56 protein-coding genes, 1 tRNA gene, 1 other RNA gene and 3 pseudogenes (2 of these 61 cut by a window edge) are annotated in these 55,388 nt (G+C 69.5%); 37 read left to right on the plus strand and 24 right to left on the minus strand.

The genetic code is table 11. The features are described 5' to 3' along the window. Window positions 1–970 carry the 3' portion of a glycosyltransferase family 4 protein gene (locus tag AMIS_RS04265; RefSeq protein ID WP_014440967.1) on the plus strand. It extends 176 nt beyond the left edge of the window, so only the last 970 of its 1,146 coding nucleotides appear in the window; the start codon falls outside the window, past its left edge; the stop codon is at window positions 968–970. Between the two features lie 21 nt (window positions 971–991). Further along, a complete protein-coding gene (locus AMIS_RS04270; RefSeq protein WP_014440968.1) occupies window positions 992–2,110 on the plus strand; it encodes a mannose-1-phosphate guanylyltransferase in 1,119 nt (372 codons plus the stop codon). Here the strand turns inward: AMIS_RS04270 and AMIS_RS04275 are convergent. Genes AMIS_RS04275 through cofD form a run of 3 tightly spaced genes read right to left on the minus strand, consistent with a single transcriptional unit; the run spans window position 2,101 to window position 4,573 of the window. Continuing rightward, on the minus strand, window positions 2,101–2,667 hold the full coding sequence (locus AMIS_RS04275) for an NUDIX hydrolase (RefSeq protein WP_014440969.1): 567 nt from the start codon (window positions 2,665–2,667) through the stop codon (window positions 2,101–2,103). The two genes, AMIS_RS04270 and AMIS_RS04275, sit on opposite strands and share 10 nt — an antisense overlap. Further along, window positions 2,664–3,626, minus strand: coding sequence for a coenzyme F420-0:L-glutamate ligase (locus tag AMIS_RS04280; protein WP_014440970.1), 963 nt, complete (start codon window positions 3,624–3,626; stop codon window positions 2,664–2,666). Before AMIS_RS04280 ends, AMIS_RS04275 begins: the two co-directional genes overlap by 4 nt. Then, window positions 3,623–4,573: a 2-phospho-L-lactate transferase gene (gene cofD / locus AMIS_RS04285; RefSeq protein WP_014440971.1), complete on the minus strand. Its 951-nt coding sequence runs from the start codon at window positions 4,571–4,573 to the stop codon at window positions 3,623–3,625. Before cofD ends, AMIS_RS04280 begins: the two co-directional genes overlap by 4 nt. Before the next feature lie 90 nt (window positions 4,574–4,663). Here cofD and AMIS_RS04290 point away from each other — a divergent pair, with 90 nt between their 5' ends. From AMIS_RS04290 to AMIS_RS04300, 3 genes and pseudogenes are all read left to right on the plus strand, one after another. After that, window positions 4,664–5,584 (plus strand): hypothetical protein, encoded by a 921-nt coding sequence (locus AMIS_RS04290; protein ID WP_014440972.1) that lies wholly within the window; start codon window positions 4,664–4,666, stop codon window positions 5,582–5,584. Window positions 5,585–5,714: 130 nt separating this feature from the next. Further along, window positions 5,715–6,927 (plus strand): annotated as a pseudogene (gene cofG / locus AMIS_RS04295) (7,8-didemethyl-8-hydroxy-5-deazariboflavin synthase CofG); the annotation flags it as partial. Window positions 6,928–7,335: 408 nt separating this feature from the next. Next, on the plus strand, window positions 7,336–7,593 hold the full coding sequence (locus tag AMIS_RS04300) for a WhiB family transcriptional regulator (protein ID WP_014440974.1): 258 nt from the start codon (window positions 7,336–7,338) through the stop codon (window positions 7,591–7,593). On the opposite strand, the gene AMIS_RS04305 is transcribed toward AMIS_RS04300, so the two are convergent. Further along, entirely contained in the window at window positions 7,590–8,066 is a 477-nt protein-coding gene (locus tag AMIS_RS04305) for a metallopeptidase family protein (RefSeq protein WP_051041831.1), read from the minus strand. The genes AMIS_RS04300 and AMIS_RS04305 overlap by 4 nt on opposite strands. Window positions 8,067–8,252: 186 nt before the next feature. Here AMIS_RS04305 and AMIS_RS04310 point away from each other — a divergent pair, with 186 nt between their 5' ends. After that, window positions 8,253–8,615 carry a DUF3499 domain-containing protein gene (locus tag AMIS_RS04310; protein WP_014440976.1) on the plus strand — a complete coding sequence of 121 codons (363 nt, stop codon included), beginning with the start codon at window positions 8,253–8,255 and terminating at the stop codon, window positions 8,613–8,615. 152 nt (window positions 8,616–8,767) lie between these two features. Here the strand turns inward: AMIS_RS04310 and AMIS_RS04315 are convergent, their stop codons facing one another. The 4 genes from AMIS_RS04315 to AMIS_RS04330 form a co-directional block, all read right to left on the minus strand. After that, window positions 8,768–9,712, minus strand: coding sequence for a polysaccharide deacetylase family protein (locus AMIS_RS04315; RefSeq protein WP_014440977.1), 945 nt, complete (start codon window positions 9,710–9,712; stop codon window positions 8,768–8,770). 194 nt (window positions 9,713–9,906) lie between these two features. Next, the gene (locus AMIS_RS04320) at window positions 9,907–10,281 is read right to left on the minus strand and encodes a DUF779 domain-containing protein (protein ID WP_014440978.1); all 375 of its coding nucleotides are present in this window, start codon (window positions 10,279–10,281) and stop codon (window positions 9,907–9,909) included. Between the two features lie 2 nt (window positions 10,282–10,283). Further along, window positions 10,284–11,807, minus strand: a complete 1,524-nt coding sequence (gene exaC / locus AMIS_RS04325) for an acetaldehyde dehydrogenase ExaC (protein ID WP_014440979.1) — start codon at window positions 11,805–11,807, stop codon at window positions 10,284–10,286. Between the two features lie 37 nt (window positions 11,808–11,844). Then, window positions 11,845–13,098 (minus strand): GAF domain-containing protein, encoded by a 1,254-nt coding sequence (locus AMIS_RS04330; RefSeq protein WP_041830496.1) that lies wholly within the window; start codon window positions 13,096–13,098, stop codon window positions 11,845–11,847. A gap of 71 nt (window positions 13,099–13,169) precedes the next feature. Here AMIS_RS04330 and nfi point away from each other — a divergent pair, with 71 nt between their 5' ends. The 14 genes from nfi to hpf all read left to right on the plus strand — a co-directional run bounded on the left by nfi (window position 13,170) and on the right by hpf (window position 28,434). Then, window positions 13,170–13,868: a deoxyribonuclease V gene (gene nfi / locus AMIS_RS04335; protein WP_014440981.1), complete on the plus strand. Its 699-nt coding sequence runs from the start codon at window positions 13,170–13,172 to the stop codon at window positions 13,866–13,868. A 10-nt stretch (window positions 13,869–13,878) separates the two neighbouring features. Continuing rightward, entirely contained in the window at window positions 13,879–15,258 is a 1,380-nt protein-coding gene (locus tag AMIS_RS04340; protein ID WP_014440982.1) for a phosphomannomutase/phosphoglucomutase, read from the plus strand. A 44-nt stretch (window positions 15,259–15,302) separates the two neighbouring features. Further along, window positions 15,303–15,494 carry a Trm112 family protein gene (locus AMIS_RS04345; RefSeq protein WP_014440983.1) on the plus strand — a complete coding sequence of 64 codons (192 nt, stop codon included), beginning with the start codon at window positions 15,303–15,305 and terminating at the stop codon, window positions 15,492–15,494. Window positions 15,495–15,505: 11 nt separating this feature from the next. Beyond that, window positions 15,506–16,717 (plus strand): SIS domain-containing protein, encoded by a 1,212-nt coding sequence (locus tag AMIS_RS04350; protein WP_041830497.1) that lies wholly within the window; start codon window positions 15,506–15,508, stop codon window positions 16,715–16,717. Further along, on the plus strand, window positions 16,714–17,655 hold the full coding sequence (locus AMIS_RS04355) for a cation diffusion facilitator family transporter (protein ID WP_014440985.1): 942 nt from the start codon (window positions 16,714–16,716) through the stop codon (window positions 17,653–17,655). Before AMIS_RS04350 ends, AMIS_RS04355 begins: the two co-directional genes overlap by 4 nt. 17 nt (window positions 17,656–17,672) lie before the next feature. Next, window positions 17,673–18,854 carry a mannose-6-phosphate isomerase, class I gene (gene manA / locus AMIS_RS04360; RefSeq protein WP_014440986.1) on the plus strand — a complete coding sequence of 394 codons (1,182 nt, stop codon included), beginning with the start codon at window positions 17,673–17,675 and terminating at the stop codon, window positions 18,852–18,854. Between the two features lie 874 nt (window positions 18,855–19,728). Then, a complete protein-coding gene (gene ahcY, locus AMIS_RS04365; protein ID WP_014440987.1) occupies window positions 19,729–21,177 on the plus strand; it encodes an adenosylhomocysteinase in 1,449 nt (482 codons plus the stop codon). A gap of 185 nt (window positions 21,178–21,362) precedes the next feature. Then, window positions 21,363–22,211 (plus strand): helix-turn-helix domain-containing protein, encoded by an 849-nt coding sequence (locus AMIS_RS04370; protein ID WP_014440988.1) that lies wholly within the window; start codon window positions 21,363–21,365, stop codon window positions 22,209–22,211. Between the two features lie 50 nt (window positions 22,212–22,261). Next, the gene (locus AMIS_RS04375; protein WP_041830498.1) at window positions 22,262–22,465 is read left to right on the plus strand and encodes a DUF397 domain-containing protein; all 204 of its coding nucleotides are present in this window, start codon (window positions 22,262–22,264) and stop codon (window positions 22,463–22,465) included. A 141-nt stretch (window positions 22,466–22,606) separates the two neighbouring features. Further along, complete coding sequence (gene mtrA / locus AMIS_RS04380) at window positions 22,607–23,296, plus strand: MtrAB system response regulator MtrA (RefSeq protein WP_014688036.1); 690 nt, start codon at window positions 22,607–22,609, stop codon at window positions 23,294–23,296. A 54-nt stretch (window positions 23,297–23,350) separates the two neighbouring features. Further along, entirely contained in the window at window positions 23,351–24,976 is a 1,626-nt protein-coding gene (gene mtrB, locus AMIS_RS04385) for an MtrAB system histidine kinase MtrB (RefSeq protein ID WP_041830499.1), read from the plus strand. Further along, on the plus strand, window positions 24,976–26,814 hold the full coding sequence (locus AMIS_RS04390; protein WP_014440992.1) for an LpqB family beta-propeller domain-containing protein: 1,839 nt from the start codon (window positions 24,976–24,978) through the stop codon (window positions 26,812–26,814). Before mtrB ends, AMIS_RS04390 begins: the two co-directional genes overlap by 1 nt. Then, window positions 26,814–27,533: a ComF family protein gene (locus AMIS_RS04395; protein WP_014440993.1), complete on the plus strand. Its 720-nt coding sequence runs from the start codon at window positions 26,814–26,816 to the stop codon at window positions 27,531–27,533. The genes AMIS_RS04390 and AMIS_RS04395 overlap by 1 nt, the downstream gene beginning before the upstream one ends. Before the next feature lie 280 nt (window positions 27,534–27,813). After that, the gene (hpf, locus tag AMIS_RS04400; protein WP_014440994.1) at window positions 27,814–28,434 is read left to right on the plus strand and encodes a ribosome hibernation-promoting factor, HPF/YfiA family; all 621 of its coding nucleotides are present in this window, start codon (window positions 27,814–27,816) and stop codon (window positions 28,432–28,434) included. Here the strand turns inward: hpf and AMIS_RS04405 are convergent, their stop codons facing one another. Then, complete coding sequence (locus AMIS_RS04405) at window positions 28,435–29,250, minus strand: GNAT family N-acetyltransferase (protein ID WP_014440995.1); 816 nt, start codon at window positions 29,248–29,250, stop codon at window positions 28,435–28,437. A gap of 176 nt (window positions 29,251–29,426) precedes the next feature. On the opposite strand from AMIS_RS04405, the pseudogene secA reads away from it, so the two are divergent. Both secA and AMIS_RS45080 read left to right on the plus strand, forming a co-directional pair. Continuing rightward, window positions 29,427–31,947 (plus strand): annotated as a pseudogene (secA, locus tag AMIS_RS04410) (preprotein translocase subunit SecA); the annotation flags it as partial. A 272-nt stretch (window positions 31,948–32,219) separates the two neighbouring features. Beyond that, window positions 32,220–32,333, plus strand: a pseudogene (locus tag AMIS_RS45080) (SEC-C metal-binding domain-containing protein); the annotation flags it as partial. A 504-nt stretch (window positions 32,334–32,837) separates the two neighbouring features. Here the strand turns inward: AMIS_RS45080 and AMIS_RS04415 are convergent. Together AMIS_RS04415 and AMIS_RS04420 are read right to left on the minus strand one after the other, a co-directional pair. After that, window positions 32,838–33,407 (minus strand): Rv3235 family protein, encoded by a 570-nt coding sequence (locus tag AMIS_RS04415; protein ID WP_014440997.1) that lies wholly within the window; start codon window positions 33,405–33,407, stop codon window positions 32,838–32,840. A 115-nt stretch (window positions 33,408–33,522) separates the two neighbouring features. Next, on the minus strand, window positions 33,523–33,750 hold the full coding sequence (locus AMIS_RS04420) for a helix-turn-helix domain-containing protein (RefSeq protein ID WP_014440998.1): 228 nt from the start codon (window positions 33,748–33,750) through the stop codon (window positions 33,523–33,525). A 153-nt stretch (window positions 33,751–33,903) separates the two neighbouring features. Here AMIS_RS04420 and AMIS_RS04425 point away from each other — a divergent pair, with 153 nt between their 5' ends. Further along, window positions 33,904–34,365 (plus strand): DUF6912 family protein, encoded by a 462-nt coding sequence (locus AMIS_RS04425; RefSeq protein WP_172666662.1) that lies wholly within the window; start codon window positions 33,904–33,906, stop codon window positions 34,363–34,365. Here AMIS_RS04425 and AMIS_RS04430 read toward each other — a convergent pair. Continuing rightward, a complete protein-coding gene (locus AMIS_RS04430) occupies window positions 34,317–35,327 on the minus strand; it encodes a hypothetical protein (RefSeq protein ID WP_014441000.1) in 1,011 nt (336 codons plus the stop codon). The two genes, AMIS_RS04425 and AMIS_RS04430, sit on opposite strands and share 49 nt — an antisense overlap. A 397-nt stretch (window positions 35,328–35,724) precedes the next feature. Between AMIS_RS04430 and AMIS_RS04435 the strand changes: the two genes are divergently transcribed. The 6 genes from AMIS_RS04435 to smpB all read left to right on the plus strand — a co-directional run bounded on the left by AMIS_RS04435 (window position 35,725) and on the right by smpB (window position 41,025). Next, window positions 35,725–36,240, plus strand: coding sequence for a PadR family transcriptional regulator (locus AMIS_RS04435; RefSeq protein WP_014441001.1), 516 nt, complete (start codon window positions 35,725–35,727; stop codon window positions 36,238–36,240). A gap of 52 nt (window positions 36,241–36,292) precedes the next feature. Continuing rightward, a complete protein-coding gene (prfB, locus tag AMIS_RS04440; protein WP_014441002.1) occupies window positions 36,293–37,405 on the plus strand; it encodes a peptide chain release factor 2 in 1,113 nt (370 codons plus the stop codon). A gap of 141 nt (window positions 37,406–37,546) precedes the next feature. Continuing rightward, window positions 37,547–38,227, plus strand: a complete 681-nt coding sequence (ftsE, locus tag AMIS_RS04445) for a cell division ATP-binding protein FtsE (RefSeq protein ID WP_014441003.1) — start codon at window positions 37,547–37,549, stop codon at window positions 38,225–38,227. A 66-nt stretch (window positions 38,228–38,293) separates the two neighbouring features. Next, window positions 38,294–39,169: a permease-like cell division protein FtsX gene (gene ftsX / locus AMIS_RS04450; RefSeq protein WP_014441004.1), complete on the plus strand. Its 876-nt coding sequence runs from the start codon at window positions 38,294–38,296 to the stop codon at window positions 39,167–39,169. Between the two features lie 104 nt (window positions 39,170–39,273). Continuing rightward, window positions 39,274–40,497, plus strand: a complete 1,224-nt coding sequence (locus tag AMIS_RS44555) for a M23 family metallopeptidase (protein ID WP_014441005.1) — start codon at window positions 39,274–39,276, stop codon at window positions 40,495–40,497. A 51-nt stretch (window positions 40,498–40,548) separates the two neighbouring features. Beyond that, window positions 40,549–41,025, plus strand: a complete 477-nt coding sequence (gene smpB, locus AMIS_RS04460) for an SsrA-binding protein SmpB (RefSeq protein WP_014441006.1) — start codon at window positions 40,549–40,551, stop codon at window positions 41,023–41,025. An 82-nt stretch (window positions 41,026–41,107) separates the two neighbouring features. Here the strand turns inward: smpB and AMIS_RS43895 are convergent, their stop codons facing one another. Further along, window positions 41,108–41,668, minus strand: coding sequence for a hypothetical protein (locus AMIS_RS43895; protein WP_041829550.1), 561 nt, complete (start codon window positions 41,666–41,668; stop codon window positions 41,108–41,110). On the opposite strand from AMIS_RS43895, the gene AMIS_RS44925 reads away from it, so the two are divergent. After that, window positions 41,595–41,846, plus strand: a complete 252-nt coding sequence (locus AMIS_RS44925; protein WP_386933531.1) for a cellulose binding domain-containing protein — start codon at window positions 41,595–41,597, stop codon at window positions 41,844–41,846. The two genes, AMIS_RS43895 and AMIS_RS44925, sit on opposite strands and share 74 nt — an antisense overlap. Window positions 41,847–41,873: 27 nt before the next feature. After that, window positions 41,874–42,251, plus strand: a transfer-messenger RNA (tmRNA) gene (ssrA, locus tag AMIS_RS41130). A gap of 172 nt (window positions 42,252–42,423) precedes the next feature. Here the strand turns inward: ssrA and AMIS_RS04475 are convergent. After that, window positions 42,424–42,879: a MarR family winged helix-turn-helix transcriptional regulator gene (locus AMIS_RS04475; protein ID WP_014441008.1), complete on the minus strand. Its 456-nt coding sequence runs from the start codon at window positions 42,877–42,879 to the stop codon at window positions 42,424–42,426. Between the two features lie 80 nt (window positions 42,880–42,959). Between AMIS_RS04475 and AMIS_RS04480 the strand changes: the two genes are divergently transcribed. The 4 genes from AMIS_RS04480 (at window position 42,960) to AMIS_RS04495 (ending at window position 46,238) form a co-directional block, all read left to right on the plus strand. Further along, window positions 42,960–43,895: a quinone oxidoreductase family protein gene (locus AMIS_RS04480; protein WP_014441009.1), complete on the plus strand. Its 936-nt coding sequence runs from the start codon at window positions 42,960–42,962 to the stop codon at window positions 43,893–43,895. Between the two features lie 469 nt (window positions 43,896–44,364). Then, window positions 44,365–44,946 carry a DUF4360 domain-containing protein gene (locus AMIS_RS04485; RefSeq protein WP_172666563.1) on the plus strand — a complete coding sequence of 194 codons (582 nt, stop codon included), beginning with the start codon at window positions 44,365–44,367 and terminating at the stop codon, window positions 44,944–44,946. A gap of 31 nt (window positions 44,947–44,977) precedes the next feature. Further along, entirely contained in the window at window positions 44,978–45,568 is a 591-nt protein-coding gene (locus tag AMIS_RS04490) for a DUF4360 domain-containing protein (RefSeq protein WP_014441011.1), read from the plus strand. A 94-nt stretch (window positions 45,569–45,662) separates the two neighbouring features. Further along, window positions 45,663–46,238 (plus strand): DUF4360 domain-containing protein, encoded by a 576-nt coding sequence (locus AMIS_RS04495; RefSeq protein ID WP_014441012.1) that lies wholly within the window; start codon window positions 45,663–45,665, stop codon window positions 46,236–46,238. A 55-nt stretch (window positions 46,239–46,293) separates the two neighbouring features. On the opposite strand, the gene AMIS_RS04500 is transcribed toward AMIS_RS04495, so the two are convergent. Next, window positions 46,294–47,100: an S-methyl-5'-thioadenosine phosphorylase gene (locus AMIS_RS04500; protein ID WP_014441013.1), complete on the minus strand. Its 807-nt coding sequence runs from the start codon at window positions 47,098–47,100 to the stop codon at window positions 46,294–46,296. Window positions 47,101–47,171: 71 nt separating this feature from the next. Between AMIS_RS04500 and AMIS_RS04505 the strand changes: the two genes are divergently transcribed. Continuing rightward, entirely contained in the window at window positions 47,172–47,771 is a 600-nt protein-coding gene (locus AMIS_RS04505; RefSeq protein ID WP_014441014.1) for a YqgE/AlgH family protein, read from the plus strand. A gap of 77 nt (window positions 47,772–47,848) precedes the next feature. Then, a tRNA-Ala gene (locus tag AMIS_RS04510) sits at window positions 47,849–47,921 on the plus strand. Between the two features lie 82 nt (window positions 47,922–48,003). Here the strand turns inward: AMIS_RS04510 and AMIS_RS04515 are convergent. From AMIS_RS04515 to AMIS_RS04555, 9 genes are all read right to left on the minus strand, one after another. Then, the gene (locus AMIS_RS04515) at window positions 48,004–48,255 is read right to left on the minus strand and encodes a hypothetical protein (RefSeq protein WP_231859231.1); all 252 of its coding nucleotides are present in this window, start codon (window positions 48,253–48,255) and stop codon (window positions 48,004–48,006) included. Between the two features lie 97 nt (window positions 48,256–48,352). Next, window positions 48,353–48,967, minus strand: a complete 615-nt coding sequence (gene pilO / locus AMIS_RS04520) for a type 4a pilus biogenesis protein PilO (RefSeq protein ID WP_014441016.1) — start codon at window positions 48,965–48,967, stop codon at window positions 48,353–48,355. After that, entirely contained in the window at window positions 48,967–49,665 is a 699-nt protein-coding gene (locus AMIS_RS04525; protein ID WP_014441017.1) for a hypothetical protein, read from the minus strand. The genes pilO and AMIS_RS04525 overlap by 1 nt, the downstream gene beginning before the upstream one ends. Then, on the minus strand, window positions 49,662–50,687 hold the full coding sequence (gene pilM / locus AMIS_RS04530; protein WP_014441018.1) for a type IV pilus assembly protein PilM: 1,026 nt from the start codon (window positions 50,685–50,687) through the stop codon (window positions 49,662–49,664). The genes AMIS_RS04525 and pilM overlap by 4 nt, the downstream gene beginning before the upstream one ends. Window positions 50,688–50,708: 21 nt before the next feature. Further along, on the minus strand, window positions 50,709–51,488 hold the full coding sequence (locus AMIS_RS04535; protein WP_014441019.1) for a prepilin peptidase: 780 nt from the start codon (window positions 51,486–51,488) through the stop codon (window positions 50,709–50,711). Between the two features lie 38 nt (window positions 51,489–51,526). Next, window positions 51,527–52,003 carry a prepilin-type N-terminal cleavage/methylation domain-containing protein gene (locus AMIS_RS04540; RefSeq protein WP_014441020.1) on the minus strand — a complete coding sequence of 159 codons (477 nt, stop codon included), beginning with the start codon at window positions 52,001–52,003 and terminating at the stop codon, window positions 51,527–51,529. Between the two features lie 87 nt (window positions 52,004–52,090). After that, window positions 52,091–53,323, minus strand: coding sequence for a type II secretion system F family protein (locus AMIS_RS04545; protein WP_014441021.1), 1,233 nt, complete (start codon window positions 53,321–53,323; stop codon window positions 52,091–52,093). 4 nt (window positions 53,324–53,327) lie between these two features. Beyond that, window positions 53,328–54,446: a type IV pilus twitching motility protein PilT gene (locus AMIS_RS04550; protein ID WP_014441022.1), complete on the minus strand. Its 1,119-nt coding sequence runs from the start codon at window positions 54,444–54,446 to the stop codon at window positions 53,328–53,330. Between the two features lie 82 nt (window positions 54,447–54,528). Continuing rightward, window positions 54,529–55,388 carry the 3' portion of a GspE/PulE family protein gene (locus tag AMIS_RS04555; RefSeq protein WP_041830505.1) on the minus strand. The gene runs 802 nt beyond the window's last position, so the window shows 860 of its 1,662 coding nt (coding positions 803–1,662); its start codon lies off the right edge, out of view — the gene reads right to left on this strand; it ends in the stop codon at window positions 54,529–54,531.

The following is a 55,388-nucleotide window of genomic DNA, read 5'->3' on the forward strand; positions in this document are numbered from 1 at the left end:
GTTGCCCGAGGCCGAGGTGATCCCCGGCCCGGCCGCGATCGTGCACCGCCCGGCCCGTCTGGCCTGGGAGCAGACGGGTCTTCCGCTGCTCGCCCAGCAGGTCGGCGCCGAGGTGCTGCACTCGCCGTTCTACACGTGCCCGCTTCGCGCCGGGTCGCCGGTGACGGTCACCGTGCACGACGCGACGTTCTTCACGGAGCCGGAGCATTACGACAACACGAAGCGCACGTTCTTCCGCAGTGCGATCAAGACGTCGCTGCGGCGCGCCGCGCGGGTGATCGTGCCGAGCAAGGCCACCCGGGACGAGCTGATCCGCCTGCTCGACGCGGACCCGACCCGGATCGACGTTGCCTACCACGGTGTCGACCAGGCCGCGTTCCACAAGCCGACCGAGGAGGAGAAGGCCCGGGTCCGGGCCCGTCTCGGCCTCGGCGACTCCGGTTACGTCGCGTTCCTCGGCGCCAAGGAGCCCCGGAAGAACGTGCCGAACCTGATCCGCGGCTGGGCCCGTGCGGTCGCCGACTGGCCGCACCCGCCGGCCCTGGTGCTTGCCGGCGGCCAGGGGCACGACGACGACATCGACCGGGCGGTCGCCGAGGTGCCGCCGCACCTGCGCCTGCTCCGCCCCGGCTACCTGCGCTACGCGGATCTGCCCGGCTTCCTGGGCGGCGCGCTCGTCGCCTGCTACCCGTCGTTCGGCGAGGGTTTCGGGCTGCCGATCCTCGAGGCGATGGCCTGTGGCGCCCCGGTGCTGACCACACCCCGGCTCTCGCTGCCCGAGGTCGGCGGGGACGCCGTGGCGTACACCACCGAGGCCCCCGAGCGGATCGCCGAGGACCTGGCCGACCTGCTGCACGACGAGCCACGCCGGCAGGCCCTCGCGAAGGCCGGTTTCGATCGGGCGAAAGAGTTCACCTGGGCATCCAGCGCCGAGGTGCACGTGACAACGTGGAACCGGGTTTCCGCCTGATGGACACTAGACTCACCGCTCATGATTGACGAACAGGCCGTGCTGTACGGCGTGGTGCTCGCAGGGGGCACCGGAACCCGCCTCTGGCCACTGTCACGCGCCGGTCATCCCAAATTCTTGCACCCTCTGACCGGCACCACGGCTTCGTTGCTGCAGGCCACCGTGGACCGTCTGGACACGCTGACGTCACCCGATCGGACGTTTGTGGTGACCGGCGTGGCGCACGCCGCGGCGGTCTCCCGCCAGCTCTCCTCGGTGCCGGAGGAGAACGTTCTGGTCGAGCCCTCGCCGCGTGACTCGTGCGCGGCGATCGCCCTGGCCGCCGCCGTCATCGCCCGGCGCGACCCGGAAGCCGTCATGGGCTCGTTCGCCTCCGACCACCTGATCGCCGACACGGTGGAGTTCGCCTCGGTGATCCGCCGGGCGATGGTCGGCGCCCGCCAGGGCCTGCTGATGACCCTCGGGATCACCCCGACACGCCCGGAGACCGGGTACGGCTACCTCCAGTGCGGTGGCGCGTCGGAGGACGGCGCGCTGCTGCGCGTCGAGGAGTTCAAGGAGAAGCCGTCCTACGACGTGGCCGAGAGCTACGTGAAGTCCGGCAACTACCTGTGGAACGCGGGCATGTTCGTCTGGCGGGTGGACGCCTTCCTCGCCGAGCTGTCCCGGCAGCAGCCCCAGCTCGCGGCCGGGGTGAGCCGGATCGCGCAGGCCTGGGACACGCCCGGCCGTGAGGAGGTGCTCGGCGAGGTCTGGCCGACCCTGCCGCGGATCTCGGTGGACTACGCGGTGATGGAGGGCGCGGCCACGGCCGGCCGGGTCGGCACGATCCCCGGCGACTTCGGCTGGAACGACGTCGGTGACTTCCACACCCTCGGCGAGGTGCTCACCGCCGACCCGTCCGGCAATGTCGTGGTCGGCCAGGGCGGCGAGCCGGAGCGCCCGACCGTGCTGCTGCGCGAGGCGGAAAACCTGGTCGTGCTGCCGTCCTCGGGCCGGCTGGTGGCCGCTCTGGGCGTCCGCGACCTGGTCATCGTGGACACCCCGGACGCGGTGCTGGTGTGCCCCCGCGAGCGGGCGCAGGAGGTCAAGCACCTGGTGGACGAGCTCAAGGAGCTCGGCCACCACGGTTACATCTGACCGATCCGGGACAGCGCCGGCGGGATCTGGCGCGCGGTCCCGGAGGCGAGCGGACTCGGCAGCGCGTCCGGTGTGAACCAGGCGAGATCGGCGGACTCCTCGCTGATCCGCTCGGTGGCACCGGCCGGGCTGCGCAGCAGGAACCGGACGTCGAAGTGGACCGACGGCTCGGCGGGCGCGCCGTCCGCGGCGCCGCAGCGCACCTCGTGGACGTCGATGTCGATCGGCTCCGGGTCGAGGATCAGGCCGTCGATGCCGGACTCCTCGGTCGCCTCACGCAGCGCCGCGGCGGCCAGGGTGGTGTCGCCGGCCTCGCAGTGCCCGCCCAGCTGCATCCACATACCGAGCCGCCCGTGCAGGCAGAGCAGCACCCGGCCGGCGTCGTCGACGACCAGCGCGCTGGCCGTGACGTGACCGACGCGGTGCGCGCGGGTCATCGCGTCCGGGCCGTCGGCGAGCAGGGCCAGGGTGCGCTTGCGGGCCAGCTCGGCGTCCTCGGACGTGGCGGTCCAGCCGGTCAGCACACGGACGGCGTCCTCGTAGAGCGGCGTGCTCACAGATCCCCCTCGATGGTCACGGTGACTCCCTCGTCGTCGAACTCCACGGCGCTGCGCAGGCCGGCGGCGGCGAGGCTCACCCGTACCCCCTGGGCCCTGGCGCCCAGCCGGAGGAGATCCGCCGGAGCCGGACCGGCGGGGGTGAGGCGCAACGCGCCGGATCGGGCGGCGACGAACCGGGCGACATCGGCGTCGGCGGGCTCTCCGGAGAGCCGCGCGGCGTCGCGCAGACCCTGCTCACGCGCCTCCGATGTGCCGAGGCTGAACATGTCGCTCGCGGTGTCCCGGACCAGCTCCCGGGCGCCCAGGTCGCTGTGCGTGGTCCGCGGATAGCCGCGGACCACCGCGACCGGCACCCGGTCGGACTTGCCCTTGACCAACTCGGCTGCGGCGGCGAGCTCGTCGATCACGGCCATCTGGGTGAGGGTCAGTTCGTTCCCGTACGGGTCGATCTCGCCCCGATGATCGCGGAGCGCCTCGATGCCGGCCGCGCCGAGCGCCACGTCGGTGAGCCCGTTGCGCCAGGCCCGGCCCATGGTGTCGGAGATGATCACCGCGACGTCGAGGTTCCGGGCGCGCAGGCTGTCGCGCAGCGCCCGGGCCGACGCGTCCGGATCGGCCGGGAGCAGCACCAGGTGGGTCTTGTCGACGTTGGAGGCGTCGATGCCGGCCGCGGCCATCACGAAACCGTGGTGGGTCTGCACGATCGTGGTGGGTCCGCGCCGGGCCACCACCCGGGCGGTCTCGCCGGCGAGCGCCCGCTGCCGGGCCTCCTCGCGTTCCGGCCCGTCGGCCGGTACCTCGACCAGGCGGCCCTCCGCCTTCGACACGATCTTGCTGGTCACCACGAGCACGTCACCGTCGGCGAGCCACGGCGCTGCCTTGGTGATCAGCTCGGCCAGATCGTCACCGGCGGTCACGTCCCCGATGCCGTGCACCGGACGGATCTCCAAGGTCATCGGACCAGCTCCAGCGCGTCCGCCACCATCTTCGCGGTGGTCTGCTCGTCGGACATCCACAGCGGCACGGCCCGGGTGCGCAGGCCGGGGATCTGCACGCCGTCGTCCGTCGTGTCGACCAGCCAGCCGTCCAGCAGGCCGCCGTCGGCGCGCGGGCCGTACATCCGGCCGACACCCGCCGCGCTCACCTCGACACCGAGCGTGTTCAGGCACTTGTCCGCCATCCCACGCACCGGCGACCCACCGATGATCGGCGAAACCCCGACCACCGGTGCCGGGCCGTTCGCCACGGCCTCCTTCAGCGCGGGTACGGCCAGGACGGGCGCGATGCTGACCACCGGGTTGCTCGGGGCGACCAGCACGATGTCCGCGGAGGCGATCGCGTCCAGCACCCCGGCGCCCGGCTTGGCGGCGTCCGCGCCCCGGAAGACGAAGTTGTGCGTCGGCACCTCACCCCGGTACCGCACCCACCACTCCTGGAAGTGGATCGCCTTGCGTTCCCCGTCCAGATCGACGACCACGTGCGTCTCCAGGCGGTCGTCGGTGGCCGGGAGCATCGTGATGCCGGGCTGCCAGCGCTCGCAGAGGGCCGCGGTCACCGCGGAGAGCGGGTAACCGGCGTTCAGCATCGTGGTGCGCACCAGGTGCGTGGCGGTGTCCTTGTCACCCAGCCCGAACCAGGACGGTTCCACGCCGTACTTCGCCAGCTCCTCCTTGACGACCCAGGTCTCGCCGACCCGGCCCCAGCCGCGTTCCGGGTCGGCGGCGCCGCCCAGCGTGTACATGACGCTGTCCAGATCGGGGCAGATCTGCAGGCCGTGCATGCGTACGTCGTCGCCGACATTGACCACGGCGGTTACTTCGGCGCCGATGGCGCGGGCGTGCGCGCGCACGCCGAGGAGGAACCGGGCGCCGCCGATCCCCCCGGTAAGGACCACGATCCGCATTCCTCCATCCTCCCGCACCCGCGTGACCGCCTCCGGTTGTGGGTGGCGGTTTACGCTGAGCCTCCGTTTGCAAGCCCACCGGGAGTAACCGTGACCACACCACAGCCGCCTTCACCGCCCGGTCCGCCGCCGGCCACCGGGAAGTCCGTGTGGCAGTACCTGCGTCCGCTGCGTGACCTGGCGGTGTACGCGCTGGCCGGGGTTCCGGCCGTCCTGCTGGCCACCGCGGTGCTCGACCTGTTCGGTGACGGCTTCCTGGTCCGTACGCAGTACAGCTTCGGCAGCTTCGTGAATCTCGCGACGATCTTCATGCCGCTCGCCGCGGTGGTGCTGTCGCTCGCCGTGCAGCCGGTGCACCCGAAAGCCCGGGTGATCGCCCTGGTCACGCTCGTCGAGTACGGGGTGGCGGCCTTCTTCGGGCTGGTCTTCGGCGTGTTCTTCGGGGTGAGCAACATCGCCTCCACGTCGCCGTGGTCGGCGTTCCTGGAGCTGCTCGCCCGTGCCGCCTGGCTGGCGTTGTTCGCGCTGGTGGCGTACGCGGTCTGGCAGATCTGGGGTGGGATGTTCGCGGCGCCCCGGCCGCAGCCCGGCGTCTACGGGCAGCCGTTCCAGCAGTACCCGCCCGGTCCGCCGCCGGGATGGCAGGGATACCCGGGCCCGCAGGGTCCGCCGCCTGGTCCGGTTTCCGGCCCGCCGCCGGGTTATCCGGCGCCGCCGCCCGGTTTCGCTCCCCCTGGATTCGCGCCGGCACCCGGTTTCGCCGCGCCGCCCGCGTGGAATCAGCCTCCTCCGCCGGGCGCCGTCTACCCCGTGCCGCAGGCGCCGGTCGACGAGCCCACCCGCGTGGTCCCGGGCGTTCCGTCCGAACAGCCTGTCTCCGGTCCGGGCGTTCCGTCCGAACAGCCTGTTCCCGGTCCGGGCGTTCCGTCCGAACAGCCCGTGCCCGGCCCGGGCGTGCCCTCCGACCGGCCCGGCTTCGGCCCGGCCGACCAGGACCCGCCGCGGCAGTGACGGTCCGGCCCCGGGGTGTGCCGTACCCCGGGGCCACCGTGTTCCACGACACTGCTATGCCCGCTGACCACGGCGGCGGCCGGATCGAATCCGGCCTAGGCTGCTGTGCGTGGCGAAGGTCAACGTGGAAATCGCAGGGGTTGCCGAGGTACCGAGCGCGGCGAGCATCGAGCGCGCCCTGAGCCGGGCCGCCGCCGGCGAGACGATCGGCGGGGACGAGGCGATCGCGCTTCTCGCGGCCACCGGCGAGAATTTCGACGAGCTGCTGGCGATCGCCGGCGACCTGCGGGACGCGGGCCTCCGGGAAGCCGGTCGGCCGGGCGTCGTCACGTACTCGAGGAAGGTTTTCATCCCCCTCACCCGACTCTGCCAGGACCGCTGCCACTACTGCACGTTCGCCACCGTGCCGCATCGGCTGCCGTCGGCCTACCTGGAACTCGACGAGGTCCTGGAGATCGCCCGGCAGGGCGCGGCGCAGGGCTGTAAGGAAGCGCTCTTCACTCTCGGTGACCGTCCCGAGGCGCGCTGGCCGGCCGCCCGGCAGTGGCTGGACGAGCGCGGTTACGCCTCGACGCTGGACTACGTGCGCGCCTGTGCCGTGGCGGTCCTCGAGCAGACCGGTCTGCTGCCGCACCTCAACCCCGGTGTGATGAGCGAGGCCGAGCTGCGGTGGCTCAAGCCGGTCGCGCCGAGCATGGGAATGATGCTGGAGACCACCGCGACCCGGCTCTGGTCGGAGAAGGGCGGACCGCACTACGGCTCGCCGGACAAGGAGCCGGCGGTCCGGCTGCGGGTGCTCGACGATGCGGGCCGGGCCGGTGTCCCGTTCACCACCGGCATCCTGATCGGCATCGGGGAGAACGTCGCCGAGCGGGTCGACTCGCTGCTCGCGATCCGGCGGACAGCCCGTGAGCACGGGCAGATCCAAGAGGTCATCATCCAGAACTTCCGCGCCAAGCCGGACACGGCGATGCGCGGCATGCCCGACGCCGAGCTGCGCGAGCTGGCGGCCATGGTGGCGGTGGCCCGGATCCTGATGGGGCCGCGCGCCCGGATCCAGGCGCCGCCGAACCTGATCGACGACGAGTTCTCGCTGCTGCTGCGGGCCGGGATCGACGACTGGGGCGGGGTGTCGCCGGTGACGCCGGACCACGTGAACCCCGAGCGCCCCTGGCCCCAGATCGACATTTTGCGTGAAAAATCTGAGAAATCGGGTTTTGAGCTGCGGGAGCGGCTCACGATCTATCCCGAGTACGTCCACCGTGCCGCCGACGGCTGGCTCGACCCGGGCCTGGCCGCGCACGTGGCCGCTCTGTCCGGACCGGACGGCCTGGCGGCACCGGTGCATCCCCGTGGAGGCATCGATCTACCTGCTGATTCATCCGGTGTGGAAAGGTCCTCTGTCCACGCGCGCCGGTGACCGCGTGATCCATTCGGCGGACCCGCTCGGGGGACCCCCTGCCCCTTAGTTACAAAACGGGTTAAATTGGACGTGCATGCCCGGGCCCGCGTTACCTTCCGGTGGCTACGGGAGATAGGGCTGGAACGGGACCACGAAAGGTCCTTGACGCTTGTAGGAAACGGGCCCATTTAGCAGGTTCGGCTTGACGACGCACGTCTTACACGCGTGTAATTTTGGTGGGGTTGTGGGGACGATGTGTCGCTTTTCGCGTCGAACCCACAGAAACACGCCGCGTGCGTGGGGGGTCAGCGTCGGCTTCGCAGCCGGCGCGGAAAATGGAGGCACGCCGATGGAAGCGCAGGTTGAAGGGTTCGACCTGCTCGGGGACGCCCCCGAGTGGCAGGAGCGGGCACTGTGTTCGCAGACCGACCCGGAAGCCTTCTTTCCGGAGAAGGGCGGCTCGACGCGCGAGGCCAAGCGCATCTGTGGCCGCTGTGACGTGAAGGCCGACTGTCTGGAGTACGCACTCGGCCACGACGAACGCTTCGGGATCTGGGGTGGACTGTCCGAACGTGAACGTCGCAAGTTGAAACGGCGGGTGGCCTAGGCCAACTCGTCGGGATCCACCCCGAGCAGGTTGGCAACCTGCTCGATGATCACATCGTGGACGAGGTCGGCGAGGTCCTCCCGATCCATCGCCCGGAACTCCAGCGGGCGGCGGTAGAGCACGATCCGCGGCGGCAACTCGTGTCGTCCCGGTCGGCCGGGCAGCAGCCGGGCCAGAGGCACCTCGCCGTCCTCGAGCACGTCCGAGTCGTAGACGTTGAGCTCCGGCGGCACGTCCTCCACGGCGAACTCGACGCCGGCCAGCTCCTTCGCGTAACGCCGCTCCAGGCTCTCGACCGTGTCCAGCACCAGGTCGTCGAAAATCTCCGCCTTGGTACGGGCCAGCGGCACGGTCGCCGGCACCAGACGGCCGCGCAGGCCGCGTCCGTGCCGATCGCGCCGGGTGGGATGCCCCGGGCCGGTGCCGCGCGTCGCCTTCGGCTCCGTCCGGCGGCGTTCAGGGCTGGTGGTCACGCGGCCAGCGTATCCCCACCGGGGCCGCATACGTGGTCAGGCCGTTCGCATCGTGTGTCTCACCCGGTAATTCGCCCCAACGGGGCGGCGTGTCGGGCAGCCATGGCCGAATCGTGATGCATCACGGGTCGGCGTGTCGCGAGGCAACGCTCCCCAGATCGGCCGGTGGAGAGATAACGTGCCGCCGTGAGGTCACCACGGCGCTGCTCCCGGAACGGCTGTCCCCGACAGGCGGTCGCCACCCTGACCTACGTCTACAACGATTCGACGGCCGTGGTCGGGCCGCTGGCGGCGTTCGCCGAGCCGCACACCTACGACCTGTGCGAGCCGCACGCCCGCAGCCTCACCGCCCCGCGAGGCTGGGAGCTGGTTCGCCACGACGGCGACTTCGCGCCTCCGCCCCCCACCACCGACGACCTGGTGGCGCTCGCCGACGCCGTCCGCGAAGCCGCTCGTCCGGCCCCTGCGCGCCCGGACGAGGCCGACCACACCCCCGGGCACCAGACGGGCCGCCGCGGCCACCTGAGGGTCATCCCGCCCTCGCACTGACCGGAACTCCACACGCAGCCCGGTGCAAGCCCGAGCGTGTTGAGTTGGGGCGCGCTCCGACCCGAAATCCACACGTAGTCCCGCCCGAGCGGGAGCGTGTGGATTTCAGGCGCGGTCCGCACCCGAAATCCACACGCGGGGCCGGCCGGGTGTTACAGGGCGATCAGCTTGAAGCGCTGGCGCAGCCACGGGAGCAGCGTGCGGTAGGCCGCGATGGTGTCCGGCTGCGCGTAGTCGTGCGACAGGATCACCGAGTCCTTCCGGGTGTGCTTCTGCACGATCCGGATGACCTTCTTGCGGTGAGCGGCGTGCGACTCGCCCTTCGGGTGCTCCCAGTCGCGCGGGTCGACATGCCAGTAGAGCGACTCCATGCCGAGCTTGCGGGACGCCTTGACCAGGTTCGGCGTGAAGTTGCCGCCCGGCGCCCGCATGTACCGGATCTCCGCGCCCGGCACCGCGGCACGGATCGCGTTGTTCGTCCGCTCCAGGTCCGCCTTGATCTTCGCGGGCGGCTTCTTGCCGAGCTTGAGATCGTGGTTCCAGGAGTGGTTGCAGAGCGAGTGGCCGGCCTTCGCGATCGCCCTGACCAGCTCGGGATGCCGCTTCACCTGCGTGCCGACCACACAGAACGTGGCCTTGACGTTCGCCTTCGCCAGCATGTCGAGCAGCTGCGGCGTGTACGTCGGGTCGGGCCCGTCGTCGAACGTCAGCGCCACCCCGTCCCGGCCGGTCGTGGTGATGCTGCGGGCCGGGCCGTTGGTGCGCGGCTTGCCGTGCCGCTTGTCGGTGGTGGCGCTCTCGGTCCGGTCGCTGTTCTTCGCCGGGGTCGACTGCGACGCGGATACGGGCGGCGCGGCGGGCGGCGTGGTGGCCGCGCCGGCCGGCGAGCCCGCCGAGGACGAAGAAGCCGAGGACGGGGCGGCCGGGGTCGGCGAGGCCGGGGCGGCCGCTGACGCCGCGCCGGACGTGGCGGGCGCGGCCGCCGGCACCGACGTGGACGTGGACGTGGTCTGGGCCGCGGCGGCCTGGCCGAGAAGGGCCGTCATGATCAGCAACACGCTGATCGTGAATGCCTTTCTGGTATGCGACAGCCGCATGAAGCTTCCTCCCAGGTTTTGTCGGCGACTGACGACGATGCCTCGTTAAAAGGGCGGCCGCCAGTCGGGAGGCGTGTCAATCGTTCGAAAACGGGAACACGCTCGGGTTTGCTGGCGTATCATTGCGCACCCGCGCAAGCGGCACGCCAAAGGGCCGAGCCACCCGGAGGCGGCCCGGCCCTGCTGAGAGCTGCTCAAGCGGCGAGTTCGGCCAATTCCGCCTCGGTGAGCAGGCGCGACCGGATCAGGAAGCGGACGCCCTCCGGCGCCTCCAGCGAGAAACCCGCGCCCCGCCCGGGGACCACGTCCACGGTCAGATGGGTGTGCTTCCAGAGTTCGAACTGACTGGCCGACATCCAGAACGTGATGGGCTCCGGAACCCCCTCGATCACCAGAGACTGCAGCAGGACGTCGGAGCCACCGGTTCGGAACTCACCCTCCAGGTAGCACATCGGCGAGCTGCCGTCGCAGCAGCCGCCGGACTGGTGGAACATCAGCGGACCGTGCTGCTCCCGCAGCTGCCGCATGAGCGCGGCAGCCGCGGGAGTCACGTCAACCCGGGAGGCCATCTCTAGAAGAACCCGAGCGCCTTGGGCGAGTAGCTGACCAGCAGGTTCTTCGTCTGCTGGTAGTGGTCGAGCATCATCCGGTGATTCTCCCGGCCGATGCCGGACTGCTTGTAGCCACCGAACGCGGCGTGCGCCGGGTACAGGTGGTAGCAGTTCGTCCACACCCGTCCGGCCTTGATCGCTCGTCCGGCCCGGTACGCCTGGTTCCCGTCCCGCGACCAGACGCCGGCACCGAGGCCGTACAGGGTGTCGTTGGCGATTTTGATGGCGTCGTCGAAGTCGCCGAACGGCGTGACCGAGACCACCGGCCCGAAGATCTCCTCCTGGAAGATCCGCATCCCGTTGCGGCCCTCGAAGATCGTCGGCTGGACGTAGTAACCGCCGGCGAGGTCGCCGGGCATCTCGGCGCGAGCGCCGCCGACCAGCGCGCGGGCGCCCTCCTGACGGCCGATGTCCAGGTAGGACAGGATCTTCTCCAGCTGGTCGTTGGAGGCCTGCGCGCCGACCTGGGTGTCGGTGTCCAGCGGGTTGCCCTGCTTGAGGTTCTCCACCCGCTTCACGCCGGCTGCGAGGAAGTCGGAGTAGTGGCTCTGCTGGATCAGCGCCCGGGACGGGCAGGTGCAGACCTCGCCCTGGTTGAGCGCGAACATCGCGAAGCCCTCGAGCGCCTTGTCGTAGAACTCGTCGTCGGCGCGGCTGACGTCGTCGAAGAAGATGTTCGGGCTCTTGCCGCCGAGTTCCAGCGTGACCGGGATCAAGTTCTCCGAGGCGTACTGCATGATCAGGCGGCCGGTCGTGGTCTCGCCGGTGAAGGCCACCTTGGCGACCCGGTTCGAGGACGCGAGCGGCTTCCCGGCCTCGACGCCGAACCCGTTGACGATGTTCACCACACCGGCCGGGATCAGGTCGCCGATCAGCGAGAACAGGTAGTGGATCGAGGCCGGCGTCTGCTCGGCCGGCTTGATCACCACGGCGTTGCCGGCGGCCAGCGCCGGCGCGAGCTTCCAGACCGCCATCAGGATCGGGAAGTTCCACGGGATGATCTGGGCGACCACGCCGAGCGGCTCGTGGAAGTGGTACGCCACGGTGTCCTCGTCGAGCTCGCCGGCGGTGCCCTCCTGCGCCCGGATCACGCCCGCGAAGTAGCGGAAGTGGTCGACGGCGAGCGGCAGGTCGGCGGCGAGCGTCTCGCGGACCGGCTTGCCGTTCTCCCAGGCCTCGGCGACGGCGAGCTTCTCGAGGTTCTGCTCCATCCGGTCGGCGATCTTGTTGAGGATGTTCGCGCGCTCGGCGGGGGAGGTGCGGCCCCAGGCGGGAGCGGCGGCGTGCGCGGCGTCCAGCGCCCGTTCCACGTCGTCGGCGGTGCCCCGGGCCACCTCGCAGAAGACCTGGCCGGTGACCGGCGAGGAATTCTCGAAGTACTGGCCCTTGGCCGGCGGGACGTACTCACCGCCGATGTAGTGGTCGTAGCGGGACTGGTAACTGACGATCGATCCGTCGGAACCGGGCGGGGTATAGATGGTCATGGTCACGCCTCCTCTTCGAGGCGGACGTTAGTTGCCGTCAGGTTGCAACAACGTTGCAGAGCGCGAACTCCCGGGACAGCTCGGCGACGCGGCGGGCGGCCACCGGGTCCGTCGGCGTGAGAGCGGCGTAGGCCTGCCACATCTCCAGGTCGTCGGTGCCGAGCGGCCCGTTCAGCCAGGTCTGCAGCAGGCGGCGGTCACCGGTGGCGAGCACGGCGGCGCGCAGCCGGTCGTCCAGGCGCCGGCGCAGCCGGACCACACCCGGCGCGTCCGAGCCGGGCAACAACATTCCGGGGTACGCGGTGAGCGCCTCCGCCACTCGTCCGCCGTCCAGCAGGCGCCCGACCGTGCCGAAGTCCACGTCCATCGCGGCGCGCAGCCGGTAGGGCCGGGAGTCGAGCAGCTCCGGGCCGAGGATCCGGCGCAGCCGGGACAACTCGGCGCGGACCGTCACCGGGTTCACGTCGTCGCCGTACAGATCGACGCCGAGCTGGTCGCCGGTGCGGCCCTCCGGGTGCACGGTGAGCAGGACCAGCAGCTCGGAGTGCCGGCGGCCCAGCCGCAGCCGCTTGCCACCCACCGCGAGCAGCGCCTCGTCCCGGCCGAGTGCGGCGACCGCCGGGCGGTCACCGAGCGGCTTCGCCGCGCCCAGGTACGCCTCGGCGGCCAGTGCCGTCGCCCGGACCAGGGCCAGGCTGTGCGGGTTCGCCAGATGGTCCCCGCCGGTGACGTCGATGGCGCCCAGCAGCCGTCCGGTGCCGGGATCGTGGATCGGGGCCGCCGCGCACGTCCAGCTCTGCGCTGTGCGGCTGAAGTGCTCGGTCGCGAAGATCTGGATCGCGTGGTCGACGGCGAGCGCGGTCCCCGGGGCGTTGGTGCCGGCGTTCGCCTCGTCCCACCGGGCGCCGGGCACGAAGTTCATCGAGGCCGCGCCGCGCAGCGTGGCCGGGCGGCCCTCCACCCAGAGCAGGCGGCCGTGCGCGTCGCAGACCGCGAGGATGTGGTCGCCGTCGTCGGCCAGGCCGCCCAGCAGGTCCCGGAAGATCGGCATGACCCGGGCGAGCGGATGGGCCGACCGGTACGCCTCAAGGTCGTCGTCGGCCAGATCGATGGGGGCGGTGCTGTCGGCGCCGATGGACGCGGCCGACCGGGCCCACGAGTCGGCCACCACGCTGCGCATCCGAGCCGGCCGGGCGTTGCCGGTCAGGAACTGCTCATGGGCGCGGCCTACCTGCCGGATCCGCTCGGCCGGGTCGTCTCCCGGGGTCAGGGCAAGCCACGGATTCACCAGAGGTACCTCCAGACCCACCCATCGTGACGCCCGTCACGCCCGGAGACAACAGTGCTTCCTATGCTTCGGCGGTGCGAACCTGGCCCCGTACCCCCGAGGAAGCCCTTGCGACGCAGGAGGTCTTGCGCTCCCGCCTGATCTCCGCCCCCGGACCGGCGGAAATCGATACGGTGGCGGGACTGGACGTGGCCTATGACGGCGACCGCCTCGGCGCGGCCGTCGTGGTGCTCGACTACGCGGATCTCTCGGTGCGCGACACCGCCGTGGTCCTCGGCCGGCCCGCGTTCCCCTATGTGCCGGGCCTGTTCGCGTTCCGCGAGGTGCCGGCCCTGCTGGAGGCGCTGGAGAAGCTGACCGTGCGGCCGGACGTGCTGATCTGCGACGGACACGGCGTGGCCCACCCACGCCGGTTCGGGCTGGCCGCGCATCTCGGCGTGCTCACCGATCTGCCGGCGTTCGGGGTGGGCAAGACGCGGCTGGTCGGCGAGTTCGCGCCGGTCGGCGAGGAACGGGGTGACCGGTCGCCGCTGATCGACGCGGGGGAGACCGTGGGCGCGGTGCTGCGGACCCGCGCCCGGGTGAAGCCGGTCTTCGTCTCGGCGGGGCATCGGATGGACCTCGACAGCGCGTGCCGGATGACGCTGCGGCTCACCCCGGAGTACCGCCTGCCGGAAACCACCCGGGCGGCGGACCGGGCCTGCCGGGATCTCCTGCTGAGGCCTTCCGGCGCAGGTCGCCCCGGTACCCTCAGCCCAAAGGGGACTCATTGAGGAGCGAGCGGTGACGGATCTGTCGCAGATCATCAAGGCGTACGACGTCCGAGGCGTCGTCCCGGATCAGCTCAACGAGCCGGTGGCCCGGGCGCTGGGCACGGCGTTCGTCGAGATGCTGCGGGAGTCGGGCGACGAGCCGGACCAGATCGTGATCGGTCACGACATGCGCGACTCGGGTCCCGGGCTGGCCGCCGCGTTCGCCCGCGGAGTCAACGCGGCCGGCGCCGCCGTGATCAACATCGGGCTCGCCTCCACCGACCAGCTCTACTACGCCTCCGGCTCGCTGAACCTGCCCGGCGCCATGTTCACCGCCAGCCACAACCCGGCGCAGTACAACGGGATCAAGCTGTGCCGCTCCGGCGCCCGGCCGGTCGGCCAGGACAGTGGTCTCGTGGTGGTCCGGCAGCGCGCCCAGGAGCTGCTCGGTGACCTGAACGCGGAGGCCGACGGCCCCACGCGGGTCGAGCAGCGGGATTCGCTCAAGGACTACGCGGCGCACCTGCGCTCGCTCGTCGACCTCGCCGGCATCCGGCCGCTCAAGGTGATCGTGGACGCCGGCAACGGCATGGGTGGCTACACGGTTCCGGCGGTGCTCGGCGACCAGGTGCTGCCGGCGCTGCCGCTGGAGATCGTCCCGCTCTACTTCGAGCTGGACGGCTCGTTCCCCAACCACGAGGCCAACCCGCTGGACCCGGCGAACCTGGTCGACCTGCAGAAGGCGGTCCGCGAGCAGGGCGCGGACATCGGCCTGGCGTTCGACGGCGACGCGGACCGCTGCTTCGTGGTGGACGAGAAGGGTGACCCGGTCTCCCCGTCGGCGATCACCGCGCTGGTCGCCGCCCGCGAGCTCGCCAAGTTCCCGGGCAGCACGGTCATCCACAACCTGATCACCTCGGCCGCGGTCCCGGAGATCATCACGGAGCGCGGCGGCAAGCCGGTGCGCAGCCGGGTCGGGCACTCGTTCATCAAGGCCGAGATGGCGGCGAGCAACGCGGTCTTCGGCGGCGAGCACTCGGCGCACTACTACTTCCGCGACTTCTGGTTCGCCGACACCGGCATGCTCGCCGCGATGCACGTGCTGGCCGCGTTCGGCGGGCAGGACCTGCCGCTGAGCGAGTTCGCCGCGGAGTACGAGCGGTACGTCGCCTCAGGTGAGATCAATTCCACGGTCGCGGACGCCGCTGCCAAGATCGAAGAGGTGCGCGCCGCGTTCCCGGACGCCCGGGTGGACGACCTCGACGGTCTGACCTTCGAGGTCGGCGGGGGTGCCTGGTTCAACCTGCGCGCCTCGAACACCGAGCCGCTGCTGCGTCTCAACGTCGAGGCGCCCGACGCGCGGCGGATGGCGGAGCTGCGTGACGAGGTCCTCGCGATCGTTCGTGGATAGGATCGCCTCGACCAACTCACGTCGGTGCGATAAGGAGTCAACCGGTGGCGCTCGATCAGCAGTTGCTGGACATTCTGGCGTGCCCGGACACGCATCACGCCCCGCTCGACTACGACGCCGACGCGCAGACGCTGACGTGCACCGAGTGCGGTCTGATCTTCGAGGTGCGGGACGACATCCCGATCCTCCTGCTCGACGAGGCTCGCAAGCCGGGGACCGCGACGGAGGCGTCCTGATGGTGAACCCGATGGACGGCACCGCCGGGGTCAACGGACACCGGATCGCCGACGAGGCGCTGCTCGACGACGAGAAATCGATGCTCGGCAACGACCCGGGCGGCATGCTCCGGGCCACCGCGTCGGCAGGCGCCCAGGTCCGTGAGTCGGCGGCGCTCGCCGCCGAGGTGGACCTGAGCATGCTCGCCGACGAGGGCCGCCCGCGGGCCGTCGTGGTCGCCGGCATCGGCACCGCCGGCCTCACCGGCAACATCCTGGCCACCGTCGCCGGGCCGCGCTGCCCGGTGCCGATCATCGGGCACCGCAGCGCCGGCGTGCCCGGCTGGGTCGGCGCGGCCGACGTGGTGATCGCGGTCTCCGCGTCCGGCCGCAGCCCGGAGGCGCTCGCCGCCGCCGAGGCCGCCGCCCGTCGCGGCGCCCGGCTGGTCGCGATCGGCAACCCCGGCTCCGAGCTGGAGGCGATGGCCGAGCGGGCCCGCGCGCCGTTCATCGGTGTGCCGCGTCGCGCGCCGGCCCGGGCCACGATCTGGGGCCTGACCATTCCGGTGCTCTTCGCCGGCCGGGCCCTGGGCCTGGTCAAGGTCACCGAGGCGGACATCGCCGAGACCGCGACCCGGCTGGACGCGGACGCCGAGCGCTGCCGTCCCGCCGCTGACTCGTTCGTCAACCCGGCCAAGGCGCTCGCGCTCGGCCTGGCCGGCTCGGTCCCGATCGTCTGGGGCTCGTCGCCGCTGGCCACGGTCGCGGCGCGGCGCTTCGGCGACACCCTGGCCGCCAACGCGAGGTACCCGGTGATGGCCGGCGCGCTCGGCGAGGCCGGCCGGGGCCGGGTGGGCCTGCTCGACGGCGTCTTCGGCGGCCTCGCCGAGACGAACCGGGACATCTTCGCCGACCCGGACGAGACCGACGAGAGCGTCACCCGGCTGCGCCTGGTGGTCCTGCGCGACGGCGGTCTGAACCCGGAGGACGACGCCGACGAGCCGGTCGCCGTCGAGGAGCGCCGCGCCGACGCCATCCAGACCCTGGCCGAGCGGCGCGGTGTGCGCTGCGACGTGCTCACCGCCGAGGGTGGCTCGGCGCTGGAGCGGCTCGCCTCGCTGGTCGCCGTCCCCGACTTCGCGTCGCTCTACCTGGCGCTGGCGCACGGGCTCGACCCGATGGCCGTGCCCGCGATCAGCGAGATGAAAGAGCTGGCCAACCCCATCGTGGATGGGATCGCGTGAGCGCTGAGGGCGGCACCAAGGCGATCATCGCGGCGCTCAGCGCGAACCTCGGGATCGCGGTCACCAAGTTCGGGGCGTACCTTCTGACCGGCTCGTCGTCGATGCTCGCCGAGTCGATCCACTCGGTGGCCGACTCGGGCAACCAGCTGCTGCTCCTGGTCGGCGGCAAGAAGGCGAAACGGCAGGCAACCCCGGAACACCCCTTCGGGTACGGGCGGGAGCGTTACATCTATGCGTTCATCGTCTCGATCGTGCTGTTCACGGTGGGTGGGCTGTTCGCGCTCTACGAGGCGTACCACAAGTGGCAGCACCCGGAGGGCATCGAGTCCTGGCAGTGGGTGCCGGTCGCGGTGCTGGTGGTCGCGATCGGCCTGGAGAGCTACTCGTTCTACACCGCTGTCACCGAGTCGAACCGCACGCGAGGCGGGACGTCCTGGGTGAACTACGTGCGCCGGGCCAAGGCGCCGGAACTGCCCGTGGTGCTGCTGGAGGACAGCGGCGCCCTGGTCGGCCTGGTGTTCGCGCTGTTCGGCGTGGGGATGACCCTGATCACCGGGAACGGGCGCTGGGACGCGGCCGGCACCGCGGCGATCGGCCTGCTGCTGGTGGCGATCGCCGCGATCCTGGCGATCGAGACGAAAAGCCTGCTGCTCGGCGAGGGCGCGAACCCGGAGGCGGTCCGGAAGATCGAGCAGGCGGTGCTCGCCGGTGGCGGCATCGAGCGGATCATCCACATGAAGACGCTGCACCTCGGCCCGGAGGAACTGCTGGTCGCCGTGAAGATCGCGGTGCCGCCGACGGAGAGCGCCGAAGAGGTGGCCAAGCACATCGACGAGACCGAGGTCCGGATCCGGGAAGCGGTCCCGATCGCCCGGGTGATCTACATCGAGCCGGACATCTACCGGGCTTCGGCAGCATCCTCCGCAGCCGCCGGATAGCTGCTACTTTGCCGGGTATGACCGTGTACCCGCTTCACGGAGCGATCCGGGCCTACGCCTGGGGCTCCCGGACCGCCATCGCCGAGCTGCAGGGCCGCCCCGCCCCCGACGGGCCCGAGGCGGAACTGTGGCTCGGCGCGCACCCGGGCGACCCGGCCACGGTGTCCGGGCCGGACGGGCCGGTCGCACTCAACAAACTCATCGCCGACGACCCCGGCGCTCAGCTCGGCGCCGCGGTCGTGGAGCGGTTCGGGGAGCGTCTGCCGTACCTGATGAAGGTCCTCGCCGCGGGCGCGCCGCTCTCCCTGCAGGCGCACCCGGACGCCGCCTACGCCAAGGCCGCCTACGCCCGGCAGGAGCTCGACCCGGGCGCGCCGAAGAACTACACCGACGCACACCACAAGCCGGAGATGCTCGTCGCGCTCACCCCGTTCGAGGCGCTCTGCGGATTCCGGGCGCCGGAGATCTCCGCCGAGGTGCTCGGCGAACTCAAGCTGCCGCAGCTCGACCCGATCGTCGCCACCCTGCGCAACGGCGACCTCGCCGACGCGGTCCAGCTGCTGCTCACCTGGCCGGAAGCCGACCGCGACGACCTGATCAAGCAGGTCGCGGCGGCCGCACGCCAGATCCCCGACGACCACCCGCACACCCCGTCGTACGTGCTCGCCGTCGACCTGGCCGGCTACTACCCGGGCGACCCCGGCGTGCTCGTCGCGCTGCTGCTCAACCTGGTCTGGCTGCAGCCCGGCCAGGCGATCTGGATGCCGGCCGGCAACCTGCACGCGTACCTCGGCGGCCTCGGCGTCGAACTGATGGCGGCCAGCGACAACGTGCTGCGCGGCGGCCTCACCCCGAAACGGGTCGACGTCGACGAGCTGCTGCGGGTGCTGCGCTTCGACGTCCTGGAGGACCCACTGCTGCACCCCACCGAGATGGCGCCGGGCGTGACGTCGTGGAAAGTCCCGGTGCCGGACTTCGAGCTGTACCGGGTCACGCTGAGCGAGGACCGGGCGCCGGTGAAACTGCCCGGAAAGGGGCCGCGGGTGATCCTCGGGGCGTCCGGTGACGTGCACGTGGGCGAGGAGCACGGGGTGCCGGTGGAAGTGCGTCCCGGCGGGGCTGCCTACGCGCCGGCCAGTGCGGGGCCGCTGACCGCGGCCGGCATCGGCGTGGTCTTCGTCGCGGCGGTGCCCGCCTGAGTTCGGGCGTTGAGCTGGTGGGCATGTTCGGCCGCGCTCGTTGCGCGTGATCAAAAGCGGCCAGGCTGACACTGTGAACCGGCTGGTCCGGCTGGTCCGGCCGGCCCGGCCGGCCCGGCCGGTCCGGCTGGCCCTCAGCGCTGCCCGACCACACTGCTGACAGCACTGTTAACCAGCTCGTCTTGGCGGGCTGGCTAACAGTGCTGTCCCGTGCCCGCTTTGTCCGCACTGAGCGGCAGCCGGCGCCGGCGTTTCCAAGATCTGCAAAGCCGGGCCTTGGAACCTGCGTCGGCTACGGCTCGGGGTCGTGGGCCGTAGCTGGGGCAGGTTATTCGCCTTGGGAGCCTGCGTGGGCTACGGCTCGGGCTGGTCGGCCGTAGTTCAGGCAGGTTATTCGGCGCGGGGGCCTGCGTGGGCTACGGCTGCGGCGTCGAGGGCTTGCGTGGGCTACGGCTGCGACGTTGGGGCTTGCGTGGGCTACGGCTACGGCTACGGCCGCGGCGTCGGGGCCTGTGTGGGCTGCGGCTGCGGCGTCGGAGGGCTGCGTGGGGTGCGGGCGGGTGGGAGTGCGGGGGTTTGGTCCGAAATTTGCTGGAATAACTTGACATGGTGGTTGCGGAGTGTGAATCTAGAAGCACGCAGCGTCATTGGTGATCGGGGGGTCCCACGGACGCGCGCGGTACCAAACCGGGGGGATGAACGGGGCGGCGGGCTTAGGCCTGTCGCCCCGTTCGCTATGTCCGGAGCCAGGTTGCGGTGTGTCTGTTCCGGTCACGCGCCGGCGGCGCGGCAGCCAGGATGAGTTGGCAAGGGGCTCGCGGCCGGGTGTCACGGGAGTTGTGGCTGCGTCTGGTGACCGCTGGCCCCGTACCCGATGGAAGGGGTCTTCGTGGGTGATTTCAAGGTCGCGGACCTGTCGCTCGCCGCGTTCGGGCGTAAGGAGATCGAGCTGGCGGAGCACGAGATGCCGGGGCTGATGGCGCTGCGTGCGGAGTACGGGCCGAGCCAGCCGCTGCGGGGTGCGCGGATCACCGGCTCGCTGCACATGACGATCCAGACCGCTGTGCTGATCGAGACGCTCACCGCGCTCGGGGCGCAGGTGCGCTGGGCGTCGTGCAACATCTTCTCGACGCAGGACCACGCGGCCGCGGCGATCGTGGTGGGCAGGGACGGGACGGCGGAGGATCCGAAGGGCGTTCCGGTGTACGCCTGGAAGGGCGAGACGCTCGAGGAGTACTGGTGGTGCACGGAGCAGGTGCTGCTCTGGCCGGACGGCGAGGCGCCCAACATGATCCTCGATGACGGCGGGGACGCGACGCTGCTGGTGCACAAGGGTGCCGAGTTCGAGAAGGCCGGTGTGGTGCCGCCGGCCGAGAGCGCGTCCTCGGAGGAGTACGCGGTGATCCTCGGCCTGCTCGCCCGGAGCCTCAAGGAGGACGGCCGGCGCTGGACCCGGGTGGCCGCCGGCATCAAGGGTGTCACCGAGGAGACCACCACCGGCGTGCACCGGCTCTACGAGATGCAGCAGCAGGGAACCCTGCTCTTCCCGGCGATCAATGTGAACGACTCGGTGACGAAATCGAAGTTCGACAACAAGTACGGCTGTCGCCACTCCCTGATCGACGGGATCAACCGGGCCACCGACGTACTGATCGGCGGCAAGGTGGCGGTCGTGTTCGGGTACGGCGACGTGGGCAAGGGATGTGCCGAGTCGCTACGCGGGCAGGGCGCGCGGGTGATCGTCACCGAGGTGGACCCGATCTGCGCGCTGCAGGCCGCGATGGACGGGTATCAGGTCGCGACGATCGATGAAGTCGTGAAGTACGCGGACATCTTCGTCACCGCGACCGGGTGCTTCGACGTGATCACCCACGAGCACATGGCCCGGATGAAACACCAGGCCATCGTCGGGAACATCGGTCACTTCGACAACGAGATCGACATGGCCGGGCTGGCCGCGCGGAAGGACGTCCGGAGGGTCACCATCAAGCCGCAGGTCGACGAGTGGCAGTTCGACGACGGACACTCGATCATCGTGCTCTCCGAGGGGCGGCTGCTGAACCTCGGCAACGCCACCGGGCACCCGTCGTTCGTGATGAGCAACAGCTTCTCGAACCAGACGATCGCTCAGATCGAGCTCTTCACGAAGACCGAGGAGTACCCCGTCGGGGTGTATGTGCTGCCGAAGAAACTGGACGAGAAAGTGGCCCGGCTGCATCTCGACGCGCTCGGCGTGAAGCTCACCGAGCTGACCAAGCAGCAGGCCGCGTATCTCGGAATCGCGGTCGAGGGACCCTACAAGCCGGACCATTACCGCTACTAGACCGGCGTCAAGACATGCCGGAGCCCCCGCTCGCCCGCCGAACGGGGGCTCTTGTCTCCCCGGGGTTTGCCGCCCTCGGGGGCCGGCTCTCTCCCATCATTACGTCACGCTGGTCATCGGCGCTGCAAGTGCAATGTGTCAGTGCAACTTGCAACGGCGCGTCGATACGCCGATATGGTGGCTCCGTGGCGAGGCCGACATCGACTGCACGCCGTGAGCTCGGGGGAGAACTGCGCCGGCTCCGCGGTGAGCGCCGTGCTGTCGACGTGGCGACCGCGCTCGGGTGGTCGGAGTCGAAACTGAGCCGGATCGAGACCGCGCACACCGGCATCAGCGAGGCCGACCTGGACCGGTTGCTCACCCTCTACGGCGTCGCGGTCGAGGACCGCAGCCGGCTGCGCGACCTGGCCCGGCGGGGAAGGGCGCGCGCGTGGTGGACGCCGTACCGGTCGTCCGTGCCGGATCCGTACGACGAGTACCTCGCTCTCGAGGGCGAAGCGGTGCGGATCTCCGAGTGGGAGGCCCAGGTGGTGCCGGGCCTGCTGCAGACCCATGAGTACGCGCGAGCCGTGATCGAGACCGGCGCGGACATCGACGATACCGACACCATCTCGCGCCGCCTGGCGCTGCGGATGCGCCGGCAGGACGTGCTGACCCGGGACCCGCCCCCCAATCTGCGCCTGGTCATCGACGAGGGTGTCCTGCTGCGCGAGGTGGGCGGCCGGGACGTGCAGCACCGGCAGCTGAGCCGGCTCTACGAGGCGAGCACCCGCCCCGGCGTCGAGCTGCAGATCCTCCCGTTCCAGGCCGGCGCGCACGCGGGTCTCATCGAGTCGTTCCTGGTCATGGAGTTCGCACCGGGCACGCGTAACCCGGTGGTGCACATCGAGGGGCTGACCGGCGGCCTCTTCCGGGTGAAGCCGGAGGAGATCGACGTTTACGGCGACGCGTTCGATGACCTGCAGGAACGCGCATTGTCGCTAGAAGAGAGCCGAACGGCCATCGCTGAGACGAGGGATCGGCTCGCTCGTTGAGTGCTCCGGGTGAGGTCCAATGGGAAAGCATTCCATGGAAGGAGATGATCATGCAGAACGCCACGCTTACCTGGCGTAAGAGCAGCCGCAGTGGCGCTGCTGGGCATTGCGTCGAGGTCGCCGAGGTTCCGGCCGCGGTGCTGGTTCGTGACTCGAAGGACGTCACGGGCCCGGTACTGACCTTCGGCGCGGGTGACTGGACCGGCTTCATCGCCGGTGTCCGCGCCGGAGAGTTCGACCGGCCAGGCGCCTGATCTCAGGTCGTGCGCCACGGGCGGTCCCGCCGCGGGACCGCCCGTTTTCATGTCCGCCAGCACGTCCGCCGGTACGCTTCCCGGACAAGATCGACCCCCAGGTAGCGCGGAGACCGGGCGGACAGTGCAATATTGGACCGCATGAGAGCCCGGGTACTGGTCGTCGACGACGACCCCGCGTTGGCCGAGATGCTCGGCATCGTCCTGCGCAGCGAAGGTTTCCTCCCCTCCTTCGTCGCGGACGGTGAACGTGCCCTGGCCGCCTTCCGGGAGAACCGTCCCGACATCGTTCTGCTGGACCTGATGCTTCCCGGCATGAGCGGCATCGACGTGGCTCGCGCCATCCGAGCCGAGTCGGGCATCCCGATCGTCATGCTCACGGCCAAGAGCGACACCGTGGACGTGGTGCTGGGCCTGGAGTCCGGGGCCGACGACTACGTGGTCAAGCCGTTCAAGCCCAAGGAGCTGGTGGCCCGGATGCGGGCCCGGCTGCGCCGGGGCGAGGACGCCGCGCCGGAGATGCTCACCATCGGACCGCCCGGCAACCAGATCACCATCGACGTCCCGGCGCACACCGTGTCCCGCGACGGCGAGGAGGTCAAGCTGACCCCGCTGGAGTTCGATCTGCTCGTCGCGCTGGCCCGCAAGCCGCGTCAGGTCTTCACCCGCGAGGTGCTGCTCGAGCAGGTCTGGGGTTACCGGCACGCGGCCGACACCCGACTGGTGAATGTGCACGTCCAGAGGCTCCGGGCGAAGATAGAGCCCGACCCTGAGCGGCCCGAGATCATCCTCACGGTGCGTGGAGTCGGCTACAAGGCCGGCACGGGCTAAGCCGAACGAGCGGTTACTCTTTGCCGCGAGATGCGTGCTCCGTCGTGGCTTCCGATGCCTGTGCGCCGTGCCCTGCGAGTGGTGCGGCGCTACTGGCGCATGGTCGCCCGGCGCGGCCGGCAGTACACGGCGCCGGCCCGGCGGGCCTGGCGCCGCTCGCTGCAGTTGCGGGTGGTCACCCTCACCCTGATCGGTTCCAGCCTGCTGGTCAGCACGTTCGGCTGGTTCATCGCGGCGCAGAGCGCCAACATCCTGCTCAACCGCACCCAGGACGAGATCTCCTCGTCGATGAGCGGCAAGGTGGCGTACGCGTACAGCCAGCTCACCCTGCACCCGCAGGCGCGTGACCCGGAGCTGCCGAACACCATCAACGACACGGTGAACGACCTCGTCGACGGCGATCAGACGGAGAACGGCGGCTCGATCATCTCGATTCGCGCCGAGCACTACCAGGATCTGCCGGCCGTCACGCTGCCGCCCGTGGACACCCGCGACCTGATCACGCCGGACATGATCCGGACGGTCGCCGAGCAGGGCCAGGTCGCGCAGCAGATCCGGACCGCGGAGGTCGGCGGCGCCACCACGAAATACCTGGTCTACGGCTCACCGGTGCCGACCAAGTTCGGTCACCTGGAGCTCTACTACATGGTGCCGCTCACCACCGAGGACCGCGCCGCCAACCAGATCCGGACCACCGTGCTGATCACCGGGATCGCCCTGGTCATCCTGCTCGGCGTGGTGGCCGCCCTGGTCACCCGCATGGTGGTGACCCCGGTCCGGGTGGCCGCGCGGACCGCGCAGCGGCTCTCCGCGGGCCTGCTCGACCAGCGGATGAAAGTCGACGGCGAGGACGACCTCGCCCTGCTCGCGGCGGCGTTCAACCAGATGGCGGCGAACCTGCAGCGCCAGATCGTCCGGCTCGAGGAGATGTCCCGCCTGCAGCGCCGGTTCACCTCGGACGTCTCTCACGAACTTCGGACACCCCTCACCACCGTACGGATGGCGGCGGACCTGATCTTCTCGGAGCGGGAGGATTTCGATCCCGCGGTGGCCCGCAGCGCCGAGCTGCTGCAGGCCGAGCTGGACAGGTTCGAGGGGCTGCTCACGGACCTGCTGGAGATCAGCCGGTTCGACGCCGGCTTCGCCGCGCTGGACGCCGAGCACACCGACCTGGTCCCGATCGTGGAGCGGGTCGCCGAGCGACTCTCCGGTCTGGCCGAGCGCGCCGGCGTCGACGTGGAGCTGCGCCTGCCGGACACCCCGGTGATCGCCGAGGTGGACCCGCGCCGGGTCGAGCGGGTGCTGCGCAACCTGGTCGGCAACGCGATCGAGCACGCCGAGGCGAAACCGGTCGTGGTGACGCTCTCCACCGACGAGGCGGCGGTCGCGGTCACCGTCCGCGACTACGGGATCGGTCTGAAACCGGGTGAGGAACGCCTGGTCTTCAACCGGTTCTGGCGCGCCGACCCGTCCCGGGCCCGGCAGACCGGCGGCACCGGTCTGGGCCTGTCCATCAGCGTCGAGGACGCCCGCCTGCACGGCGGCTGGCTGGAGGCGTGGGGCGCGCCGGGCGAGGGCTCGCAGTTCCGCCTCACGCTGCCGGTCCGTGCCGGTGACCGGCTGGTCGCGGCGCCACTCCCGCTCATTCCCCGGGACCGCCCTGCGGAGGTCACAGGCTGATGCGTCGCACCCACCGTCACGTGCAGGCCCTGCCCGCCGTCGTCGCGCTCACCGCGCTGACGTTCGCCGGCTGCGGCATCCCGGACGACACCGGGGTCACCGCGGTCGGCCCCGGCCCGTCCACCGGCATCAGCTCCGGCAGCGAGAACACGTCGGCGCAGGAGACCCGGACCTCGACCAGCGACCGGACCGAGTTCGTCACCAACTACCTGGCCGCGGCGGCCGGTGACTACGACGGCGCGACCGAGCGGGTGCGGGAGTTCATGTCTCCGCCGGTGGCCGAGAAATTCAAGCCGGTGGCGATTCCGCGGGTGATCCGGCTGATCGGCACGCCGCTCGTGTCGCAGGGGCGCTCCACCGTCCAGATCACGTACGAGCTGATCGGCACGCTCGGCAAGAACGGCTTGCTGGAGCCGCCGAAAGAGCCGGTGCGCGGGAAATACGAGATCACCCTCGGCACCGCCGAGGACGGCATCTCGCTCTACGTCCTGGACGCGCCTCCGGTGCTGCTGATCAGCGACACCGCGCTCGCCAGCCGGTACACGCGGCGGACCATCTACTTCTGGAACACCGAGCACACCGGCCTGGTCCCGGACGTCCGTTATTTGCTGCACGACGTCCCGATCGAGCAGGTGCCGACGACCCTGCTCGGCTGGCTCATCGAGGGCCCCGCGCCGTGGCTGCGCAGCGTCGTCGAGGTGCTCCCGGAGGGCACCGCTCTCCAGGGCAAGATCCCGGCGATCGCCGACCAGACGCTCACCATCACCCTGAGCGCGCAGGCCGTGCCGACCGAGGGCGCGACCGAGGCGCTGGATCGGCTGCGCCGGCAGCTGCAGTGGTCGTTGCGCCCGCTGCCGTGGGAGAACCTGGCCCTGAAGATCGGTCATCAGGAGACGAAGAACTACTACGCCACCGACTTCCTGACCAGCAACGCCGCGTCCCGGCTCGAGCAGTTCCCGGAGCGGTTCGCCGTCTACGGCGGGAAGATCGTCCGGCTTTCGGAGTCGCGGAAGGCGGTCGCGGCGATCCCGGCCATCCCGCCGCAGGCGAACAAGGACGTCCGGACCGCGGCGCTGAGCACGTCGGCGACGCACACCTACGCCGCCCTGGTGACCGGTTCCGGCGGTGGTGAGGCGCTGCGCGTCGGGTCCACGCTGACCAGCGGCGGGCCGGACGCGGCGCTGCACGCGGTGAGTGGCCTGCCGGGCGGCCTGGGATACCCGGTCTGGGCGCTGACCGCCGACGGCGACCCGGAGTCCTCGCTCGGCCTGATCATCGCGGGCGGCGGGCTCTACAGCTTCCGGGCCGAGGGCGGCGCCGCGCGACAGGTGCAGGTCTCCGGCGTGACCGGCAAGATCAGCGCGATCACGGTGGCGCCGGACGGGCATCGGGCGGCGATCGTCGCGGGCGGGCGGCTCTACCGCGCCGTCCTGACGGTCAGCGGCGACGGGGTGTCGCTCAGCGAGCCGGAGCTGCTCCGGCCGCCGCTGGACACGGTCACCGCCGCCGACTTCAGCGGCGAGGGCTGGCTGACCGTGGCGGGCGTCCGCGCCGGCCGGGTCGCGGTCCTGGACGTGACGATCGACGGCGCGTTGCAGGACCCGCGACTGCCGGACCTGGGGGACGACACGGTGACCTACGTGACGGCGTACCCGGAGAACCCGGTCAACCAGAGCAGCAACGAGCTGGGCAACGCCGACTTCGTGTCGTTCACGACCGCGGACGCGGCCTGGGACGTGCTCTCCGGCCCGGTCCAGATCGTCGCGAGCAGCCTGGCCGAGCCGCCCAGCAACCGGTCTGCCAACACCGTTCCGACGGCGCCGTTCTTCCTGAACTGATGGTCGCCGCGCTCCTCGGCGAGCTGGCCGACCTGGTGCTGCCGGGGGCGTGCGCCGGGTGCGGTGCGGAACAGGTCCGGCTGACCTACGGGACCTGCGCGGTCTGCGTGGCCGAGCTGGAGGGGCTGCGGCCGCATCCGGCGACGCCGACACCGCCGCCCGCCGGATTCCCGGACTGTGTCACGGTCGGGCCCTACGCCGGGGCGCTGCGGGGCACTCTCCTGGCGTACAAGGAAAAGGGCCGGCACCGGCTCGCCCGGCCGCTCGGAACGCTCCTGGCCGGCGCGGTGGCGGCGCTCGCGCCGCGCGGCCGGCCGGTGGTGCTGATCCCGGTGCCCTCCACGGCCGCGGCGCGCCGCGAGCGGTACGGCGACCACATGGCCCGGATGACCAGGCACGCGATGCGGCGGCTGCGCGCGGCCGGCTGGGACGCGACGACGATCCAGCCGCTGCGGGCACTGCCCCGTCCTGACTCCACGTCACTGGATGCTGCCGCACGGCATGCGGCAGCTGTCAATTCCCTGCGAATCAATCCTCGAATCGGCGTTCTGCAACGCGGCGGCCGGATCGGAGGCACCCTGGTTGTGACGGACGACATCGTCACCACCGGTGCCACTCTGGCCGCGGTGGTTCGCCGTCTTGAGGAGGCGGGCATGCAGGTCACGGGTGCTGCGGTGCTGGCAGCGACGCAACTGCGGAAAACTACTCCCGGTATTTGACTCCCATGCCGTCCCGGGCTGCCGATAGAGGCGAATGTCAGCCATCGGTTATCCCAAACGAGTGGTGACGGCGAGGCAGAGGCAGGTTAGCGTCTAGGTGACGAGGGGTGAATCAGCAAAGTTCACCCACCACCGGAGCGCTGATCGGGTCCCGTCCCCGCACCGGAAAGGAGTCGTCTCACCCACGTCGGCCGCGTCGGTGGTAGTCAACGCGGCGTCTTCTCTGAGCACCACGCGCCGCGTCAGGCGCCCGCAAGCACAACGTTGGGGGAGGTCACGAGTGGACATTGTCGTCAAGGGCCGCAACGTAGAGGTTCCCGATCACTATCGAGAGCATGTCGCCGAGAAGCTGAGCAAGGTCGAGCGTTACGACCCGAAGCTGATGAGAGTGGACGTGGAGCTTTTCCACGAGCGCAATCCGCGACAGTCCGACACCTGCCAGCGGGTGGAGATCACCGTCATGACGAGAGGCCCGGTCGTTCGCGCCGAGGCCCAGGCACAAGACTTCTACGCAGCCCTGGACTGCGCCATCAACAAGCTCGACGGCCGGCTGCGGCGTTCCGCCGACCGGCGCCGGGTGCACCGCGGCCGACATGCGCCGGTGTCCGTCGCCGCAGCGACCGCCAACCTCCCCACCGATGTGAGCCCGGGCCGGACCGCCACCCTGGTCGCCGAGCCCGCCCTCGACACCGAGCTGGCCGAGCACGGCGCGGACCAGCCGTGGCGCATCGTCCGGGAGAAGGAGCACTCGGCCGAGCCGATGACCGTTGACGACGCGCTGTTCCAGATGGAGCTCGTCGGCCACGACTTCTACCTGTTCCAGGACAAGGAGAGCGGCCGGCCCAGCGTCGTCTATCGCCGTCGCGGCTACGACTACGGGATCCTCAGCCTGGGCGCGTGACTAATCTCCGCTGGAGGCCTGTGCGAGCAGGTCTCCAGCGAGAAGGACGTACTGGATGTCGTCGATCCGGGTGCCGTCCGGGCCGGGCAGCCGGGAGCTGAGGTACGCCTCGCGCCGGAAACCGGCCCTCTCCAGGACCCGCTGCGAGCCGACGTTGTCCGGCGCGGTGCCGGCGATCAGCCGCACGATGTCCGTCTCGGCGAACGCCCAGAGGGCGACGAGCTGAGCGGCGCGGGTGGTGAAACCCCTCCCTCGGTACGGGGGGAGAAGGCTGTACCCGATCATCGCCTGATTGGTCGGCGGCTCCTGGTAGTAGACCGCGATCTCGCCGGCCGGAGCCCCTGTCGCGCTGTCCAGGATCACCAGGTCGGCGCGGGTGCCGGCCAGCCACTGCGCCTCCGAGCGGGAACACCGCCGCCGTACCTCCTCGGGTGTCGGCGGAATCGGTGGCACGCTCGTGTTCACCACCTCCGGCAGGGTGTGCAGCTCGGTGTAGAAAGCGACGTCCTGTTCCCCGAGCGGGCGCAGCGTCACCACGCCGTCGGTGAGCTCGCCGCCGGGGATGTCGGGCAGCAGGCGCGGCGCCGGCTCGGTCGGGTCGCCGGCCAGCCGGGACCAGACCTGGAGTTCCCTCCCCGGCAGGCGGCGGGCACCCTCCCGGGTGAAACCGGCCGCCATCGCGATGCGCTGGGCCGCCGGGTCCTCCCAGGCGATGAGGAGTTCCAGTCGTCCGGGTTCGCTCGCGAGCAGCCTCGTCAGCTCGGCCCGGTCCTCCGGGCGGTCGCCGCGCAGCAGCAGACTGATGTCCTGATCCACTCCGCCATCCTCGCCCGAGACGCGCCCGAGACGCCAAACCGGTGTGAAATGACGCTGTCAGCGAACTTAGTGACACCTTTCGCGCCCTTTGCGAGTTTCACCGGAGGCTCGGGTCACAGGTCTCGGGCGAAGGTGCCTACGATGGTTCCGCAGACTGTCTAGGGGAGCGTTGACCCGTGTCGATATTGGAAAAGATCCTCCGTGCCGGCGAAGGCCGCATGGTGCGACGGCTCAAGGCGATCGCGGACGCGGTCAACTCGATCGAGGACGACTACGTCGACCTGACCGACGATGAGTTGCGCGAGTGCACCCAGCAGTTCAAGGAGCGCTACGAGGAGGGCGAGTCCCTCGACTCGCTGCTCCCCGAGGCCTTCGCGGTCGCGCGTGAGGGCGCGAAGCGGGTGCTCGGCCAGCGGGCGTACGACGTCCAGCTGATGGGTGGCGCCGCGCTGCACTTCGGCAACATCCCGGAGATGAAGACCGGTGAGGGCAAGACCCTGACCGGTGTGTTCCCGGCCTACCTCAACGCGTTGAGCGGCAAGGGCGTGCACATCATCACGGTGAACGACTACCTCGCCCAGCGTGACGCCGAGTGGGTCGGGCGGGTGCACGTCTTCCTCGGCCTGACCGTCGGCGTGATCCTGCCGAACCGGCCGGCGACCGAGCATCGCGCGGCGTACCAGTGCGACATCACGTACGGGACGAACAACGAGTTCGGCTTCGACTACCTGCGCGACAACATGGCGTGGTCGAAGACGGAGCTGGTCCAGCGCGGGCACAACTTCGCGATCGTCGACGAGGTCGACTCGATCCTCATCGACGAGGCGCGGACCCCGCTGATCATCTCCGGCCCGGCCGAGCACTCCGCCCGGTGGTACGGGGAGTTCTCCCAGATCGTCAACCGGCTCCAGCCGGGCAAGGACGGCGAGGGCGACTACGAGGTCGACGTGGCCAAGCGGACCGTCGCGATCACCGAGCGGGGCGTCGCCAAGGTCGAGGACCGCCTCGGCATCGACAACCTGTACGAGTCGGTCAACACCCCGCTCGTCGGTTACCTGAACAACGCGATCAAGGCCAAGGAGCTCTACAAGAAGGACAAGGACTACATCGTCAGCCCCGAGGGCGAGGTCCTGATCGTCGACGAGTTCACCGGTCGCATCCTGCACGGCCGCCGCTACAACGAGGGCATGCACCAGGCCATCGAGGCGAAGGAGGGCGTGGAGGTCAAGCAGGAGAACCAGACCCTGGCGACCATCACGCTGCAGAACTACTTCCGCCTGTACGAGAAGCTCGGCGGCATGACCGGTACGGCGCAGACCGAGGCCGGCGAGTTCAACAGCGTCTACAAGGTCGGCGTCGTGAGCATCCCGACGCACCGGCCGATGGTTCGCATCGACCACCCGGACGTCATCTACAAGACCGAGCGGGCCAAGTTCAACGCGGTCATCGAGGACATCGCCGAGCGGCACGTGACCGGTCAGCCGGTCCTCGTCGGCACGGTCTCCGTGGAGAACTCCGAGATCCTCTCCACGCTGCTGCGCAAGCGCGGCATCCCGCACAGCGTGCTGAACGCGAAGTTCCACGCTCAGGAAGCCACGATCATCGCGCAGGCCGGCCGGAAGGGCGCGGTCACCGTCGCCACCAACATGGCCGGTCGTGGCACCGACATCCTGCTCGGCGGCAACCCCGACTTCCTCGCGGCCAGTGAGCTGACCCAGCGCGGCCTCGACCCGGTGGAGAACCCCGAGGAGTACGCGAAGGCGCTCGAAGAGGTCCTCCCGTCGGTGAAGGAGGCCTGCGAGCAGGAGGCGTCCGAGGTCCAGGCGGCCGGCGGCCTCTACGTCCTCGGCACCGAACGGCACGACTCCCGCCGCATCGACAACCAGCTGCGCGGTCGTTCCGGCCGGCAGGGCGACCCGGGCGAGTCCCGGTTCTACCTGTCGCTGCAGGACGACCTGATGAAGCGGTTCCGGGCCGGCGCGGTCGAGGCGGTGATGGAGCGCTTCAACATCCCCGAGGACGTGCCGATCGAGTCCAAGATGGTGACGCGGCAGATCCGCAGCGCGCAGACCCAGATCGAGGCACAGAACGCCGAGATCCGGAAGAACGTCCTCAAGTACGACGAGGTGCTCAACAAGCAGCGCCAGGTGGTCTACGCCGAGCGCCGCCGCGTGCTCAACGGCGAGGACATGCACGACCAGGTCACCCACATGATCGACGACGTGGTCGCCGATTACGTGCTGGCCGCCACCTCCGACGGGTACGCGGAGGACTGGGACCTCGAGCAGCTCTGGACCAACCTGAAGCGGCTCTACCCGGTCACCCTCACCATCGAGGACCTGATCGAGGAGTCCGGCGGCGAGAAGAACACCATCGACCAGGAGTTCCTCACCGAGCAGCTCAAGCAGGACGCGCAGGCGGCGTACCGGGCCCGCGAGGAGGAGCTGGGCGAGGAAGGGGTCCGCGAGCTGGAGCGTCAGGTGCTGCTCGCGGTCATCGACCGGAAGTGGCGCGAGCACCTCTACGAGATGGACTACCTGCAGGAGGGCATCAGCCTGCGGGCCTACGCGCAGCGCGACCCGGTGGTCGAGTACCAGCGCGAGGGCTTCGACATGTTCAACCAGATGATGGAGGGCATCAAGGAGGAGGCCGTCGGCTTCGTCTTCAACCTGGAGGTCCAGGTCGAGGAGCAGCCCACCGTCACGGTCGACCCCTCCCAGGCGTTCGAGCTGCCGAACGTCGGCGGCCCGGACACCGACGACGAGCCCACCGGCGAGCCCGAGCGGGTCGAGGTCCACGCGAAGGGCCTCGGCGGCCCCGGCCGTCCGCAGAACCTGCAGTACACCGCGCCGGCGATCGACGGCGAGGCCGGCGACGGCCGCCCGGTGATCCAGCAGCAGAGCGCCCCGCCCAACGTCGGCCCGGGCAACACCCCGGTCCCGGCGAGCCCGGCGCACACCAGCGCCCGCAGCGCGAGCCGTGCAGCGGGCCAGGAGTCCGGCGGCCCGTCCCGCAACGCGCCGTGCTACTGCGGCTCCGGCAAGAAGTACAAGCGTTGCCACGGAGCTCCGGGCGCAGTCTGAGCCAGGCGAGCTCTTCCAGCGGCCCGCAGCCCGGCACAACGCCGGCTGCGGGCCGCTCCCGTTCCACCGACGCCCAGTCGCCCGCGCCCGTCCGCGTCACGCCAGCTCGCGCCGTCCCAGCCCTGCGTGGCGGCCCCCGCTCGCCCGCGCCCGGTCCGTCCGCGCCACGCCGTCCGCGCCACGCCAGCTCGCGCCGTCCCAGCCCTACGTGCCGGCCCACGCTCGCCCGCGCCGCCACCTCAGCGCCACGTCCGTGCCGCAGATGCCCGCGCTGCGATGCCACTTCCCCGCGCCGCCGCGCCGCCGCGCTTCCCCGCGCCGCCGCGCCGCCGCGCTTCCCCGCGCCGCCGCGCCGCCGCGCTTCCCCGCGCCGCCGCGCTTCCCCGCGCCGCCGCGTTAGCCCGCCGCCGCGTTAGCCCGCGCCGCAGCGGGTGGGTGGAGCCCAGGACGTCCGCCGCCTGTGGTGCTCGCCGGCCGCCCCGGGGAATGACGGGGTCAGAGTGGTCAGATCAGGCGGAGCGTGGTCGCCAGCCAGGTCTGCTGGTGCAGCTCCATCCGAAGGGCCAGCGCCCACGTCCGCTCGCCGGTCACCAGCACCACCGCGGCCTCCACGGCGCCGGCTCGTGGCTCGCAGAGGTGCACCTTGAGAACGGCCACCGGCGCCGGGCGGCGTGTCTTTTTCGCGCGGCGCAGCTGGCCGACCCACTGCGCCCCGGCCAGGCCCGCGGCCACCACGTCGGCGGCGTGTGACGGGAGGCTGAGCCGGCGCAGATGGCCGGCGGGCCGGAACCCGTTGAGCACCTCGACACTGAGGTGCACGAACCGCCGCACGGCGAGCTTGGCGTCACCGGACGCCCCGGGCACCTCGGCGGCCGGCGGACCCGCCGGCTGACCCGTCGACCGGCTTGCCGCCCCACCTGTCGGCCCACCCTCCGACTGTGCGGGCGGAGGCGCCGGCGTGCTCCAGTCGAGCGCCAGCTGCTGCCGCGGCGGGCTCCACACCTGTGGCGCCAGCTCGTCGTCGAACGGTGGCTCATAGCGGGGCAGCGGGCGCAAATGAATCGTCGTGCGCATGAGGACCCCCGTTCGTTGCGTTTGCCTTCGTTTGCCTCCGACTGCTTCGACTGTCCCTCGCCTCAGTGCGTCGCGGCAACACGCGACGAGCGATGCGGGGGAAGGGGCAAAACCGTCATTCCGCTTCGCGCTCGGTGAGGGGGTTGTCCCGTACCCATGCGGCGGTTTCTTCGTATTTGTGCTGGATGTATTCCTCGAGCCGGGTGCGTTCCACGCGCCACTGACCACGGCCACCGATCTTGATCGCGGGCAGCTCGCCGCTGCGGACCATGTGGTAGACCTGCGAGTCCGAGACGTTCAGCTCGGCCGCGACGTCGGTCAGCAACAGGAATCGAGGTTCCATAGCCTGAGTTTGCCACCGTTTACGTGCGAGAGCGGGCCCGGATCATCAGGATGGACGGCGGCCTGATGGAATGGGAGACGGCGACGCGAAGCGCAGGAGGACAACGTGGCGATCACCGACCTGGTTCGGGTTTACGTGCCGGCCACCGTGCCGATGCTCGCGGCCCTGCGGCAGTCCGGCCAGCTGGGCGACTCGGCGGCCGAGGCGCATGCGGTGACGCCCGCCCTGCGCGAGTGGTATGCGGAGGGCGACGAGGAGGAGTTGGAGTACGTCGCCTTCACCCGGGCCGCCCAGGGCGCCCTGCGACTGCTCCGGCACGACCCGTCAGCGCCGCGCCGCCGCGTGGTCGTCTCCGCCGACGTACCCGCCTCGGCGCTGGTGCGTGAGGACACCGAGCTGGGTTCCAGCTCGGTGCGGCTGCCGGCCCCGATCCGGCTGACCGAGGTTGCCAGCATCCACCTCGACGGCGCGGACGCGGCCGAGGCTGTCGCGGCGGCCGCCGACGTGGTGGAGGAGGCGCTCGCCGGTGACCCGGACGCCCAGTTCACCGTCGACAGCGCCGAGGATCACGAGTTGGAGTGGTACGCCGTTTCGGAGCTCGACGAGTTGACCTGAGCCTCGTCCTCGTCCTCGGCGGCGGGGGAGAGCGTCCGTCCGACCGCGAGCATCGCCGTCATCGCGCCGACGAAGAGGACGATCAGACCGCTGTTGAGCCGCGCGGTGCTGAGGATGTCCTGAGCCAGCCTGTCCATCTCGCTGACCTTGCCGGCCAGGTCGAGCACCTGTGACCCCGCCGTCCGGGACAGGATCTCGCCGATCACGGTGACCAGGCCGGCGCCCGCACCGGCGAGCGCGTAGAGCGGCCACTTCACGTCGGCGCCCGCGGCGCGGCGGCGGTGCCGGCGGAGCATGAAGTACGCGATGAGGCCGGCCGCCAGCCCGCTGAGCGCCGCCTGCCCGTACGAGAACCACTGCGCCGCTTTCGCCGACGACTCGGTGTCCCCCGCGCCGAGCAGTTCGAGCACCGGCGCCTGGAAGAGGTTGAGCACGAAGCCGAGCACGAACACGCCGACCGAGGCGGCCGCGCCGGCGGCGATGACCGGCGGGACCCGGAAACCGGCGAGCGCGCCACCGATGGTCGCGGCGGCCGCCACGGTGCCACCGACGATGGCGTAGAGCGAGCCGGCCGTGTTGATCGTGATGATCGGGATCGCGCTGAGCACACCCACGAGCAGGCCGGCACCGGTCGCGACGGCGAACCGGAGGCTGGCGCCGAGGGTCCGCCGGGAGCCGATCAGGGTCAGCACGAGCAGGGCGACGGCGGCGCCCGCGACCAGGTCGGCGGCGACGGCGCCGGGCAGCGCGTACGCCGTGGAGGTCACCTCCATCTCGGCGCTGATCCGGCCGGTGATGGTGGTGCGGGCGGACCACAGCATCGCGGCCGTCCAGGCGAGCGCGGCGGCCGCGATCAGCGCCACGGTGAGCCGGGACTCCTCGACGCTCTCCGCGGCGGTGTGACGGGCGCTCTCCGCGACGGTGGGACGGGCGCTCTCCGCGGCGGTGTGACGGTCGGTCATGGGGGTCAGGGTAACCGGCGAACCTGCGGCCACCTGACCGGCGGCGGGTTCGGTGCGGCGATGGCACGATGGACTTTCGACCCGCCGGTGGAATGGCGATATCCGTACATGCTTTGCGTCGATGGCCCGCTTTGGGGTAATCGGAGCCGTCATCGAACGGATGTCGTTTTTCGCATGGGCGCATTGACCGGTTTAGCCGGTTTCCTGCCTCGAATGCGTCGTCTGACCGTTTGGGTGACCCATTTTACCTGGTCAACGGTGCTCAGACGGGCAAAACGCCGAGTCTGCACGCTCGTTGTCGGACTGTCTGTGCGGGACAGTCGTTTGTGGAGGCGCAAACTGGACGGATCGTGCGAAATCCTGGACGCCGGACCGACAAAGTGGCAGCTTAGAAGGCATGCCCGACTTCCAAATCAATCCGACGGCTGCCGCCCTTCTCGGACTCCTTCACGAGGGTCCGATGACCGGTGGACAGCTGATGGCGGCTGCCGAACGCCGCCTCGGGCCCTACTGGTCGATGACGCGGAGCCAGGTCTACCGCGAATTGCCCGTACTGGCCGAAATGGGTTATGTCCGCCTCGGCAAGCCGGGTCCCAGGTCCAGTCAGCCCTATGCCATCACCGCCTCCGGCAAGCGGGCCTTCACCCGATGGCTCACCGAGTCGCCCGGCCGCGACGCGCTGCGCAACCCGGTCGCGCTCCGGGTCGCCTTCGGCCAGCAGCACAGCGGCGACCAGCTGGAGGTGCTCTACAGCAACGCCAATCAGTACCACTCCGAGGCCATGGCGATGGCCAAGGAGCAGGCCAAGGAGGCGAAGAAGAACGGCGATCCGTACGGCGCGGCGGCGCTCGAGTTCGCCGTCGCGTACCACAAGGCCGCTCTCACATGGCTCAAGGCCGCGCCCACGGGCTGATATGCGACCTGCCCGGCCAGCTCACTGGCCGGGCGGCGTAGTCTTGGGTGTCGTGACCGCTGCCGACTTCGCTGAGCAAATCAAAGTCCTCGACGCCACCCTCCGCAACATCGAGACCGTCCTGGATGTGGACAGGCTGCGCCGCGACAAGGCGGATCTCGAAGAGCAGGCCTCAGCCCCGGACCTCTGGGACGACCAGGCCCGCGCGCAGGAGGTCAACAGCCGACTTGCGTATGTCTCCGGTGAGATCTCCAAGCTGGAACGCCTGCGTTCCCGTCTCGACGACGCCGGCCTCCTGCTGGAGATGGCGGAGGCGGAATCGGACGAGGGCTCGATCGCCGAGGTCGGTGACGAGATCACCACGCTGACCAAGGCCGTCGAGGAGATGGAGGTCCGCACTCTCCTCTCCGGTGAGTACGACTCCCGCGAGGCCCTGGTCGCCATCCGGGCCGGCGCCGGTGGCGTGGACGCCGCCGACTTCGCCGAGATGCTCATGCGGATGTACCTGCGCTGGGCCGAGCGGCACGGCTACCCGACCGAGGTCTACGACACCTCCTATGCGGAGGAGGCGGGCCTCAAGTCCGCCACGTTCGCGGTCAAGGTGCCGTACGCGTTCGGCACCCTGAGCGTCGAGTCCGGCACCCACCGGCTGGTGCGGATCAGCCCGTTCGACAACCAGGGCCGCCGGCAGACCAGCTTCGCCGGTGTCGAGGTGATGCCGGTCGTGGAGCAGACCGACCACATCGACATTCCGGACAACGAGATCCGGGTCGACGTGTACCGCTCCTCCGGCCCCGGCGGGCAGAGCGTCAACACCACCGACTCGGCGGTCCGGCTGACCCACATCCCGACCGGGATTGTGGCGTCCTGTCAGAACGAGAAGTCGCAGCTGCAGAACAAGGCGGCCGCCATGCGGGTGCTCCAGGCCCGCCTTCTGGAGCGCAAGCGCCAGGAGGACGCGGCCAAGATGGCCGATCTGAAGCAGGACACCACCGGATCGTGGGGCGACCAGATGCGTTCGTACGTCCTCCACCCGTACCAAATGGTGAAGGATCTGCGCACCGAGTTCGAGGTCGGCAACCCGACGGGTGTCTTCGACGGCGATTTGGACGGCTTCATCCAGGCCGGCATCAAGTGGCGCAAGCAGAACCAGATGAGCGCCTAAGTAAGATCCGTGACTGAGCGCTACCTCGTCTGAACGCTAGGTCAGGCGAGGAGTGCCCGGTTCGGCCGTTACCGCAGGTGGTAAATATTCCGGCCCCCGGCAGGCTTGGCGATTTCGTTACACCGCGTAGACTCCAGTCCCGTGATTCAGCTCGAGAACGTGACGAAGACGTATCCGAAGGCGTCTCGGCCGTCGTTGGACAATGTCAGCGTCGGGATCGAGAAGGGTGAGTTCGTCTTCTTCATCGGCCCCTCCGGTTCCGGCAAGTCGACGATCATCAAGCTGCTGCTGAAAGAGGTCTCGCCCTCCAGCGGCAAGGTGGTGGTGAACGCCAAGGACGTGACCTCGCTCCGTTCGTGGAAGGTGCCCCACTTCCGCCGGTCGATCGGTTGCGTCTTCCAGGACTTCCGCCTGCTCCCCAACCGCACCGCGTACGAGAACGTGGCGTTCGCCCTCGAGGTGATCGGCAAGACCAAGGCCGTCGCCCGCCGAGTCGTCCCCGAGGTGCTCGAGCTGGTCGGTCTCGGTGGCAAGGAGCACCGTTACCCGCACGAGCTCTCCGGTGGTGAGCAGCAGCGTGTCGCGGTGGCCCGGGCCTTCGTGAACCGCCCGCTGATCCTCCTCGCGGACGAGCCCACGGGTAACCTCGACCCGGACACCTCCATCGAGATCATGCGACTGCTCGACCGGATCAACCGGACCGGCACCACGGTCGTGATGGTCACGCACGACTCCAACATCGTCAACCAGATGCGCCGCCGGGTCATCGAGATCGAGAGCGGACGGATCGTCCGTGACCAGGCCCGCGGTGTCTACGGTTAGGCCCGGCTCCGTGTACGTACCGAAAGCTGACGCAGGAACACGCGGAGTCCCGGAAGGATCCCCCCGATGCGCGTGAAGTATGTCCTCAATGAGGTCCTGGTGGGCCTGTGGCGCAACGTCACGATGACGATCGCCATGATCATCACCATGGCGGTCTCGTTGACCATGTTCGGCGCCAGCGTGCTCATGTACATGCAGGTCGACCGCATGAAGGACTTCTACTACGGAGAGATCGAGGTTTCGATCTTCCTGAACGACGACGTCGACGAGGCGCAGAGGGCGGCGATCGATCAGGCGATCGACAGCAACCCGCTCGTCAAGGAGAAGACGTACGAGACCAAGGAGCAGGCGTTCGAGCGCTTCAAGGTGCTCTGGGAGGACTCTCCCGACTTCGTCAACTCGATCAGTGCGAGCAGCCTCCCCGAGTCGTACCGGGTGAAGCTGAACGATCCGGAGAAGTACGCGGATTTCGCCAAGGAGATCGAGAGCCTGCAGGGGGTCCGGCAGATCATCGACCAGCGCACGCTGCTCGACAAGGTCTTCAAGATCTTCAACTCGATCCAGGTGATGTCGCTGGTCGTGGCGGCGGTGATGGCATTCGCCGCGTTGCTGCTGGTCGGTAACACCATCCAGGTGGCGGCCTACAGCAAGCGCCGCGAGGTCGCGGTCATGAAACTCGTCGGCGCATCGAACTGGTTCATCCAGGCACCATTCGTGCTGGAAGCCGTGGTCGCCGGCCTGATCGGCGCCGTGCTGGGCTTCATCGCCCTGTTCATCGGCAAGGTCGTGCTGCTCGACAACAAGCTGCAGGCCCTGACCACGATCCTGACGCCCATCCCGAACGGCAACGTGTGGCTCATGCTGCCGCTGCTCGCCGGTGTCGGCGCCCTGGTCAGCGCGGTCACCGCGTGGGTCACCCTGCGGTTCTACCTCAAGGTCTGACGTTCACCCGAGCTGATGTGCGACGGCCGCGACCCCGGATGGGGTCGTGGCCGTCGGGCGATTTAGGGCTTTCCGGGCGTTTGGTGGGGGTACGGTGACTCCCCGTGAGGTATCGCCGTTCTGTTGCACTGCTCACCGTTTGTCTGTGTTGGCTCGCGTTCCACCCGGCCCCCGCCGCCGCTGATCGCAGTGGCGACGCGGCCCGCGCGGTCCGCCGCGCCGAGGCGCTGCTGGAGAGCGCCAGCGTCACCGCCCGGGCAGCCGCCCGCCGGTTGGCCGCCGCCACCGCGGCCATGCCCGCCGCTCAGCGCCGGGTCGCCACCACCCGCGGCGTGGTCGTCGCCACCCGGGTCGAGGCCGCCACCGCCCGCCGGCAGGCCGAGCGGGCCCGTGCCGAGTACGCCGAGGTCGCCGACTTCTACGCCACCGCCGCCGCGCGGGTGAACGACGCCCGCGACCGGGTCGACCAGATCGCCGCCACCACGTACATGGGCAGCACCTTCGCCCGGATCAACGTGCTGGTCACAGCGACCGGGCCACAGGACATGCTGGACCGGATGGGACTGGTCCAGCAGGTGATGGGCCATGAGCAGACCGAGGTCCGTACCCTGATCGGGGCTCGAAGGGACGCCCGGGCCGCACAGGACCGGGCGGGCGCCGCGAAGCGCGTCGCCGAGGAGTACGAGCGGATCGCCGTCACCAAGCTCCGCGCCGCGCAAGCCGCCCAGGCCGCGGCCGTCAAGGCCCGGCAGGCGATGTACCAGCTGGTGCTCGCCCGGCAGACCGCGCTGCGGGCCGCGCAGGCGCAACGGGCCACCGTGCTCGCCCAGTACCGCGCCGCGCTCGCCACCGAGCGCAAGGTCCAGGCCGCGTTGCGCGGATACGACAGCCGGGCCGGCGGGGTCCGCAGCTACGGCGGCGGCCGGCTGACCATGCCGGTGCAGGGCTGGAAGAGCAGCGACTTCGGCAACCGTTACGACCCCTACTACCGGGTCTGGCAGCTGCACGCCGGCACCGACTTCGCCGCCGGATCGGGCACCGCGATCCGGGCCGCCGCATCCGGGCGGGTGATCCAGGCCGGCTGGGCCGGTGGGTACGGCAACTACACGTGCATCAACCACGGACGGCTCGGCCGATACGGGTTCACCACCTGCTACGGCCACCAATCCCGGATGTACGTTCATCGCGGCTCCTATGTACGCCGCGGTCAGGTGATCGGCCGGGTCGGCAGCACCGGCGCGTCCACCGGCGCCCACCTTCACTTCGAGACCCGGTTCGGCGGCGTGCCCCGCAACCCGCTCCGGTACCTGCCGGGCTGTCTCTGCTGAGAACCCTTGTACTATTGATCGGTTGCACGAACGTCAATAGGGAGGGCCGACATGCCGCGCGAACAGGGGCGTAAGCCGGTGGCCTCCAACCGCAAGGCGTACCACGACTACACCATCCTGGATACCTACGAGGCCGGCATGGTCCTCACCGGGACCGAGGTGAAATCCCTCCGGGCCGGGCGCTCCTCTCTCGTCGACGCCTTCGGGCACGAGAAGGACGGCGAGATCTTCCTGCACGGGATGCACATCCCGGAGTACACGCAGGGCACCTGGACCAACCACGAGCCGCGCCGCGTGCGCAAACTGCTGCTCAACCGGGAAGAGATCCACAAGATCCTCGGCAAGCTCCGGGACGACGGCGTCACGCTGGTGCCACTCTCGGTCTATTTCCACAACGGGTACGCCAAGGTCGAGATCGGCGTCGCCAAGGGCAAGAAGAGTTACGACAAGCGGCAGGACCTGGCCAGCCGAGATGCCCAGCGGGAGATCAACCGGGCTCTGGGCCGCCGTGCCAAGGGTATGGACTGACGCGGTATTCTGCCCCGCCACTGCTTGATCGTTTCTTTCTGCTGTCTCGAGGAGACTCGGCCGTGCCCAAGCACGTCGCTCGTCAGTTCACCCCGGCACGACTCATTCTCGGGCTCGCCGCTGCCGTCCTGGTCGCCCTGGTCGGCTGGATCGTCGTCCGCGTCGGCGGCTCCGAGACCGAGGCCGGGAACGATCCGCAGCTGATCCAGCCATCCGCCGCGGAACTCCAGGCCGTCGAGAACCACATCCCGCTGGACCAGCCGCTCGCGACCGCGACGGTGCCGGCGGGCGTCTCACCGTCGCCGTCCGTGTCGCTGTCGGTGTCGCCGTCCGCCTCGGCCTCGCCGTCGGCCTCGGTCTCGGCCTCACCGTCGGTCTCCAGGCCGGCCTCGGCGTCGCCCGCAGCCTCGACCGCCCCGGTCACGTCGACGCCCTCGCGCCGGCCCCCGGCCAGCCCCACGCCGGAGCGGACCACCGCCGAACCGCCGGCCAGCCCGCGGCCGACCGCTGACACGTTCACCGCCACGTACTCCACCAGCGCCGACTGGGGGAGCGGCTTCATCGGCTCGGTGCGGATCGCCAACAACAGCTCCAGCAGCCGCGATTTCTCCGTGACGGTCAGGTTCTCGTCCGCCTCGGACATCCGCGTCTACGGCTCCTGGAACGCCTCGGTCAGCGGCGACGACGACCAGGTCACCGTGCGCGGCACCCTGGGCGCCGGCCGCTCGATCACCGCCGGCTTCCAGGCCGGGAAGGACCACGACGACAGCGTACGGTCGGCCACATGCTCCGTGAGTGGCGGCAGCTGTCGCGTGAGCTAAGATTGCGTAGCTGTGTGACACATACCAGGGGGTGACTGGTTTCGACTTCGTACGTGGAGACAGGGGAAGCGAGCCGAGGAAGCCGACGTCGTCTCGAGAATCGGTCGTCGGAAACTTATAAGCGCCAAGGATAACTCCCGCGCTGACTTCGCTCTTGCCGCCTGAGGTAAGTAGCAAGTCTGTCGACCCGGGGTCGCCTTCGACCCGGTCTGTCGGCATCAGCTAGAAGGCTGGCCAACCGGTTCTAGTCGTGAGGACCGTGCGGCGAGATCAAACACGACTGGGCCCGTCATACCAACTCGCTCACGTGATTGGTAGGGCCGAGTAGAGGCATAGTGAGCTGCGCTCGGAGAAGCCCTGACAAAGCAACGAAGGACCCGGGTTCGATTCCCGGCACCTCCACCACGTGGGGGTTACTTGAACCCGCGACAGCGGGGGAGAGTTCACCTGGAGCGGCGGCACCTATGGTGCCGCCGCTTTCGTTTCTCGCCTCGTTGAACAGGGCCTCGTTGGCCAGCGGCAACACCACCTCCGGCCGAACGGCAGCCGGAACGCGGATCCTGGGTGGTGGCCGCACCTATTCCGTCGGCTCCTCCGCCGGCGACACGATGCGGGTCAAGAGCCTGATGAGTTGTTCTCGCTCGTCCGGTGTGAGTGCTGCGGTCAGTTCGGCGTTGGCCTGTTCGCCCAGCTTCTCGGTGCGGTGAAGCAAGCGACTGCCGGCCGGCGAAAGGGATATGGCGTTCTTCCGCCGATCGGCGGGATCGGGGGTACGAACCACCAGGCCACGCTGATTCAGGTCCTGGACGATCGTGGACATGTCTTTCGGGTCCACCTTCAGGGTTCGGCCGAGTTCAGCCTGGGATATGGGTCCCCGGTCAGCCACCGTCGCAAGGGCGGCGTGATGCATCATCCGAATGTCCTCGCTCGCCAGCGCCTTCGCGACGAGTTGGTGGCCGCGGGCGGCGGCCCGGCCGAGCAGCCAGCTCGGCAGCACACGGATGTTGACCGGAGCGTATGGGCCGTCGACCATGGCATCCGTCTCCTAAATCGTTGGGACACCCCAACGTTATTGTCTATCGTGGGGGACATCCAACGATAAGGGAGGCGACGGTGCGCAGCGTTCGTTATCACCAGTACGGAGGCCCGGAGGTTCTGCGCCTCGAGGAGGTGCCGGAGCCCGAGCCTGGACCTGGCCAGCTATTGGTGCGCGCGGAGGCAGTCGGGGTCACGTTGCCTGCCATCCGCAAGGTCCGCGGCGAGGGCGAGCGCACCGCGCTACCCGGCACGCTGGGCGGCGAGGTTGCCGGCCGGGTGATCGCCGTCGGGCCGCAGGTCACCGGTTACGCGGTCGGCGATCGGGTCGTCGGCCTGGCCTTCACCGACGCCTACGCCGATGTCGTGGTCGTGCCGACGTTCACGGCCAGCCTCGTCCCCGACGAGGCGGACTGCACGCAGGCGGTGGCCCTGGTGCGGAGCGGGCATGTCGCACTGGCGGCGCTGGCGACGGCCGATCTGACGGAAGCCGATTCCGTCTGCATCACGGGTGCCGCCAGCAGTGTCGGGCACCTCGCCGTCCAGTTGGCGAAACTTCAGGGAGTCAAGCGCGTCACCGCGGCCGTCAGCAGCACCGCGAAGGCGGACTTCCTGTCCCGGCTCGGCGCAGACGAGGTAGTGACCTACGGCGACGCGCAATGGGGTGATCCGGTCCACGTCGTCCTCGACGCCGTGGGTGGCGAACTCCTGCCGCGAGCCGTTGCAGCGTTACGCCCCGGAGGGCGGCTCATCTTCTTCAATTCCGGCGGTGGCACCGTCCCGGCATTCGACCTGCTTGCCGGGTCGAAGACCATCACCGGCATGACCATGGCCAGGTTCGCGACCACCCGGCGCCGGCTCTACGACGACCACCATCAGCAACTCTGGCGCCTGCACCACGCCGAACGACTTCACGTTGCCATCCATGCCGAAGTTGCGTTGTCCGACGCCGCGGAGGCCCACCGGATCATCGAAGCTCGAGTCAACTGCGGCAAGGTCGTCCTCGTGCCCTGAACTGACGCCCTCGAGGTTGCTCCGGAGCCGAGCCCTCGGCGTCCCCACGGTGCGGCGGGCCCGGTGGGTGTGCGTGTTCCGGGCCGCGCGGATACCCCGTTGAGCGAGTTTTAATCCGATTTGCGGGCAGACCTTTAGTCTTTGCAGCACCATCGGGCTACGGCGTGGGTAGGCTCGGCGGAGCGATTGGTGCGGTGCGCCAGTTTGAAACCACCGGATCGTGTACTTGATCACCGGACTGCCTGCGTAGCTGACAAGCGGCCTGATATTCATCTTTCTGGCGGTGAACGCAAGCCGGCGGTAACAGGTCGGCGTGGCTTTGCGGTTTGCCGGATCAAGGGTGGTGGCCGCGTTCTCGGTTGCCACCTAATTGCGCGGGAAAAACGCGGGCCGCAATGTGTCCGGCAATTCGCTATTCCCAAGGATAAGATGTGATTGAGAGGATTCCATGTCCAGGTTGAGGCGGATGATGGCGGCCGCAGTCGTCGGGGTATCGCTCATCGGGTCGCTGGTCCCCTCAGCGGCGCTGGCGGGGACGCGACTGGACGACCCGGTCATCAAGCTGAGGCCGCTGACTGCCAAGGGCGGCGGTTGCCCGGGCACGTCGACCGTCGCCACCAGCGTGCCGGACGAGACCGCGTTCTCCGTGAGCTTCAGCGAGTTCAAGGTGACGGGCGGCAGCTACGAGAACTGCAAGGTCGACATTCAGGTCATCATTCCTGCGGGCTGGACGTATTCGGTGTACGAGGTCAGCAATCGGGGATACGGCGTTCTCGACAAAGGGGCGTCCGGCCGGATTCTGATGACCTCGTGGTTCACCGGTTTCCCGTGGACCCTGAAGGCGGACCAGACGTTCAAAGGACCGTACGACGACTTCTGGCAGACGGACAGTGTCGCCAATGCGGTGATCTACGCCCCGTGCGGCGCGTCGACCAACCTGACGCTCAACACCACGTTGCGGGTCTCCGGGCCCACAACGAGTTCGATGGAGTTGTTCGCGCAGGACGCGCGGGTCTCGACGACATTCCTCTTGAAATGGAAGCAGTGCTAATTCACGCAAGACCAATGTAAAAGGAGTTCTGATGTTCCGTACCAAGAAGGCGGCGGCAGTCCTTGCCGGGGCGCTGCTCGGATCGCTTCTCCCGGTGGCGGCTCAGGCGGCGCCCGCGGCACCGATGATCACCCTCAAGGTCATGAGTGCCTTCGGCAGCGGCTGTCCGAGCGGTACCACCGACGCCCAGCCCACCGAGGACAACACCGCGTTCAGCCTGGCCTACAGCGCGTTCCGGGTGTACGGCAACGACTACAAGAGCTGCAAGGTCTCGGTCCGGGTGTCCGTACCCCAGGGCTGGACCTATGCGGTCACCTCGGTGATCAACCGGGTGACGCCCGACCTGGACAACCAGTCGTCGGCCAAGTTGCAGATGAACGCGTGGTTCACCGGAAGCCCGTGGAACGCGTCGGCCACCGATTCGATCAACGGTCCGGACGACGAGCTCTGGACCACGACGAGCACCGCCCACAGCCTCATCTACGCGCCGTGCAACAGAACACTCGACGTGAACGTCAACAACACGCTGCGGGTCAACGGCAAGGCATCGAGTTCCGCGGAACTGATCGACACCGACACGCAGGCGTCGACGGTCTTCAACCTCTCCTGGAAGCAGTGCTGACATGCGACCACCGGCCGGCCGGCGACGGGACTTCCCGTGGCCGGCCGGCCGGCGCGCTGTCCGGAAAACGCCGAAAAACGACCAAGGGGGTACCGTGCCCGGACTGAAGATCATCGTGACGGCGCTCGTCGGCACGTCCCTGCTGGTGCCGGCGAGCTCGGCAAGTTCCGTGCCACCCAGAGCTGACCCGCAGCTCACCATCAGTGTGCTCAACGCGTTCGGTAGCGGCTGCCCAGGAAAGACCACCAGTGTGGAACCGTTGCCGTCCGGGTCGTTCACGCTGCGATACCGAGGCTTCTCAGTCGCCGGCAACGACTACAAGAGCTGCCGCCTCATCGCGCGGGTGAAGGCTGCGTCCGGATGGAGCTTCTCGCTCCCTTCGGTGACCAATCAGGCCACCGTCGCCCTCGACGGGACCTCGACCGCGACCGTGATCACGGCCATGTGGTTCACCGGCTTCCCGTGGACCGTGCGCGACGTCAAGAAAACGAAGGGCCCGCAGACCGGCGCCTGGAACACCAGCGCTGTCCCCCGCAAGGCGGCGTGGTCACCCTGCGGCGCATCGTTGGACCTGTCCGTCGCTGAAACGGTGCGCACCACCGGGAGCCGCGCGAGCAAGGCCAGCCTCGTGGCGACCACCTTCGGCCTCCCGAAGTGGCGGCGATGCTGAGCTGAGGACCGGACGCGCGCCGCATCGCGACGCGCGTGCTCTCACCCCGTACCCCTCAGGGCAGTTGGATCGGCAGTTTGATGCCCGCAAGGGCATCCTTGCAGGGACAGGAACGCTCGGCAGGGAGCTTGACCACCGCGTCCAGGAGGACCTCGCGCAGGCGGGCCGTGTTCTCCCCGAAGACCCGGAAAACCTCCTCGTGGGTGACGCCGTGGTCGCCCTCGACGCCCGCGTCCAGGTCGGTGACCAGGGCGATCGCGGTGTAGCAGAGCTCCAGCTCGCGGGCCAGGAGCGCTTCCGGGTGGCCGGTCATGTTGACGATCGTGCCGCCGATCGCGGTGAACCAGCGGGACTCGGCGCGGGTGGAGAAGCGCGGCCCCTCGACGACCACCATCGTGCCGCCGTCGACGGCCTTCACCCGCTCGGCGGAATCCAGCACCGTGGCGCGGCCGGCCGGACAGTACGGATCGGCGAACGACACGTGGACCGCGCCCGCGTCATAGTAGGTCTGCTCGCGCCCGCTCGTCCGGTCGATCAGCTGGTCCGGCACCACGAACGTGCCCGGACCGAGCTCGGGCCGCAGGCCGCCGACCGCGCACGGGGCGACGATCTGGCGCACGCCGAGCGAGCGCAGCGCCCACAGGTTGGCACGGTACGGGATCTTGTGCGGCGGGAACCGGTGATCACGCCCGTGCCGCGGCAGGAACGCCACCCGGCGCCCGCCCACGTCAGCCACGGTGATCTTGTCGGACGGCGCGCCGTAGGGCGTGCTCACCTCGAACTCGGTGGCGTCGTCGAGAAGCGCGTACAGCCCCGATCCGCCGATGACGCCGATCTCTGCTGCCGTAGGTGGCGGGTTCATGTCCAGACCTTATCCGTGGCCGGAAACGCAAGCTAATGTGCGAGTCATGGCTACGTCGAGCGGACGGCGGGATGCACGTGTTCGGTGAGGGGCAGCGGGTTGGAGGCCGGTCGGTGGAGTCGATGACCGGGCAACTGCTCGTGGCCACCCCGACCTTGAAAGACCCCAATTTCGACCGTACGGTCGTGCTGCTGGTCGCCCATGAGACCGGTGGCGCCCTCGGTGTCGTCCTGAACCGGGCGACCGAGGTTCCGGTCGCCGAGGTCCTCGGGAACTGGGGTGAGCTGGCCGGCGACCCGGCGGTGCTCTTCGAGGGCGGCCCGGTGCAGCCCGAGTCCGCCATCTGCCTGGCCCGGACTCGTCCCGAGGTGAAGAAGAGGGTGTCCGGGTTCCACCCGGTCAGCGGCGCTCTCGGCACCCTCGACCTCTCCGCCGACCCGGACCGCATGCGGGAGAACGTCGCCGGCATCCGGGTCTTCGCCGGTTACTCCGGCTGGTCCGCCGGCCAGCTCGAGGAGGAGATCGCGGCCGGCTCGTGGTTCGTCTTCGACGCCCTCCCCGGCGATCCCTTCGTGGAGCGGCCGGACGACCTGTGGGCCATGGTCCTCCGCAGACAGGGCGACATCCTGGCTGCTGTCGCCCACTTCCCGCCGGACCCGACCCTCAACTGAGGGGGTGCCGTGAAGGGCTCCGGCGGAGTGTGTAATATTTCCAGCGTGCCCGGGGGAAACGCCGGGGACGAAAGCAAGGGGCTGTGGCGCAGCTGGTAGCGCACCACACTGGCAGTGTGGGGGTCAGGGGTTCGAGTCCCCTCAGCTCCACCCTTGCGAACGCCCGGACTTCGGTCCGGGCGTTTTTCGTTCTGCCCCTCCTGCGGCCACCGCGCTGCTCGCCCTGCCCCGGTCAGCGGCTTGCCCAGATGTCTCGGCCCACGGTTATCGGGAAGGCGGGGCCGGTCTGCTCCGGGCGCCATCCGCGCTCCCGGCCCCGGCGGACCACCTCGGCGACGATGGAGGGGACCACCGGTGTGCTGGGTGGGCCGATCCAGTCGGCCGGTGTGGTGTCGGGCATGGTGGCGAGCAGGACGGCGCCTCGGCGGTCGGCCTGTTCCACCGCGAAGGAGAGCGGCGCCGGGCGGGATGGGCGTTTCCGCACGCGCCACCGGTATGTGACGCCATCCACCGTGATCAGACGGGATCCTTTCCGCACCAGAGCCATATGTCGATCCATGCCCAGCCGGGGGCGGTGGCAATCAGGAGTCGGTGGAGTCATCGTCCAGGGACTTCTTCAGCTCCTCCAGGTCGGCGGTCTCCGAGGCGGTGATGAAGGCGTTCATCGACACCTGGAGGGTGGCCGTCCGGCCGGAGCCCCGGGTCATCGCCGCGCTCTCGATCAGCAGGGCCCGGGGCTGGGTGGTCTGGAGCTGCTTGATGAACTTGGTCAGGTTCGTGACCGTACCGGTGGCGTTGATGTTGATGGGTAGCTCGGTGACCGTGCCGGCGTCGGTGGAGGTCGCCGGATCGGCCGCGGTGTAGGCGTTGACCCGGACGCTCAGGTCGGTTCCGAGGGTCTGCAGCCGCCGCAGGAAGGCGGGGATCTCGTTGGTGTTGCTGACCTGCGGCAGGGCCTCCTGATAGGTCGCCAGGTCGGCCATGTACTCGTCGAGGTCCTCGGCCCGCTTCTTCTGCTCCGAGTATTTGCTGTTCAGGCTGCTCACCTGGACGGTGATGGTGCCGGCCTGCTCACGTTCCGAGTCGGCGTCGGCGTACTTCGGCTTGATCACGATGAACCAGCTGGCGATGATCATGGCGGCCATCAGCGAGATGCCGCCGATGAGCCAGATGCTGTCGACGCGTCGGGCGTTCATCACTTTCCCTCGCTCGGGCAGAGGTGGTCGTCGTCCACGAAGCGGCCGCAGAGCGCCTCGTCGGTGATGTAGAGGGAGATGCTGAACGACGCGGCCTTGGTGTCGTCGGTGATGGTGCTGACGAAGGGCTTGGAGAGGTCCTTCGTGTCGGCGAGCGCGTCGAGGTAGTCCGCGATGATCTTCTTGGTCTTCGCCTTGCCGGTGAGGAGCACCTCGCCGACGGTGCCGCTCACCTCCGTCGTGCCGGTGTTCTCGTTGTTCAGCGACGGCGTGATCTCGTTGATCGTCACGTCGTGGTCGTCGGCCTTGTCGAGGACCAGGTTGATCAGGTTCGCCCAGGAGAGGTCGTTCCCGAGGACCGCGGTCAGCTCCTTGGTGAGCAGGGCCTGGCCGTTCTCGACCTTGATCAGGGCCTGCACCCGCTCGTTCTGCTGCTGGTCCCGCCGCACGTCGGTGAGCTGTGTGAAGGCGGCGTCGTTGAGCGCGCGGGCCTCGTCGAGATCCTGCACCGCGTACCAGTACCAGCTGCCGAGCAGGGCCAGCACCAGTGCCAGCGAGACCAGGATGAAGCCCCTGGTACGCCGTGCGCGCCGGTTGTCCCGGATCTCCGGTGGCAGCAGGTCCGCCCGGATGCTGAGCACCCGGGCCGCCTGTTGCGGTGAGACCGAGGGGTCCACTGGCATCAGGACCGTGGTCATCGGGTCGCTCCCAGGGTGAGGCCGATCGACACCGCCGCCGACGGCACGAAACTGTCGAATCCGCGTTCCCGTGCCCGCCGGGTGTCGCGCAGGCGGGCCGTGCTGTCCGCGTACATCACCGCGACACCGAGCTGTTCCTGCAGGTGCTCGGCGAGGCCGGGCATCAGCGCGCTGCCGCCGCAGAGCGAGACCCGGGTGACCTGCTTCTGCCGTTCGCCCGAGGCGAGATACGTGAACGAGCTGCGCAGTTCGCTGGAGAGTGACCGGACCGCGTCGGTCAGCGCCGTGACGGTGTCCGGGTTGCCGTCGCCGTGCATGCCGAACCGGCATTTGAGCGTCTCGGCCTCGGTCACGTCGATGCCGAGCCGGGTGGCGATGCTCTCGGTGATCTCGGCGCCGCCGCGCGGCAGGGTCCGCACGAAGAGCGGTTCCCCGTCCGCGTGCACCACGACGCTGGTGATGTTGGCGCCGATGTCGACGATCGCCTCGACCTGGGCGTCCAGCCGCGACGCGGAGCGCAGCAGCGCGAACGACGCGAGGTCGACGTCGTTGACCTGCAGGCCGGCCTTCTGCACCGCCTGCACCAGGGTCACCACCGCGTCCTTCGGCATGGCGATCAACAGACCGCGTACGGTCGGATTGTCGCCCGGTTCCTCCAGCGGGTAGAAGTCCAGCAGCGAGCGTTCGACCGCGAGTGGCAGGGCCTCCTTGACCTGGAACGGCAGGGCCTGCTTCATCTGGTTGGCGGGCAGGTTGGCGATGGACATCTCGCGTACCACCAGCTGGGGGTTGGTGACGCCGAGGCTGACCTTCTTGGTGCCGAACTTGCACGCCGCCCAGAGCTGCTTGAGCGCCGACGTGACCACGACCGGGTCCTGGATCACGCCGCCGGAGACGGTGCCGGCCGGCAACGGGTACTGCCCGAAATTGGTGAGCGTGTACTCGTCCTTGGAGCGGCGAACCTCGACGGCCCGGATGGAGGACGAGCCGATGTCGAGCCCGATCGGTGGTGCGCCAGCCATCGAGGTTCCTTCCCGGGAGATTCAGACGAGCAGCAGATTGCTGTACCAACCACTGACCGGCGCCGCGGCGAAGACCGCGAGAAAAGCGCCGGCCAGCATGTACGGGCCGAACGGGATCCTGGTTTTCCGGCTTGCCAGCTTGAGCGCGAGCAGGACGGCGCCGACCATCCCGCCGAGCAGGAAGGCGGCGAACGCGCCGATCGCGACCGCGCTCCAGCCGAGCCAGCCGAGGTAGAAGCCGAGCAGCGGGGCGAGCTTCACGTCGCCACCGCCCAGGCCCCAGAGGGAGAGGACCCGGTAGAAGAGGTAGAGCAGGGCGGCGGCGACCAGGCCCCGGAGCACCGCGCCGGGGTCGCCGGCGGCCAGGGAGACCGGGATCAGCAGGGCGGCGGCCACCGCGTACGAGGGAAGAACGATCCGGTCGGGCAGTCGCATGACGTCCAGGTCGATGAGCGACAGGGCGATCGCGACGGCGGCGAGGTAGAGGTAGGCGGGCAGCTCCCAGGACCAGCCGAACCGGGTGCCGACCGCTACGAACAGTGCTGCCGTTCCGGCCTCGACGAGCGGGTACCGGGCGCTGATCGGAGCGTGGCAGTCGGCGCACCGGCCGCGCAGCAGCAACCAGCCGAGCACCGGCACGTTGTGCCGGGCCCGGACCGGGTTGCCGCAGTGCGGGCAGTGCGAACCGGGCCGCACCAGCGACTCGCCGCGCGGCACCCGGTAGATCACGACGTTGAGGAACGAGCCCACCGCGAGACCGAGCACCCCGACGAGGCAGAGCAGCATCAGCGTCTCCGTCATGTCGTTCCTCTCGGCTCGCGGCGGGCGTTACTGCAAGATCACTTGCAGGTGGTGAGGGACAGCTCCTTGCTGGCGGTCTTGACCGAACCGCCGGTGGAGCTGTCGTAGAGGTACCACTTGTCGCTGCCGCCGGTGTTGTTGGCGCAGATGTAGTAGGCGGTGGTGCCGTTCGGGACGTAGGCCAGCTGAGTCTTGTCGGAGAGCGTGATGGTGGCCTTGGTGCCGGTGCCGATGGCCGGCAGCTCCAGCGAGGTGACGTTGCCGGTGGCGGTGGCGGTGGCCGCCGCGGTCGGGTACGCGTTGCCGTTGTTGGTGTAGTACTGCTCCACCGCGCTGATCGCGCCCCGGACGTCGGACTGCGCCGACTTGTCCGCCGCACCCTGGCGGTAGTTCAGGTAGACCGGGACCGCGATGGCGACCAGGACACCGATGATCACCACGACCACGAGAAGCTCGATCAGGGTGAAGCCTTCGTCGTCCTTCTTGGCGCGCAGCTCGGCGATGACGTCCTGCATTTCGGGGTGCCTCCAGGGCGTGTGAGGGTGGGGTGGGGAAGGGGCGGTGCGAAGCCGGCCGTCGGGAGCGGCCGGGGGGTTCGTGGATCAGCTCGTCTGGATGTTCTGGTAGATCGTGAACATCGGCAGGTAGAGGCAGACGACCATGCCGCCGACCACGGCGCCCATGATGAGCACCATGATCGGTTCGATCGACGCGGTCAGGGATTCGGCTGCCTCGTCGACCTCTCTGTCGTAGAAGTCGGCAACCTTGTCCAGCATCTGACTGATCTGGCCGCTTTCTTCACCGACTTCGATCATCTGGGTGACCATCTCGGGGAAGATCTTGTGGTTGCGCAGCGCGGAGGACATCGGCTGACCGTCACGGACGGCGGCCTGGACGTCCTTCATCGCGACGTTGATGACCTCGTTGCCGGTGGTCTCGCCGACCACGGACAGCGCCTGCATGACGGGCACGCCGACGTTGAGCAGGAGCCCCAGGTTGCGGGAGAACCGGCTCATCGCCAGTTTGCGCAGCAGCGGCCCGAAGACCGGCATGCGCAGCTTGAGCCCGTCGATCCGGAACCGGAACTCGGGACTGGTCCGCATCTGGTGCTTGTAGATGATGCTCGTGGCCACCCCGACGCCGATGATCAGCGGGCCGATCCAGACCATGTTGTGGCTGGCCGTGACGAGGAACTGGGTGATCGCCGGCAGTTCGCCACCGAGGCTTTTGAACATCGACTCGAAGATCGGGACGATGAAGATCAAAACCGCGGCGATGAGTACGAAGGTGAACCCCAGCACGATCGCCGGATAGGTGAGCGCGCCCTTGATCTTGCCGCGGAGCGCGGTGTCCTTCTCCAGACTCTCCGCGATCTGCACCAGAGCCTTGTCGATCATGCCGCCGGTCTCGCCGGCCCGGATCATGGCGATCATCAGCCGGGGGAAGACCCGGTCGTGCTTGGCCATCGAGGAGGAGAGCGCCCCGCCACCGGCGACGTCGGCGCGTACCTCGGCGATCGCCTTTTTCAGCGGCACCGACGAGGTCTGCTCCTCGAGAATCGCGAGCGATCGCAGCAGCGACATGCCGGACGCGGTCATCGTGGCGAACTGGCGGGCGAACACCGCGAGGTCCTTGAGCTTGACCCGGTTGCCCAGGCCAGGGATCTTGAGCTCGCGTTGCAGGCCCTGCCCGGCCAGGGTCAGCCCGAGCGGCACCTCGCCACGCTGGCGCAGCATGTGGGTGGCGGCGGCCTCGTTCGGCGCCTCGATCGTGCCCTTGGACTTCTTCCCGTGGGCATCGATGGTGTTGTAGTTGAAGGTCTTGGTGGCCGGCATGACATCACGCCCGTCCCACGAGCCGCTTGAGCTCGTCCGGTGAGTGGCTGATCTCCAGCGCGGTCTGCATGGTGATCGCGCCCTCCCGAATCTTCTCGGCCAGGTGCTGATCGAAGGCGAGCATGCCCTCGCTCGCGCCGGCCTGCATGAACGACGGGATCTGGTGCGACTTGCCTTCGCGGATCAGGCTGCGGATGGCCGGGGTCGCGGTGAGGATCTCGGCGACCACCACCCGCCCCTTGCCGTCGGCCTTCGGCGCCAGCGCCTGGGTGATGACGCCCTGCAGGCTGGCGGCCAGCTGGGCGCGGATCTGCAGCTGCTGGTGCGGCGGGAAGATGTCGATGACCCGATCGATGGTCTGGGTTGCGCTCTGCGTGTGCAGCGTCGCCAGCACCAGGTGACCGGTCTCCGCGGCGGTCAGCGCGGTCGCGGTCGTCTCCAGGTCACGCAGCTCGCCGACCAGGATGATGTCCGGGTCCTGCCGTAGCGCGTGCTTGAGCGCGGTGGCGAAGTTCTCGGTGTCCGAGCCGACCTCGCGCTGGTTGACCACGCTGCGCTTGTGCGGGTGCAGGAACTCGATCGGGTCCTCGATCGTGATGATGTGGTTGGCCCGGCTCCGGTTCGCCAGGTCGAGCAGTGAGGCCAGCGTGGTGGTCTTGCCGGAACCGGTCGGGCCGGTCACCAGCACCAGGCCGCGGGGCAGGTGGGCGAAACGGGCCACCGACTCCGGCATGCCGAGCTCGTCCAGCGGTTTGATCTTGTGTGGGATGGCCCGGAAGACCGCGCCGCAGGAGGCCCGCTGCCGGTAGAGGTTGCCGCGGAACCGGGAGACGCCGACGATGCTGTGCGCGAAGTCCATCTCCTGGACGCGCTGGAATGTCTCCCACTGCGCCGGGGTGACCGCCGCGCGGGCCAGCAGCTCGGTGTCCGAGGCGTTCAGCTTGCCGTAGCCGGGCACCGGCCGCAGCCCGCCGTCGACCCGCATCATCGGCGGCGAGCCGACGGTCAGGTGCAGGTCGGAGCCGCGTGACTCCACCAGAGTGACGAGCAACTGGTCGAGCACGTCCAGATCGTCCGAGGTGGCGGCCGTCTCGGGCGGCCGAACCTGCTCGATCGTGTCCATCTCTCGCTCCCAGTCCTTTCACTGTCCGATGCCTGTTGAATCGGCACGGCGGGGACGCGCTTTAGTGATGGCCCGCCACCGGTCAGACCGCCACCCGGGAGACCTCCCGGATCGAGGTCAGCCCGCCGGCGGCTTTGGCCAGGCCGTCGGAGCGCAGGTCGTACATGCCCTGGGCCAGGGCGGCCTCGCGGATCTCGCCGGCCGAGGCCCGCCGGATGGTCATCGACTCGATCTCCGCGGTCACCGGCATCACCTCGTGCAGCGCGATCCGGCCCTTGTAACCGGTGTTCGCGCAGTTGCGGCAGCCGACCGGCCGGTACAGCACCTCGGGGTAGGCCAGGTCCTCCATCGGCCAGCGGGCGGCCATGATCTCCTCCTCGGTCGGCGCGTACGCCTCCTTGCACCAGTCGCAGATCCGCCGGGCCAGCCGCTGTGCCAGCACGCAGTCCAGCGACGAGCCGACCAGGAACGGCTCGATGCCCATCTCGGTGAGCCGGGTGACCGCACCCGGCGCGTCGTTGGTGTGCAGGGTGGAGAGCAAGAGGTGGCCGGTGAGCGCGGCCTCGACCGCGATCTGCGCGGTGTTGCCGTCCCGGATCTCGCCGATCAGCACCACGTCCGGGTCGGTCCGCAGGATCGCCGGCAGCACCGAGGCGAACGTCAGCCCGGCCTTCGCGTTGACCTGCACCTGGTTGATCCCGCGCAACCGGTACTCGACCGGGTCCTCCACGGTGATCACGTTGATCTCCGGCCGGCTGATCTTGCCGAGGGTGGCGTAGAGCGTGGTGGACTTGCCGGAGCCGGTCGGGCCGGTGACCAGGACCATGCCGTGCGGTTTGGTGAACGAAGCGCTGAACCGGTCCAGGTTGTGCTGGGTGAAGCCCAGCTTCGAGAGGTCCAGGTCGATGCCGCCGGTGTCCAGGACGCGGAGCACGATCTTCT

Origin of the sequence: Actinoplanes missouriensis 431, assembly GCF_000284295.1 — a bacterium.
Lineage (GTDB): Bacteria > Actinomycetota > Actinomycetes > Mycobacteriales > Micromonosporaceae > Actinoplanes > Actinoplanes missouriensis.

What these genes read in the sequence shown, in the direction of transcription:
- AMIS_RS04270 (WP_014440968.1), top strand. Translation starts at nt 992, where the DNA reads ATGATTGACGAACAGGCCGTGCTGTACGGCGTGGTGCTCGCAGGGGGC.
- AMIS_RS04280 (WP_014440970.1), bottom strand. Translation starts at nt 3,626, where the DNA reads ATGACCTTGGAGATCCGTCCGGTGCACGGCATCGGGGACGTGACCGCC.
- cofD (WP_014440971.1), bottom strand. Translation starts at nt 4,573, where the DNA reads ATGCGGATCGTGGTCCTTACCGGGGGGATCGGCGGCGCCCGGTTCCTC.
- AMIS_RS04300 (WP_014440974.1), top strand. Translation starts at nt 7,336, where the DNA reads ATGGAAGCGCAGGTTGAAGGGTTCGACCTGCTCGGGGACGCCCCCGAG.
- AMIS_RS04315 (WP_014440977.1), bottom strand. Translation starts at nt 9,712, where the DNA reads ATGCGGCTGTCGCATACCAGAAAGGCATTCACGATCAGCGTGTTGCTG.
- AMIS_RS04320 (WP_014440978.1), bottom strand. Translation starts at nt 10,281, where the DNA reads ATGGCCTCCCGGGTTGACGTGACTCCCGCGGCTGCCGCGCTCATGCGG.
- exaC (WP_014440979.1), bottom strand. Translation starts at nt 11,807, where the DNA reads ATGACCATCTATACCCCGCCCGGTTCCGACGGATCGATCGTCAGTTAC.
- AMIS_RS04350 (WP_041830497.1), top strand. Translation starts at nt 15,506, where the DNA reads ATGGACGGCACCGCCGGGGTCAACGGACACCGGATCGCCGACGAGGCG.
- manA (WP_014440986.1), top strand. Translation starts at nt 17,673, where the DNA reads ATGACCGTGTACCCGCTTCACGGAGCGATCCGGGCCTACGCCTGGGGC.
- ahcY (WP_014440987.1), top strand. Translation starts at nt 19,729, where the DNA reads ATGGAAGGGGTCTTCGTGGGTGATTTCAAGGTCGCGGACCTGTCGCTC.
- AMIS_RS04375 (WP_041830498.1), top strand. Translation starts at nt 22,262, where the DNA reads ATGCAGAACGCCACGCTTACCTGGCGTAAGAGCAGCCGCAGTGGCGCT.
- mtrA (WP_014688036.1), top strand. Translation starts at nt 22,607, where the DNA reads ATGAGAGCCCGGGTACTGGTCGTCGACGACGACCCCGCGTTGGCCGAG.
- mtrB (WP_041830499.1), top strand. Translation starts at nt 23,351, where the DNA reads ATGCCTGTGCGCCGTGCCCTGCGAGTGGTGCGGCGCTACTGGCGCATG.
- AMIS_RS04390 (WP_014440992.1), top strand. Translation starts at nt 24,976, where the DNA reads ATGCGTCGCACCCACCGTCACGTGCAGGCCCTGCCCGCCGTCGTCGCG.
- AMIS_RS04395 (WP_014440993.1), top strand. Translation starts at nt 26,814, where the DNA reads ATGGTCGCCGCGCTCCTCGGCGAGCTGGCCGACCTGGTGCTGCCGGGG.
- AMIS_RS04415 (WP_014440997.1), bottom strand. Translation starts at nt 33,407, where the DNA reads ATGCGCACGACGATTCATTTGCGCCCGCTGCCCCGCTATGAGCCACCG.
- AMIS_RS04420 (WP_014440998.1), bottom strand. Translation starts at nt 33,750, where the DNA reads ATGGAACCTCGATTCCTGTTGCTGACCGACGTCGCGGCCGAGCTGAAC.
- AMIS_RS04425 (WP_172666662.1), top strand. Translation starts at nt 33,904, where the DNA reads ATGCTCGCGGCCCTGCGGCAGTCCGGCCAGCTGGGCGACTCGGCGGCC.
- AMIS_RS04430 (WP_014441000.1), bottom strand. Translation starts at nt 35,327, where the DNA reads ATGACCGACCGTCACACCGCCGCGGAGAGCGCCCGTCCCACCGTCGCG.
- AMIS_RS04435 (WP_014441001.1), top strand. Translation starts at nt 35,725, where the DNA reads ATGCCCGACTTCCAAATCAATCCGACGGCTGCCGCCCTTCTCGGACTC.
- ftsX (WP_014441004.1), top strand. Translation starts at nt 38,294, where the DNA reads ATGCGCGTGAAGTATGTCCTCAATGAGGTCCTGGTGGGCCTGTGGCGC.
- smpB (WP_014441006.1), top strand. Translation starts at nt 40,549, where the DNA reads ATGCCGCGCGAACAGGGGCGTAAGCCGGTGGCCTCCAACCGCAAGGCG.
- AMIS_RS43895 (WP_041829550.1), bottom strand. Translation starts at nt 41,668, where the DNA reads ATGTCCGAGGCGGACGAGAACCTGACCGTCACGGAGAAATCGCGGCTG.
- AMIS_RS04475 (WP_014441008.1), bottom strand. Translation starts at nt 42,879, where the DNA reads ATGGTCGACGGCCCATACGCTCCGGTCAACATCCGTGTGCTGCCGAGC.
- AMIS_RS04485 (WP_172666563.1), top strand. Translation starts at nt 44,365, where the DNA reads ATGGCGGCCGCAGTCGTCGGGGTATCGCTCATCGGGTCGCTGGTCCCC.
- AMIS_RS04490 (WP_014441011.1), top strand. Translation starts at nt 44,978, where the DNA reads ATGTTCCGTACCAAGAAGGCGGCGGCAGTCCTTGCCGGGGCGCTGCTC.
- AMIS_RS04500 (WP_014441013.1), bottom strand. Translation starts at nt 47,100, where the DNA reads ATGAACCCGCCACCTACGGCAGCAGAGATCGGCGTCATCGGCGGATCG.
- AMIS_RS04505 (WP_014441014.1), top strand. Translation starts at nt 47,172, where the DNA reads ATGCACGTGTTCGGTGAGGGGCAGCGGGTTGGAGGCCGGTCGGTGGAG.
- pilO (WP_014441016.1), bottom strand. Translation starts at nt 48,967, where the DNA reads ATGAACGCCCGACGCGTCGACAGCATCTGGCTCATCGGCGGCATCTCG.
- AMIS_RS04525 (WP_014441017.1), bottom strand. Translation starts at nt 49,665, where the DNA reads ATGACCACGGTCCTGATGCCAGTGGACCCCTCGGTCTCACCGCAACAG.
- pilM (WP_014441018.1), bottom strand. Translation starts at nt 50,687, where the DNA reads ATGGCTGGCGCACCACCGATCGGGCTCGACATCGGCTCGTCCTCCATC.
- AMIS_RS04535 (WP_014441019.1), bottom strand. Translation starts at nt 51,488, where the DNA reads ATGACGGAGACGCTGATGCTGCTCTGCCTCGTCGGGGTGCTCGGTCTC.
- AMIS_RS04540 (WP_014441020.1), bottom strand. Translation starts at nt 52,003, where the DNA reads ATGCAGGACGTCATCGCCGAGCTGCGCGCCAAGAAGGACGACGAAGGC.
- AMIS_RS04545 (WP_014441021.1), bottom strand. Translation starts at nt 53,323, where the DNA reads ATGCCGGCCACCAAGACCTTCAACTACAACACCATCGATGCCCACGGG.
- AMIS_RS04550 (WP_014441022.1), bottom strand. Translation starts at nt 54,446, where the DNA reads ATGGACACGATCGAGCAGGTTCGGCCGCCCGAGACGGCCGCCACCTCG.